This window comes from Bacillus sp. z14 (2026), from assembly GCF_058313575.1.
Genome location: NZ_JBZFQK010000001.1, coordinates 1 through 57,671, shown reverse-complemented (window position 1 = coordinate 57,671; position 57,671 = coordinate 1). Strand labels below are relative to the sequence as shown.

At 37.7% G+C, this 57,671-nt stretch carries 57 protein-coding genes and 1 pseudogene (1 of these 58 running past the window's edge); 15 read left to right on the top strand and 43 right to left on the bottom strand.

Annotated elements, in window-relative coordinates; genetic code table 11:
• A protein-coding gene (locus AC4G3O_RS00290) for a glycoside hydrolase family 3 protein (protein ID WP_066103876.1) crosses the window boundary here: on the top strand, nt 1-1,221 show its 3' portion. Its footprint begins 546 nt before the window's first position; only the last 1,221 of its 1,767 coding nucleotides appear in the window; its start codon lies beyond the left edge, outside the window; its stop codon occupies nt 1,219-1,221.
• A 38-nt stretch (nt 1,222-1,259) separates the two neighbouring features.
• Here the strand turns inward: AC4G3O_RS00290 and AC4G3O_RS00285 are convergent, their stop codons facing one another.
• The 13 genes and pseudogenes from AC4G3O_RS00285 to AC4G3O_RS00225 form a co-directional block, all read right to left on the bottom strand.
• Nucleotides 1,260-2,924, bottom strand: coding sequence for an FAD-binding dehydrogenase (locus AC4G3O_RS00285; protein ID WP_139891959.1), 1,665 nt, complete (start codon nt 2,922-2,924; stop codon nt 1,260-1,262).
• A gap of 179 nt (nt 2,925-3,103) precedes the next feature.
• Complete coding sequence (locus AC4G3O_RS00280) at nt 3,104-3,511, bottom strand: hypothetical protein (protein ID WP_491135627.1); 408 nt, start codon at nt 3,509-3,511, stop codon at nt 3,104-3,106.
• Nucleotides 3,512-4,123: 612 nt separating this feature from the next.
• Nucleotides 4,124-4,738 (bottom strand): PH domain-containing protein, encoded by a 615-nt coding sequence (locus tag AC4G3O_RS00275; protein ID WP_066103882.1) that lies wholly within the window; start codon nt 4,736-4,738, stop codon nt 4,124-4,126.
• A 109-nt stretch (nt 4,739-4,847) separates the two neighbouring features.
• A complete protein-coding gene (locus AC4G3O_RS00270) occupies nt 4,848-4,982 on the bottom strand; it encodes a DUF6254 family protein (RefSeq protein ID WP_219847586.1) in 135 nt (44 codons plus the stop codon).
• A 70-nt stretch (nt 4,983-5,052) separates the two neighbouring features.
• Entirely contained in the window at nt 5,053-5,199 is a 147-nt protein-coding gene (locus AC4G3O_RS00265) for a hypothetical protein (RefSeq protein WP_175354260.1), read from the bottom strand.
• 237 nt (nt 5,200-5,436) lie between these two features.
• Nucleotides 5,437-6,876, bottom strand: coding sequence for a sodium/pantothenate symporter (panF, locus tag AC4G3O_RS00260; protein ID WP_139891960.1), 1,440 nt, complete (start codon nt 6,874-6,876; stop codon nt 5,437-5,439).
• Nucleotides 6,873-7,145 (bottom strand): YhdT family protein, encoded by a 273-nt coding sequence (locus AC4G3O_RS00255; RefSeq protein ID WP_139891961.1) that lies wholly within the window; start codon nt 7,143-7,145, stop codon nt 6,873-6,875. The genes panF and AC4G3O_RS00255 overlap by 4 nt, the downstream gene beginning before the upstream one ends.
• A gap of 209 nt (nt 7,146-7,354) precedes the next feature.
• Nucleotides 7,355-7,606, bottom strand: coding sequence for a GlsB/YeaQ/YmgE family stress response membrane protein (locus tag AC4G3O_RS00250; protein WP_139891962.1), 252 nt, complete (start codon nt 7,604-7,606; stop codon nt 7,355-7,357).
• A gap of 181 nt (nt 7,607-7,787) precedes the next feature.
• Nucleotides 7,788-8,789: a MupG family TIM beta-alpha barrel fold protein gene (locus AC4G3O_RS00245; RefSeq protein WP_490553297.1), complete on the bottom strand. Its 1,002-nt coding sequence runs from the start codon at nt 8,787-8,789 to the stop codon at nt 7,788-7,790.
• Nucleotides 8,786-10,150 (bottom strand): annotated as a pseudogene (locus AC4G3O_RS00240) (PTS transporter subunit EIIC). Before AC4G3O_RS00240 ends, AC4G3O_RS00245 begins: the two are co-directional and overlap by 4 nt.
• Before the next feature lie 22 nt (nt 10,151-10,172).
• Nucleotides 10,173-11,033, bottom strand: coding sequence for a MurR/RpiR family transcriptional regulator (locus AC4G3O_RS00235; RefSeq protein ID WP_148629697.1), 861 nt, complete (start codon nt 11,031-11,033; stop codon nt 10,173-10,175).
• Between the two features lie 25 nt (nt 11,034-11,058).
• A complete protein-coding gene (gene murQ / locus AC4G3O_RS00230) occupies nt 11,059-11,970 on the bottom strand; it encodes an N-acetylmuramic acid 6-phosphate etherase (protein WP_066103898.1) in 912 nt (303 codons plus the stop codon).
• Nucleotides 11,971-12,158: 188 nt separating this feature from the next.
• On the bottom strand, nt 12,159-13,019 hold the full coding sequence (locus tag AC4G3O_RS00225) for an HAD family hydrolase (RefSeq protein WP_491135626.1): 861 nt from the start codon (nt 13,017-13,019) through the stop codon (nt 12,159-12,161).
• Between the two features lie 574 nt (nt 13,020-13,593).
• Here AC4G3O_RS00225 and AC4G3O_RS00220 point away from each other — a divergent pair.
• A complete protein-coding gene (locus AC4G3O_RS00220) occupies nt 13,594-14,586 on the top strand; it encodes an aldo/keto reductase (RefSeq protein WP_139891967.1) in 993 nt (330 codons plus the stop codon).
• A gap of 158 nt (nt 14,587-14,744) precedes the next feature.
• Here AC4G3O_RS00220 and AC4G3O_RS00215 read toward each other — a convergent pair whose 3' ends face one another.
• The 7 genes from AC4G3O_RS00215 to AC4G3O_RS00185 form a co-directional block, all read right to left on the bottom strand.
• Nucleotides 14,745-15,653, bottom strand: a complete 909-nt coding sequence (locus tag AC4G3O_RS00215; protein WP_066103904.1) for a sugar ABC transporter permease — start codon at nt 15,651-15,653, stop codon at nt 14,745-14,747.
• Nucleotides 15,650-16,951, bottom strand: a complete 1,302-nt coding sequence (locus AC4G3O_RS00210; protein ID WP_148629694.1) for a carbohydrate ABC transporter permease — start codon at nt 16,949-16,951, stop codon at nt 15,650-15,652. The genes AC4G3O_RS00215 and AC4G3O_RS00210 overlap by 4 nt, the downstream gene beginning before the upstream one ends.
• A gap of 85 nt (nt 16,952-17,036) precedes the next feature.
• Nucleotides 17,037-18,350 carry a sugar ABC transporter substrate-binding protein gene (locus AC4G3O_RS00205; protein ID WP_148629693.1) on the bottom strand — a complete coding sequence of 438 codons (1,314 nt, stop codon included), beginning with the start codon at nt 18,348-18,350 and terminating at the stop codon, nt 17,037-17,039.
• Nucleotides 18,351-18,792: 442 nt separating this feature from the next.
• The gene (locus tag AC4G3O_RS00200) at nt 18,793-19,071 is read right to left on the bottom strand and encodes an alpha-amylase family glycosyl hydrolase (RefSeq protein WP_148629692.1); all 279 of its coding nucleotides are present in this window, start codon (nt 19,069-19,071) and stop codon (nt 18,793-18,795) included.
• Nucleotides 19,072-19,081: 10 nt separating this feature from the next.
• The gene (locus AC4G3O_RS00195) at nt 19,082-19,369 is read right to left on the bottom strand and encodes a hypothetical protein (RefSeq protein WP_140461430.1); all 288 of its coding nucleotides are present in this window, start codon (nt 19,367-19,369) and stop codon (nt 19,082-19,084) included.
• A 323-nt stretch (nt 19,370-19,692) separates the two neighbouring features.
• Nucleotides 19,693-20,193: a hypothetical protein gene (locus AC4G3O_RS00190; RefSeq protein WP_066103913.1), complete on the bottom strand. Its 501-nt coding sequence runs from the start codon at nt 20,191-20,193 to the stop codon at nt 19,693-19,695.
• A 131-nt stretch (nt 20,194-20,324) separates the two neighbouring features.
• Entirely contained in the window at nt 20,325-20,876 is a 552-nt protein-coding gene (locus AC4G3O_RS00185) for a site-specific integrase (RefSeq protein WP_066104338.1), read from the bottom strand.
• Between the two features lie 406 nt (nt 20,877-21,282).
• Here AC4G3O_RS00185 and AC4G3O_RS00180 point away from each other — a divergent pair, with 406 nt between their 5' ends.
• Together AC4G3O_RS00180 and AC4G3O_RS00175 are read left to right on the top strand one after the other, a co-directional pair.
• A complete protein-coding gene (locus tag AC4G3O_RS00180; protein ID WP_066103914.1) occupies nt 21,283-21,630 on the top strand; it encodes a PadR family transcriptional regulator in 348 nt (115 codons plus the stop codon).
• Nucleotides 21,617-22,639, top strand: a complete 1,023-nt coding sequence (locus tag AC4G3O_RS00175) for an HAAS signaling domain-containing protein (protein ID WP_491135625.1) — start codon at nt 21,617-21,619, stop codon at nt 22,637-22,639. The genes AC4G3O_RS00180 and AC4G3O_RS00175 overlap by 14 nt, the downstream gene beginning before the upstream one ends.
• Before the next feature lie 48 nt (nt 22,640-22,687).
• Here the strand turns inward: AC4G3O_RS00175 and AC4G3O_RS00170 are convergent, their stop codons facing one another.
• From AC4G3O_RS00170 to AC4G3O_RS00155, 4 genes are all read right to left on the bottom strand, one after another.
• The gene (locus AC4G3O_RS00170) at nt 22,688-23,185 is read right to left on the bottom strand and encodes a metallophosphoesterase family protein (protein WP_066103917.1); all 498 of its coding nucleotides are present in this window, start codon (nt 23,183-23,185) and stop codon (nt 22,688-22,690) included.
• On the bottom strand, nt 23,182-23,742 hold the full coding sequence (locus tag AC4G3O_RS00165) for a YcxB family protein (RefSeq protein WP_491135624.1): 561 nt from the start codon (nt 23,740-23,742) through the stop codon (nt 23,182-23,184). Before AC4G3O_RS00165 ends, AC4G3O_RS00170 begins: the two co-directional genes overlap by 4 nt.
• An 81-nt stretch (nt 23,743-23,823) precedes the next feature.
• Nucleotides 23,824-24,273 carry a staygreen family protein gene (locus AC4G3O_RS00160; RefSeq protein WP_066103923.1) on the bottom strand — a complete coding sequence of 150 codons (450 nt, stop codon included), beginning with the start codon at nt 24,271-24,273 and terminating at the stop codon, nt 23,824-23,826.
• A gap of 170 nt (nt 24,274-24,443) precedes the next feature.
• Entirely contained in the window at nt 24,444-25,361 is a 918-nt protein-coding gene (locus AC4G3O_RS00155) for a nucleoside hydrolase (protein WP_491135623.1), read from the bottom strand.
• Nucleotides 25,362-25,810: 449 nt separating this feature from the next.
• Here AC4G3O_RS00155 and AC4G3O_RS00150 point away from each other — a divergent pair, with 449 nt between their 5' ends.
• Nucleotides 25,811-26,230, top strand: coding sequence for a hypothetical protein (locus tag AC4G3O_RS00150; RefSeq protein ID WP_490553317.1), 420 nt, complete (start codon nt 25,811-25,813; stop codon nt 26,228-26,230).
• A gap of 219 nt (nt 26,231-26,449) precedes the next feature.
• Here the strand turns inward: AC4G3O_RS00150 and AC4G3O_RS00145 are convergent, their stop codons facing one another.
• The 4 genes from AC4G3O_RS00145 to AC4G3O_RS00130 form a co-directional block, all read right to left on the bottom strand.
• Nucleotides 26,450-27,205: a YybI family spore inner coat protein gene (locus AC4G3O_RS00145; RefSeq protein ID WP_490553319.1), complete on the bottom strand. Its 756-nt coding sequence runs from the start codon at nt 27,203-27,205 to the stop codon at nt 26,450-26,452.
• A 147-nt stretch (nt 27,206-27,352) separates the two neighbouring features.
• A complete protein-coding gene (gene parC / locus AC4G3O_RS00140; RefSeq protein ID WP_491135929.1) occupies nt 27,353-29,788 on the bottom strand; it encodes a DNA topoisomerase IV subunit A in 2,436 nt (811 codons plus the stop codon).
• A complete protein-coding gene (gene parE / locus AC4G3O_RS00135; RefSeq protein ID WP_373925479.1) occupies nt 29,782-31,749 on the bottom strand; it encodes a DNA topoisomerase IV subunit B in 1,968 nt (655 codons plus the stop codon). Before parE ends, parC begins: the two co-directional genes overlap by 7 nt.
• Nucleotides 31,750-32,086: 337 nt before the next feature.
• Complete coding sequence (locus AC4G3O_RS00130) at nt 32,087-32,497, bottom strand: CoA-binding protein (protein WP_148629687.1); 411 nt, start codon at nt 32,495-32,497, stop codon at nt 32,087-32,089.
• Nucleotides 32,498-32,668: 171 nt separating this feature from the next.
• On the opposite strand from AC4G3O_RS00130, the gene plsY reads away from it, so the two are divergent.
• The 3 genes from plsY (at nt 32,669) to AC4G3O_RS00115 (ending at nt 35,350) form a co-directional block, all read left to right on the top strand.
• Nucleotides 32,669-33,277, top strand: coding sequence for a glycerol-3-phosphate 1-O-acyltransferase PlsY (gene plsY, locus AC4G3O_RS00125; RefSeq protein ID WP_491135622.1), 609 nt, complete (start codon nt 32,669-32,671; stop codon nt 33,275-33,277).
• Between the two features lie 308 nt (nt 33,278-33,585).
• Entirely contained in the window at nt 33,586-34,725 is a 1,140-nt protein-coding gene (locus AC4G3O_RS00120; RefSeq protein ID WP_491135621.1) for a CapA family protein, read from the top strand.
• Between the two features lie 334 nt (nt 34,726-35,059).
• Complete coding sequence (locus AC4G3O_RS00115; RefSeq protein ID WP_139891979.1) at nt 35,060-35,350, top strand: HesB/YadR/YfhF family protein; 291 nt, start codon at nt 35,060-35,062, stop codon at nt 35,348-35,350.
• A gap of 46 nt (nt 35,351-35,396) precedes the next feature.
• On the opposite strand, the gene AC4G3O_RS00110 is transcribed toward AC4G3O_RS00115, so the two are convergent.
• From AC4G3O_RS00110 to AC4G3O_RS00080, 7 genes are all read right to left on the bottom strand, one after another.
• On the bottom strand, nt 35,397-35,816 hold the full coding sequence (locus AC4G3O_RS00110; RefSeq protein ID WP_066103942.1) for an acyl-CoA thioesterase: 420 nt from the start codon (nt 35,814-35,816) through the stop codon (nt 35,397-35,399).
• A gap of 35 nt (nt 35,817-35,851) precedes the next feature.
• The gene (locus AC4G3O_RS00105; RefSeq protein WP_491135620.1) at nt 35,852-38,158 is read right to left on the bottom strand and encodes an AAA family ATPase; all 2,307 of its coding nucleotides are present in this window, start codon (nt 38,156-38,158) and stop codon (nt 35,852-35,854) included.
• 347 nt (nt 38,159-38,505) lie between these two features.
• Nucleotides 38,506-38,649, bottom strand: a complete 144-nt coding sequence (locus AC4G3O_RS00100) for an acid-soluble spore protein N (protein WP_066103946.1) — start codon at nt 38,647-38,649, stop codon at nt 38,506-38,508.
• A gap of 68 nt (nt 38,650-38,717) precedes the next feature.
• On the bottom strand, nt 38,718-38,849 hold the full coding sequence (locus AC4G3O_RS00095) for an FbpB family small basic protein (RefSeq protein ID WP_077248025.1): 132 nt from the start codon (nt 38,847-38,849) through the stop codon (nt 38,718-38,720).
• A gap of 126 nt (nt 38,850-38,975) precedes the next feature.
• Nucleotides 38,976-39,470, bottom strand: coding sequence for a TlpA family protein disulfide reductase (locus AC4G3O_RS00090; RefSeq protein WP_066103947.1), 495 nt, complete (start codon nt 39,468-39,470; stop codon nt 38,976-38,978).
• Between the two features lie 177 nt (nt 39,471-39,647).
• Nucleotides 39,648-42,377: an aconitate hydratase AcnA gene (acnA, locus tag AC4G3O_RS00085; protein ID WP_066103949.1), complete on the bottom strand. Its 2,730-nt coding sequence runs from the start codon at nt 42,375-42,377 to the stop codon at nt 39,648-39,650.
• Between the two features lie 229 nt (nt 42,378-42,606).
• Nucleotides 42,607-42,882 (bottom strand): hypothetical protein, encoded by a 276-nt coding sequence (locus AC4G3O_RS00080; protein ID WP_066103951.1) that lies wholly within the window; start codon nt 42,880-42,882, stop codon nt 42,607-42,609.
• Between the two features lie 146 nt (nt 42,883-43,028).
• On the opposite strand from AC4G3O_RS00080, the gene AC4G3O_RS00075 reads away from it, so the two are divergent.
• Nucleotides 43,029-43,169 carry a small acid-soluble spore protein P gene (locus tag AC4G3O_RS00075; RefSeq protein WP_077248027.1) on the top strand — a complete coding sequence of 47 codons (141 nt, stop codon included), beginning with the start codon at nt 43,029-43,031 and terminating at the stop codon, nt 43,167-43,169.
• A gap of 420 nt (nt 43,170-43,589) precedes the next feature.
• On the top strand, nt 43,590-44,201 hold the full coding sequence (locus AC4G3O_RS00070; protein WP_066103954.1) for a hypothetical protein: 612 nt from the start codon (nt 43,590-43,592) through the stop codon (nt 44,199-44,201).
• A gap of 76 nt (nt 44,202-44,277) precedes the next feature.
• Here AC4G3O_RS00070 and AC4G3O_RS00065 read toward each other — a convergent pair whose 3' ends face one another.
• Nucleotides 44,278-44,778 carry an NUDIX domain-containing protein gene (locus AC4G3O_RS00065; protein ID WP_139891983.1) on the bottom strand — a complete coding sequence of 167 codons (501 nt, stop codon included), beginning with the start codon at nt 44,776-44,778 and terminating at the stop codon, nt 44,278-44,280.
• Nucleotides 44,779-45,019: 241 nt separating this feature from the next.
• Here AC4G3O_RS00065 and AC4G3O_RS00060 point away from each other — a divergent pair, with 241 nt between their 5' ends.
• Complete coding sequence (locus AC4G3O_RS00060) at nt 45,020-45,589, top strand: HD domain-containing protein (RefSeq protein WP_140461422.1); 570 nt, start codon at nt 45,020-45,022, stop codon at nt 45,587-45,589.
• 100 nt (nt 45,590-45,689) lie between these two features.
• Here the strand turns inward: AC4G3O_RS00060 and AC4G3O_RS00055 are convergent, their stop codons facing one another.
• Nucleotides 45,690-46,121, bottom strand: a complete 432-nt coding sequence (locus AC4G3O_RS00055; protein ID WP_066103960.1) for a DUF2621 domain-containing protein — start codon at nt 46,119-46,121, stop codon at nt 45,690-45,692.
• Between the two features lie 468 nt (nt 46,122-46,589).
• On the opposite strand from AC4G3O_RS00055, the gene AC4G3O_RS00050 reads away from it, so the two are divergent.
• The 3 genes from AC4G3O_RS00050 (at nt 46,590) to AC4G3O_RS00040 (ending at nt 51,000) form a co-directional block, all read left to right on the top strand.
• On the top strand, nt 46,590-46,718 hold the full coding sequence (locus tag AC4G3O_RS00050) for a hypothetical protein (RefSeq protein ID WP_257469051.1): 129 nt from the start codon (nt 46,590-46,592) through the stop codon (nt 46,716-46,718).
• 301 nt (nt 46,719-47,019) lie between these two features.
• The gene (locus tag AC4G3O_RS00045; RefSeq protein ID WP_139891984.1) at nt 47,020-47,862 is read left to right on the top strand and encodes a manganese catalase; all 843 of its coding nucleotides are present in this window, start codon (nt 47,020-47,022) and stop codon (nt 47,860-47,862) included.
• Nucleotides 47,863-48,387: 525 nt separating this feature from the next.
• Nucleotides 48,388-51,000 carry a calcium-translocating P-type ATPase, PMCA-type gene (locus AC4G3O_RS00040; protein WP_218975785.1) on the top strand — a complete coding sequence of 871 codons (2,613 nt, stop codon included), beginning with the start codon at nt 48,388-48,390 and terminating at the stop codon, nt 50,998-51,000.
• A gap of 349 nt (nt 51,001-51,349) precedes the next feature.
• Here AC4G3O_RS00040 and rsgA read toward each other — a convergent pair whose 3' ends face one another.
• Nucleotides 51,350-52,438 (bottom strand): ribosome small subunit-dependent GTPase A, encoded by a 1,089-nt coding sequence (gene rsgA / locus AC4G3O_RS00035; protein ID WP_491135619.1) that lies wholly within the window; start codon nt 52,436-52,438, stop codon nt 51,350-51,352.
• A 945-nt stretch (nt 52,439-53,383) separates the two neighbouring features.
• Here rsgA and AC4G3O_RS00030 point away from each other — a divergent pair.
• A complete protein-coding gene (locus AC4G3O_RS00030; protein ID WP_491135618.1) occupies nt 53,384-53,569 on the top strand; it encodes a hypothetical protein in 186 nt (61 codons plus the stop codon).
• A 319-nt stretch (nt 53,570-53,888) separates the two neighbouring features.
• Here the strand turns inward: AC4G3O_RS00030 and AC4G3O_RS00025 are convergent, their stop codons facing one another.
• The 5 genes from AC4G3O_RS00025 to AC4G3O_RS00005 form a co-directional block, all read right to left on the bottom strand.
• Nucleotides 53,889-54,503 carry a hypothetical protein gene (locus AC4G3O_RS00025; RefSeq protein WP_148629678.1) on the bottom strand — a complete coding sequence of 205 codons (615 nt, stop codon included), beginning with the start codon at nt 54,501-54,503 and terminating at the stop codon, nt 53,889-53,891.
• A gap of 153 nt (nt 54,504-54,656) precedes the next feature.
• A complete protein-coding gene (locus AC4G3O_RS00020) occupies nt 54,657-55,037 on the bottom strand; it encodes a DUF3021 family protein (protein WP_491135617.1) in 381 nt (126 codons plus the stop codon).
• A gap of 178 nt (nt 55,038-55,215) precedes the next feature.
• Complete coding sequence (locus AC4G3O_RS00015; protein WP_148629676.1) at nt 55,216-55,563, bottom strand: hypothetical protein; 348 nt, start codon at nt 55,561-55,563, stop codon at nt 55,216-55,218.
• Between the two features lie 217 nt (nt 55,564-55,780).
• Entirely contained in the window at nt 55,781-55,930 is a 150-nt protein-coding gene (locus tag AC4G3O_RS00010) for a hypothetical protein (RefSeq protein WP_187393423.1), read from the bottom strand.
• 280 nt (nt 55,931-56,210) lie between these two features.
• Nucleotides 56,211-57,413, bottom strand: a complete 1,203-nt coding sequence (locus AC4G3O_RS00005) for an IS110 family RNA-guided transposase (protein ID WP_491089503.1) — start codon at nt 57,411-57,413, stop codon at nt 56,211-56,213.
• Nucleotides 57,414-57,671 lie beyond the last annotated feature (258 nt).

Here is a 57,671-nt window from a genome sequence, read left to right as displayed (position 1 = left end):
AGCGGAATTGCACCTGCTGCTAAACACTTCCCTGGTGACGGCGTAGATGAGCGTGACCAGCATTTATCCTTCGCGCCTAACAGCCTATCTTGTGATGAGTGGGATGAAACTTTCGGAAAAGTTTACAAAGGCTTAATCGATGCTGGCCTACCTTCTATCATGGCTGGTCACATCCATATGCCTGCTTATTCCAAGCACTTCAACCCTAGCCTTACAGATGAAGATTTGCTGCCAGCAACTCTTTCTAAAGAGCTAATCACAGATTTATTACGTGGTAAATTAGAATTCAATGGCGTTGTTGTTACAGATGCGAGCCACATGGTTGCGATGACTTCTGCAATGAAACGCAGCGAAATGCTTCCTACTGCTATTGCTGCTGGTTGTGACTTATTCTTATTCTTCAACGATCCAGATGAAGATTTCGGCTACATGATGGACGGATACAAAAACGGTATTATTACAGAAGAGCGTTTAGAAGCAGCTCTTACTCGTATCCTTGGTCTTAAAGCATCTTTAGGTCTTCACAAAAAAGCAAAAACGGAAATCATGATGCCGAAAGAAGAAGCGCTTAAACAAATCGGTCTTCCTGAAAACGTTAAGCTATTTAAAGAAGTTACTGATCGTGCAATCACATTGGTAAAAGACAAACAAGATATTTGGCCTGTTACTCCTGAAAAATACAAACGAGTATTACTAGTTAATGTTAAAACTGCTGAAGGTGCATTCAGTAAATTAATTAGCGGTAACAAACCTAAGCCAATTGATCTTCTGAAAGCAGAGCTTGAAGCGCAAGGCTTTGAAGTGGAAATTCACGAATCTCCAATGGATAAAATCGCGGACCTGCCACCAGAAGAACAAATGAAGAGCATCATGAACGCATATGCAGCAAAACGCCCTATTAAAGAATTAACAGATAAATATGATTTAATCATTAATATCGCTAATATCAAAATGGGTGAAGTTGTTCAACGTATGACATGGAATGCGTTAAAAGGAACACCTGATATTCCGTTCTATGTACACGAAGTACCAACAATCTTTGTTTCTGTAAACTACCCATTCCACTTAGCGGATGTTCCACAAGTGAAAACATACATCAACACGTATGACGGTAATAAAGAAACAATTGAAGTACTAGTAGAAAAAATGATGGGTAAATCACCATTCAAGGGTGACAGCCCAGTTGATGCATACTGCGGATTAAAAGACACATACATTTAATCTGTCAAAAGCAAAAAAAGGATTAAACCTTCCTCGGTTTAATCCTTTTTCTCTTTTAAGTAGGAAGCGATTGCCCTGCCTGCTACCCTGCCTGTAAATAAACAGCCTCCAAGAAATGTCCCCTCTAGCGAACGATATCCGTGAACTCCTCCCCCTCCAAATCCAGAAACCTCACCAGCTGCATAAAAGCCAGGTATTGCCTCACCCTTAGAATTGAGGACTCGTGCTGATAAATCTGTTTGTAGCCCGCCTAGAGTTTTGCGACTTACAATGTTTAAACGAACAGCAATCAATGGTCCATTTTGAGGATCAAGTATTTTATGCGGTTTGGCGACTCGGATTAATTTGTCACCTATGTAATTTCTCGCTCCCCTTAATGCCGTAATTTGCAAATCCTTTGTGAATGTATGATCCATTTCACGATCTCTCGCTTTTATTTGTCTTTCAATTTCTTCGTAATTTAATAGATTATCTTTTGTTAATTCATTCATTCCTTTAACCAGTTCCACTAAGTTATCTGCAATGACAAAATCCTCGCCATGATCCATAAATGCCTTTACCGGACCAGGAGGACCAGGGAGTACTCTGCTTAAGACCTTGCGGATACTTTTATTCGTTAAATCCGGATTTTGCTCAGAACCGGATAGCGCAAATTCTTTCTCAATCATTTTTTGTGTCAAAATAAACCATGAGTAATCAAATCCTGTTTTTTGGATAGCCTCCAGGGTGCCAAGTGTATCATACCCAGGAAAGTTGGGGGCCGGGAAGCGCTGGCCTGTTGCATTCAGCCAAATAGAGGACGGACCTGGCAAAATTCTAATTCCATGGTTTTCCCATACCGAGTTCCAGTTTTTGATTCCCTCTGTGTAATGCCACATACGATCTCGATTTACAATACGCCCACCCGCCTCTTCTGATATCCCCAGCATTCTGCCATCCACATGTGCCGGGACCCCTGAAATCATGTTCTTTGGAGGCGGCCCCAGTCTTTCTGGCCAATTTGTGCGAATTAAATCATGGTTGGCTCCGATACCCCCGCTCGAAACAAGAACTGCTTTACCAGAAAACTCAAAATGAGTAATAACGTCCCTGTTACTTTTCTCACCTCTTAAAGCCGAACTGGCTGCCAATATGGAACCCTTCACCCCCTGAATTATCCCATTACTGCTCATCAGTTCATCTACACGGTGACGAGGACGATAATCAACTAATCCATTTTTAATATGCTCTCTTACCCTTTTTTCAAAAGGCGATACAATACCTGGACCTGTTCCCCAAACAATATGAAATCTTGGTACTGAGTTACCATGTCCTTCAGCCAAATAACCTCCTCTTTCAGCCCAACCAACTACAGGAAAAAAACGAACTCCTTGTTTATGAAGCCAAGCACGTTTTTCTCCAGCAGCAAAGTCAATATACGCTTCTGCCCATTTTTTGCCCCAATAATCCTCCTCATCTCGATCAAACCCTGCAGTACCCATCCAATCCTGCCAAGCCAATTCCTTAGAATCTTTAATACCCATACGACGTTGTTCAGGGGAATCCACTAAAAATAAACCACCGAATGACCACCAAGCTTGTCCGCCTAATGAAGCTTCAGGTTCTTGATCTAGCAATAATACCTTTTTCCCTGCATCTGCAATTTCTGCTGTAGCCACCAAACCGGCCAAACCAGCCCCAATAACGATCGCATCGAACTCCAATGCATTTCCCCCTTTTTGATAAACGTTTATACTCTTATATTAATCTATAGTTCCATAATTTAGGTATGTATACTGATATAAAAAGAAGAATTTACTTTGCTTAAAATTATGAGCCTAAATCAACAGTTTTATATTCCTCCCTTTTTATAAATAAAAAACCAGCCTAGTACCAGACTGGTTCAATAATCATCATCCTCATCATCCTCTTCCTCATAATCGGAGAAATAATCCACGAATTCATATTTTACTTCATCATCTGTTCGTTCCACTTCTGTAGCTTGATATTCCCCCATGTTCTCTTCCACTATTGCTATATACATCACTCTGCGTCCAGCCTCATATTCATCATTGACTTCCATGAATCCGCTCACGACATAATAATCTTCATCCTTGTTGTACTCAACTTTGCTATGCCCAATAAATTCAAAAGTTTCATCCTTTGATGAAGCATCTTCCACTTTATTCTTGGCAACCCTAGCTATTTTGTTTTCCGCGTCTGAGTAATATTTATAACCTGCAAAGGCCGCTATCCCTAATATCAATACTGCAGCTGCTATGATAACCATCACTTTATATTTCTTAGCCATCCTCTTCCTCCCCCTTTATGTGTTATAGTAGTATTCTTCCACACCGTCGTTTCTCCTGATAGTTGCCGACATAGTACCAATTTACTTCATTCTTATAAAATTAGTATTCATCCCCCTGCCGTTCATACGATTATATGGCTCTCAACAAGATTTTATTTCGCTTATTATTGAATTGTCCCAAGAGTTTCAGATTTTATGAAAAATAAGAGGACAACCACCTCTATTTCCAATAGACCCAATTATGTATTCTATGGTGTATTTATGAGGAAGTTAGTTAATTTGGAATTGGAATTTTCCTCTGGGTTGCAGAAGAAATTAAAATACGTCAGTGTATACTTCCGCAAATCGAAGCGAAAGTCGATAAGTTCGATAAGTAAGTGGACTAAACTATTTATGAGGCGAAAATGGGAAGACAGCAGATGCGAGTGCATTGGCTCAAGGATTCATCATCCCTAGTATGTTAACTTACATTTATTTATGAGCCTACTATTGGAGTAAGTTATTGAGGGTATCAGAAGAATTAGTAAAAGAGGAAGGAGCTCTAAAATAAATAGACTTTAGAACTCCCTTTTTAGTTATTTATTCATAAATTGGCACTCTATCCAGGCAAAATTAATTATTAATGTATTTTTCAAAAACTGCACCAAAATCTTTCATATGATATTCATTATAGGAGGATTTTAACCATTCAAATGTAAATTCAGTTATCCCTTTATATGTGCCTGTTAATGATGCTTCCTCAGATCTTGAGTGTTGGAGTGTTTGAACCGCTCGATCGAGTCCTTCTTTGGCATAATTCATTTGAATGGAGTTTTCATACGTGATTTCCTCAATTCGCAGTAATGCTTTATACAAATCCTTTAATTGTTCAATTTGATTTTTCTTGACGTCAATATCAAAATGAACATTTCCTACATCAAACTTTATTTCTGTATCCAAATCTAATCGCCCTGCAGTTTCAAGCATGACATTTGAAATCTTATACTGAGAATATGGGTATCGTTTTAATAAACGTTTAGATGAGACAGCATTTTCGCCATCTACATGAATTAATGCTAGATTTGTAAAGCAATATTCGTCTGCCTTCGTTTTGATAATGAAATAAATCTTCTCATTATCCTCGTGCATAACATAGTCGTCTGCATCCGTTTTGTCATAATCTTCCGGCGGAATAATAACACCTACGTCAGACAAACCCAATGCATCAGAAGCCATTTTCTTTAACATGTATATCACCCCATTGTAGTTTATACTTTTACTATATCAGAAAAGTGACTAGTATAAAATTCATTTAATGCTCAAGAAAACACATGGATGGTCCATGTGTTTTATGTCATTATTCATCATATTTTTTTGTTATTTTTGCTATTTCTTCACCAAGCTTCTTATAACTTTTTACTTCGTCATGAGGATGCTGTGAATTTTTTCTTTGCTTCCAGTGTCTTTCTTCTTCTTTTTTTGAATGTGACATATATATACCTCCAAATTAAAATAGGACTCATTGCAAAAGATTGAAGCATATCGCCCTATTTTCCTTTATTTTATATTTTCTTTGCCTTTTTAGATTTATTCTTATAAGCTTGATTTGCGCTGGCGCTTCCTAATTCCTTTGAGAATTCAGCATCCGTTTTACTAGAATCAAACCCCTGTTTACTTTTTTGAGCTGCATCATGCTTTCTTTTCGGCATACGATCCCTCCTTCTCTCATTTAGTATTAGAAAGTAAAGAGTAAATATGCACTGTCAGCTATGAATTATTGTTTTATCTTCTTTCAAGGACGACTACTCCTTTTTCTTTTCCAATGTTATTTGAATTAGCTGATCGTGGATAAAAGAAAAAGCAAAGAATGCTGATAAAGCTATGCATTCTTTGCTTGATTGATCTAAATATTGAGACCGCCCTTGACTGTGCGATTATCTTACTTGTTATTGAATAGATAACTGTTGTTTTGCATTCGTCAGTTTACTCATTAAAACATAGGTAAAAAACGATAAAACAATCGGCAGTACGACCGTATGCATCCCGAAAGGATTTGGATAAAATCGATCTATAATCATAAAGCTGCCCATTCCTACAATCATGGATGAAACCGCGCCGTATTTATTCCCGCCAGACCAATATAATCCCATAATAACTGGCCATATAAACACCGACTCCAAGCCTCCAAATGCAAACAAGTTTAACCATACAATTAAATCAGGTGGACTTAACGCAAACAATACAACAGCGATTCCAATTGCTGCTGTAATCCAAAAGCTGATTCTTTTAATCTGCTTCTCGGTAGCATCCTTTTTTATGTAATTGATATATACATCCTTTACTATAGTTGCGCTTACTAATATTAAAAGAGAATCAACTGTGGACATGATAGCAGCCATGGGAGCGGCTAAGACAATACCCGCAATAAATGGTGGCAAGACCTCCATAGTTAATGCAGGCATGACCATATCACCAATTTCTATCCCAGGTATCAATGGACGCGCGAAAACTCCGATTAAATGCATTCCCAGCATCACAGCACCTACCACAATTGTTCCTGTGATAATCGCGATGTGCATTCCCTTCGAATTTTTATAGGACATCGCTCGCATGCTGATTTGCGGTAAACCCACGACGCCCACACCAACTAAAATCCAAAAAGATGAGACATACAAAGGCGTTAAATCTCGTTCTGCACCAAAAGGAGTAATTAGGTTGGGATTTTCAGCCATTAAGTCTGACATAATGTTCGATATTCCTCCGCCAGCAATAATGGTGGCGATTAAAAGGATGACGGTTCCGGCTAACATGACTACTCCTTGGACGGTATCTGTTAAAGCGACTGCTCTAAATCCACCAATAATAACATACATTAAAACTGAAACGGCGAATATGAAAAGTGCTGTCTTATATGGAAGCCCTGTTAAGGATTCAATCAATCGCGCTCCCCCAACCCATTGGGCAGTCATCGACGCAAATAGGAATATAATGATGCTAATGGCCGATATAATGACAACCGTATTACTTTTATATCTGCCTTTTAGAAAATCAATGATCGTGATTGCTTTATACTTACGAGCCATAATCGCAAATTTTTTCCCTAAAACCATTAATACAAAATACCCGGTTGCCAGTTGAGCCATAGATAGTAAAACCCAACCGAGCCCACGTGTATAGGCAACACCCGGCCCGCCAATAAAGCTTGAAGCACTTCCGTATGTTGCCATCATAGTCATTGCAAGCACAAAACCGCCTAATTGTCTCCCGCCAAGAAAATATTCCTGCAGGAAGGAATCAGAGGATTTTAATTTTCCATTTGCCCAGAATCCTATATAAAAAATAATAACTAAAAAGATCAATAAAGGAACAATGACCTCCCACTTCATGATTGCTCCTCCTCTTCGTCATCCACATCAAAAGATACTTCTTCAAATAAAAATTTGACAATAAGAGTAACAAGGACCACCATAACAAGAAAGCCGACTACACAGCTTAGAAAAAACCAAGCTGGCAATCCTAAAATGTATGTATATTCCTTCGGATTACCTGATCCTAACCCATACGCAAATCCAAACCACCAGATAAAATTTATAATGACAAGTACGACACCTATGATTGCTTCCCTATGGGCTACTTTAAAACGTCTATCTTTCATATCTTCCTCCTTGCAATAGCACCATTATTTTGCCCGTCATTATTTTTTGTATAATACGTAAACAAACAACATTACCATTAAACCAAGCCATACTCTTAAAATGAAGGTACAAAATTTGGTAGAATAACTTATAATGGATAGCTTAATAAAAAACTGTATAACGCAAAGAAGCCTCAAAATCAGATTTTGAGGAGGCGCATTATATAATTTCACCATTTACTTGTCTTTATTAAAATAAAACTCACAATTAGGGTAAGGACAAGAGCACCTGTGAATGCTGGAAATAGATAAAACCCTCCAGTTTCAGGACCCATTTCACCGAGAATTCCTGTACCAATCCACGCACCAATTATGCCAGCCAGGAAATTCCCCACCATCCCGTTGTGAACGTTTTCATGAATAAGTAATCCCGCAATCCAACCAATAAAGCCACCAACAAACAGGATGCCAATAAAGGACATTTTTTAGCTCCCTCCTTCATGGACAGTATATGCTGGTAAGGTCTAAATGGCTTTATTTAGCAGGAAAGAAGGCTACTTTTTTAGTCGATATAAATACGTCGAAGGGAAAAGCAATTCTCATGAGTCATGTCTCCCTACAAAAAAACTCCAACCCATTGATTGGGTGGAGTTTACATTATTCCTATACTAGTTCAATGACCATCCCAGGCTTCACATGATCCAAAATCAGCAAATCACTTTCTGCCACACTTCCAACGACATTGACCCGTTCATCAGCAGGCAAATCTGTCAGCGTAATCTGCATTTCACCGCGATAGCGTCCGTAAAGGTCATTATCAATGGTTATGCTCCCTTTCGGACGGAGATCATTTTGCAGTGGCGGTACAGATTCCGCAACCCTTGTATCCATAAAACGAAGAACGTCCCTGGAAGCATCCGGGCGCAAACGGTATTCACCATATTTTTCGAATCCTTGCTCTGTTTGGATGCTAATCTTTCCGTTTTCAAAGCCATCCATCCTTTTGAGTAAGTCTTCTCCAGGCTCCGGATCACCAACAAATACTTCCGTTCCATCTTTATATAGTTCAAGCGCGGCAACAAAAGGGGATATATATCGATGCTTCTCCAGAGTCGGCAGTCCTTCAAATAAAGGGCCGCGTTTCTCGCCTCCTCCCGGTACAAAAGCAAAGATCGGAATGTCATATCGCTTGTACAATGCATTTTGCTCCCGGAAAAACGATTCACTTAGTCCTGTTTCCCTCCGCGGGTAAAAGTTATGCCAACCGATTATCTGTTCAGTTTTGAGTCCGTTATTCAGCAGCAGCTGTATATCACGTTCGAACAGTATACTTGAATTAACCGCAATTTTAAATTCCCTTGCCAGACTAGCAATAAAACCATGGTCAAAGAAATCGTCCAGTCTTAGCCCGGTGACACCCAATTCCTTCAATTGATACAAACTGTCGATTCCCAAATGGCCCGGGGTTTTTAATGAAACATCCGCATATACATCGATTCCCTGTCCTTTAGCCAGATGTAGCAGCTTTTTGGCACGTACTGCAAGCTCACCTGCTTCCTCCGGGATATGAAGCGAGGTAAATCCCCGCTTCACCCCCATTTGGCCTGCTTGGATAATACGTTCCTCAGCCAGAGGATCATTCAAATAAAAGGAAATTCCGATCAATCAAATTCACCAGCCATTTCATCTTTAAACCCAAACAGGTATGTAAAGATGAAGCCAGCAACATAAGCAATTAATACCCCGACTAAGTAAAGCAGTACCTCACCGTTATTCACAAGGAATGCAAGCGGCAAACCGGATACCCCAATTGCTGTCGTTGCGATATTGAAATGTGCTTGGAAGGCTGCACCAACGCCTGCCCCCAAACATGCGGTCAAGAACGGACGGCCGAGCGGCAATGTAACTCCGAAGATCAATGGCTCGCCGATTCCAAGAATACCAGCAGGAAGTCCCCCGCCAATCGCTCTTTTCAAGCGTGTTTTCTTTGTTTTCATATAGATAGCGAACGCAGCGCCAACCTGACCTGCGCCACCCATTGCAAGAATAGGTAATAATGGGTCGTCACCGATTGTATTGAGTAATTCCAAATGGATAGGTGTGAGACCTTGATGCAGGCCTGTCACGACCAACGGCAAGAATGTCGCTCCAAGAACAAATCCCGCAATGGCTCCTCCAAAATCAAGCACTGCGGTCAATCCATCTGTAATCACATCAGAGACAAATCCCCCGACAGGCATAAATACCAGATACGTCATAATACCTGTAAGCAAAAGGGCAATAGTCGGTGTCACGATAATATCAAGCGACGCTGGAACAAACTTACGGACATTCTTCTCAATAAAAGCCATAAATATCGCAGCAAACATGACCCCGATTAAACCACCGCGTCCAGGCAGTAATTCTTCCCCGAACAAGACAATCTGGGCAGCAGCAGGGTTAATAATCAATATAGCGGCTAACCCGCCAAGTGCAGGGGACCCACCGAACTCTTTCGCTGTATTGATCCCTACAAAGATTCCTAAATAGGTGAATAAACCTCCACCGATAACTGTTAAAATAATTGCAAGTTGTGATTCAGCCGATAACCATCCTGCTTGAATGACAGCCTTAGAAATACCATTGACCAAACCGGAAGCAACTAACGCAGGAATCAAAGGAATAAATATACTGGCAATTTTCCTCAAAAAGAGCTTAAACGGCGTGCTGTTTTTCTTTTTAAGTTCACCTTTCAGGCTGGAAGCCCGCTCATTAAGATTGATGTCTCCTCATTCCTTGACCAGCTTCTCGAATTCGTCCGTGACCTTATTGACATGTCCAGGACCCAGAATGATTTGCAGCGTTTCTTCTTCAACAAAGCCGAGAACTCCATCGATTTTTTTTATGGCTTCTTTGTTAACGAGTGATTCATCATAAGGTGTGACTCTAAGACGTGTCATACAGTTCGTAAAGGCTTTAATATTCTTCGCCCCGCCCAACTGCTCCAAGATTTTTTTAGCCAGAGTTTTGTAATCTTGACCAGCCATTTTCTTTCCCCCCAAAAACTGATTATTTGTATGTTTTGCCTTTCATAAATCTTATAGCCTCTCTCGTCTTATCGATGGCTCTGACCGTTTCTTCATATTGCTCTGTCGCCATGCTCAAAAACAAAATATCAATCATGAACAGCTGAGCTAACCTTGAAGAAGTGGCCGCACTCCGGAACGGAGCTTCCTTCGAATAGGATGTATATAAATTAATATCGGCTAATGCTGCAACCGATGAGGGCCCATATTTAGTCAAACTGATTGTTTGGATACCTTGTTCCTTTGCGAGTCTTGTAACTTCGATGACCTCGATTGTTTCACCAGAAAACGAAATGGTGAATACCACGTCATCCGGCTCGGCATTAGCAATCAATGTTGCTACAAGATGCGCATCCGAAAATGCTGTTGCGCTTTTATTGATCCGAAGCAGTTTTTGCTGCGCATCCACGGCGATGATTGATGATGCCCCGATTCCAAAGAAATGGACATTTTTCGCTTTCAACAGCACATCGACCGCTTTTTTTAGTTCTTCGTAGTTGATTACTTCAGAGGAATCACGCAAACTTTGTATACTATTATTCAAAGTCTTTTGGACGATCATCTCGGCGGTTTCATCCCGTTCAATGTCTCTGTATCCCGGTTCCTCCGGTCTGCCGAGATCACCTGCAATACGGACCTTCAAATCCTGGAAGCCATTCAGCCCCAGTGACTTGCATAGCCTGATGACCGCTGCCCCGCTTGAACTCGTCTTTTCTGCCAATTCATTGACTTTACAATTGACAACCTCATACGGATTTTCCAGTATATATTCAGCAATTTTCCGTTCAGATGCAGGCAACTGTTCTACCCTGTTTACTACCATTTTCAATACTCCGGAAACCACTTATCATCACCTACTTGTGTTTAAATCAATCTGAGAGCTCGGCTTCAATGGCTTTTCGGACATACCCTCCAGATTGCTCCAGAATCAGAGCCGCTTCTTCTTTCTTAATATCCTTTTTAAGCATGACTAAGGCGACCTTTACTTGATGATCAGCATCCTCTAATGTTTGTCTCGCTGTTTCATAGCTTACTCCTGTGATTTTGCTAATAATGCCGATAGCTCTTTCTTTGAGCTTCTCGTTGCTGACATGGACATCAATCATTAAGTTTTCATACGCTTTGCCGAGCAAAACCATTGAAGAGGTTGAAATCATGTTTAGAATCATTTTGTGAGCGGTTGCAGATTTCAGTCTAGTAGATCCCGTAAGCACTTCCGGACCTACGACCACCTCGATGGCATGATCTGCTTCTTCACTGATTCTAGCCTGTTTATTACACGACAGTGCCACTGTTTTGGCTCCTACCGACCGTGCGTAACGAAGTGCACCAATAACATATGGTGTCCGGCCGCTTGCAGCAATACCGATAACCGTATCATTCTCAGTAAGGGTGATGTCTTTTAAATCCTTCTCGCCATCCTCCGGCCTATCCTCCGCTCCTTCAACCGCCTTTATGAATGCGCTTTCTCCGCCGGCGATAATACCCAGTACCATCTCTGGCTTGGTACTGAATGTTGGCGGGCATTCAACAGCATCGAGTACACCAAGCCTTCCGCTAGTCCCGGCTCCCATATAGATAAGGCGCCCTCCATTTTGGAAAGATGAAACAGCAAAGTGAACGGCTATTTCAACATCTGGTAAAACCTCTTGAACTGCAGCGGCTACTTTTTGGTCTTCCTCATTCATAATTCGCAGAATTTCCATCGGACTGGAAGTGTCTATCTGCATACTTCGATCATTGCGTGATTCCGTGGTTAATAGATTAAGATTTTCTTTCATTAGTAAGACCTCCAGGTAGCTCCTTTTGCGATTACCATTTACTAGTAACTCAACACTTCCAATATACTCCAACTGAAATTGATATTCAATAATTTTATTGAATATTTAAAATTTTATTTCATTCTAATCCAAAAAAAGAAGCATATTCTCATATGCAGAACTACATAGGATATGCTAAAAAAACCTTTTTACATTATATATTTTTTGATTGCATGCGCTACTCCCATTCGGTCATTAGGCTCGGTCACAGCATCAGCTGCTTCCTTAACTTCCTCCGGCGCATTTCCCATAGCTATGCCAAGTCCCGCTGAAAGCAGCATTTGTCTATCGTTAAAGTTGTCACCGATCGCAGCCACCTCAGACATATCCAAGCCAAGCCTTTTTGCCAAATATTCCAAAGCAGAAGCCTTAGTAGTCTTTGGTGGAGTAATTTCAAGGCTAGTGAAACCGAAGCTGCTGCTCACTTCAAAATGATTTTCCATGTTGAATAGCCGATCCATAAATCCTTCATAGTCTCCTTGTTCCTTCCGAAAAGCAGCCAGCTTTTGAATGGCAGGTTCGTTTTCTTTCACATATTCATCGAAAGAATGAAACAGCCTGATTTCGCACTGAGCCCGGAATCGTTCACATCCTCCCATTTCTGCACCGGTTCCTTGTAAAGGCAGGATATTATTCTCAATCCATTTTTCATTCCACTTATTTTTCTCTGGAACTAGTAAACAGTCACCCTCATACAAATGCCCATATACCCCATAGCTTTGGCACGCATCTATGAAGGCCAACAGACTTTCTTTTTTAAAGGTAGATTGCTGAATAATCTTCCCGTCCCGCCCTTGTATAACAGCTCCGTTGTAGGCAATGATTGGATCGGATAAACGGATAGCCTCCGCAATCCACCTAGTCGCCAAAGGCGTTCTTCCGCTGCAGATGATTACCTTTCCTCCCCTTGATTTAAAATCATGCAGGGCCTCTATCGTTTCTTTGTCAATATCCATCTTCGCATTCAACAAAGTTCCATCTAAATCAACAGCCAATAATTTATACTCCATCTAGTATCCCTCCCAGGTCCCTATATACATGCACATTATCATATACTACCGGCAACCACACAAAAGATTCACATTCCAATCCCTCATAATAGGAGAATAACACCTGTGTACCTATTTATTACTCGTTAAACTAGATAGCAATGTATATCGTACCTCTTAGATAGCGGGATTACCGATTATAAATCTGGCTAATTACAGAGGATAATTTTCACCTTGTTGCAAAGGAACTGGCTTGGCAAAAATACAAACCGAAAATCAAGCATGCTGAAAAGCTAAATGAAGAACTGTGAACAAGAAAAGACAATGTTAATCTATCTTACAAAGGAGTATTTTAGGAGATTTTCTAACACCTCTAAAACAGAGAGATTCTCTTATAGAGAAGATAGAAGAAATACCATCTACACATCAAATAGTTTATCCCGATCATTCTTCCATTCTGGGATAGACTCCCCTTCCTCCATATAAATTTAGAATGTTTAAATTACTCTTAAAAAACAAAATACTACGCTTGACTTCAAGTCTACTTGAAGGCTACGCTGAGTAAAGTAAGAGTATTTAATATAGGAGGGAAAACATGTATCAGGCATCAAGACAACGTTATAAATCTATGACATATTTCCACTGTGGTGACAGTGGACTTCAATTACCAGCTATTTCATTAGGATTCTGGCACAATTTCGGCGATACAGCTTCATATGAAAATATGAAACAACTCTGTTTTACCGCTTTTGATAATGGAATTACTCACTTTGATTTAGCAAATAACTATGGACCAGAACCTGGGAGTGCTGAAAAAAATCTAGGACTTATTATGAAAGAAAACTTTGCAGCATATCGTGATGAACTTATCATCAGTACTAAAGCAGGATATGATATGTGGGATGGTCCATATGGAAACTGGGGAAGCCGAAAATATCTTATTGCAAGCCTCGACCAAAGCTTAAAGAGAATGGGATTAGAATATGTTGATATTTTTTACCATCATCGAATGGATCCCCACACACCATTGGAAGAAACGATGAATGCGCTAGCCCAAATCGTTAGAAGTGGCAAGGCATTATATGTAGGTCTCTCAAACTACGATGGAAAAACGTTAGAAAAGGCGACTGAAATTTTACAAGAATTACATTGCCCATTTATTATAAATCAGAATAGGTATTCAATTTTTGATCGAACAATTGAACAAAATGATTTGAAAGATACATCTAAAAAGTTAAAAAAAGGTATTATTGCGTTTAGTCCTTTGGAACAGGGAATGTTAACCAATCGATATTTACATGGAATTCCGGACGACAGTAGAATAAAGACGGATGGACGATTTTTAAATGCTTCTGCCTTATCCGAAGACCGATTAACTCAAATTAAAAAACTCAATGAGATAGCTGAGGAGCGAGGGCAGACACTTGCAGAGATGGCGATAAGCTGGATTTTGCGAGATGGAATTGTGACCAGTGTTCTCATAGGAGCTTCCAAACCTAGCCAGATTCTTGATAACATTGGAGCTTTAAAAAATATCACATTCACAGAAGAAGAGTTACAGCAGATTGATAACATTTCTTTAGCATAACTGAACAAACCAGTTTAGTTTCTGAATTCAATTCGGAATAAACTTATTGAATAATCAATGGCCAACCAATATTACGGGATCATGTTCTTTCGTGATTCTACTAAATGCCGAACAATTTTTGCTCTCTAAATACCTGCCATCGTAAGGGGGCTTGGGGCTTATTTATTCGCCCCAGCCTTCAACCCTTCTACCATGTATTTTTGGAACGCCATAAAGAGAATCGTGATAGGCAGTGCAACAAGCACTGCTCCAGCCGCGAATGTCGTAAATTCGGTGTTTCCTCGTCCCGTCACCATCTCAAACAACCCAATCGCTAAGGTTTTATTTTCATTGGATCGTAAAACCAGTCGAGCAAAGATAAAGTCCATCCACGGACCGATGAAGTTCGAAACCGCTACGAAGACGAGAATTGGAACGCTCAATGGCATCATCACTTTAAAGAAAATAGTGAAATGACCTGCTCCGTCAATTTTCGCAGCTTCCTCCAAACTGCGAGGCATGGAATCGAAGTATCCTTTCACAAGCCAGGCGTTAAACGGAATGGATCCGCCTGCATAAACCAATATGAGTCCCCAGTGATTGTCCAATAATCCCATTTGTAAAAGCAGGATATAGATAGCAATCATCCCCATAAATCCGGGAAACATTTGCAGAATCAACATAGCCATCAATCCTTCTTTCCGGCCTGGAAAGCGGAATCGACTAAACGCATAGGCAGCTGTGACCACTAAAAAGGTCGAAATGACCATGTTCCATAGTGCTATTTTTAAGGTGTTTTTATACCATGTCACATACTCGGTTTTCTGAATCAAATAGACAAAATGATCTAAGGATAAACGGATTCCTTTTACGGACTGGGCAATTTGAGCGAAATCAAAACTCCGAACCCCTTCCCAAAAGAGACCCCATTCCATCCCAGGAAGAAGCTGTGCACTGAATAGGGAATCCCCAGGATTCAAACTTCCCATGAGAATCCATACAACCGGATAAAGCACGAAGATGGCCACCACGAGAAGCAGAAAATGTTTCCACACGAATGAAATTCGTTCACGTGTTTTTTGTTTCATGACATCATGTCCTCCTCGTTGAATGCTTTCGTTCGTCTGAAGTTCCAAACCGAAATGATGGCAATAACAATGAAGATCAGGATGCTCACAACGCTTGCCATATTAAATTGGCTTTGGTCGAGGGTCAGTTTGTAAATCCAGCTGATTAAAATATCTGTGGAGCCTGCATAACTGTAATCCACATTCACAGGTCCTCCATTCGTCATGAGATAAATCAGGTTAAAGTTATTAAAATTCCCAGCAAACTGCATGATAAGTAAGGGGGCGGTAGAGAACATGACAATCGGCATGGTGATTTTCCAGAACTGTTGCTTCCCGTTTGCCCCATCCACCTGCGCCGCCTCATATAATTCACGATCTATGCTCGTCATGACGCCGCTCATCAAGACCATCCAGAACGGAAATCCAAACCAGACATTCACCATGACAAGCGCGAATTTCGCCCACATCGGGTCGCTAAGCCATGGGATACTGGATAGTCCAATGACTTCTAAATATTGGTTAATAGGTCCAAATTCCCCGTTGAATAGGTTTCTCATGATCAAAATGCTGACGAACGAAGGAATCGCCCATGGCAAGATATAAATGCTTCTCCAAAATTTCCGGAATTTGATTCCCTTTGAATTCAAGAGAACCGCAAATAAGATTCCGGCAAAGAACGTGGTAACCGTGGCTGAAATTGCCCAAAGAATCGTCCATCCGAAGACGCCGATGAACGTTCGGTTCCAGGTTTTCAAGTTAAATAAGTCCACAAAGGTTTGAAATCCCACCCAGTCCACTAGAGAAGCAGGCGGCAAGTGGTTCGGTCCTGAATAGTTTGTGAAAGCGATCGCAATTCCAAAAATCAGAGGCAAGATGGTTAAAAAGGCCGTGAATACAATGGATGGTGTGAGCAAAAAGTAAGGAAATCCTTTATCTATTAAGACACGGAGGGTTTCTTTGAATGAGTTTGGTTTTCCCCCTTGATCTCGCCATTGTCCGACTTTCCAAGCATCCTTCACATTCAAATAATACATCCATACAAAGAACAATCCGCAAATTAAAAAGATGATTCCTTCGATTAACAAGAAGATGCTGTGATCCCCTTGCTGAATTTCAAATCCCACACGGGTCTGCACCGTTTCCCCTAATGTGGCCAACCCCCACATAGCATTTCGAAACGGTAATGTCCAAAACACTACAAGGTATAGCTCCATACAGATAAATAAGATCCCTTTGATGTACTGTCGATTGTACAATTGCCCAAGTCCCATAAGCAGCAAAGAAAAGATCAAGCTTTTCTTGGCATGTGTTTTCATTTGTTTTTAACCTCCTTTTCACTTCTTAGAAAAAAGAACCAATATCTCACTAGCTGGATATCGGCTCTTTTGATAGATGAACTCTTTATTTTTTATTCTGAGTGGCCACTGCATCTTCAATTTGTTCTTTGGCTGCGTCAAACGTTTTTTTCGAGTCGGTTCCATCATTCCAGATGGATGTGTAAGCCGTTTCCATTGGTCCCCATACAGCTTGCATTTCAGGGATATTTGGCATCGGCACAGCATTTTTCGCCTGTTCCAAGAAAGCCATGGACACTTCATCTTTTTTGATGGTTTCGTTTTCAAGGAGCGAAGTCGCTGGTGGCAATTGGCCTGTCATTTCGTATCTTTTTAAGAGCATTTCTTCACTGGAAGCCATTTGAGCTAAAAGAGTTGCTGCTTTGGGATATTTGGAATAACTGTTTACATAGTACGCTTTGATGCCTGAATAGGATTTTGGCGTTTCGCCGTTATCCAATATTGGAAGTGGAGCGATTCCAAAGTTCACACCAGCATCTTGATGGTTTTTAACATCCCATGGACCTGAAATTCGGTAGGCTAATTTACTTTCATTGAAGAAAGAGGAAATCACATCACCTGTAATGTCTTCTTTTTTCATCGGTAACAATTCTTTGTTGATTTTTTTCATAAATTCCGCCGATTTGATGGCTCCTTCATTGTTAACACCAAGATCCGTTGGATCGGTGTCTTCTTTTCCAAATACATAACCGCCATAACCAGATAGAAAAGCATGTGTGTAATAAAAGTTACCTGGTTCCATCATAAAACCATATTTCTGATTTTTTCCTTTGCTCGTTGCTTGGAATTCTTTAGCTGTTTTGAACAAGTCATCCCATGTTTTTGGTGCCTCTTTTACGATGTCTTTATTGTAGTACAAGGCATATGTTTCAATGGAGATGGGATAGCCGAACATTTTCTTTTTTCCATCTTTATCCACAAAACTTGTCCCGTTTACCGCTGCTTCCAAGAACATGTCTTGATAGTCATCGGCATAATAGTTGTCATATACCAAACCTGCTTTCACCAATTTTCCTAAATGATCATGGGCGGAGTTGAAAACATCGGCACCTAAGCCAGCTGGCCCATCTGTTTCCAATTTTCCTGCTGCGTCTGTGTGTCCCACTTCTTGTACTTCAACAGGCACATTGTATTTTTTCGTGAATTGCTCTGCGACATAGGTCGCCCAGGCGCCCTCGTCCGCTCCGTTGTCCCAAATAATCAGGGTTGCTCCATCTTCAGGTTTGAGTGTTTCTTTTGTGGTTTCCTTGGGTTTTGTTTCAGTGGTTGCTTTTTTCGTCTCATCTTCCGAACATCCCGCCAATATTCCTGCCAATAGGGTGGCGGATGCCAATATACCAACTATTCTTTTCTTGATCATGTGAAACCTCCTATGTGGGAATTTTTGTACCAAGTATAAAATTAATGAAACAGAAGCTGTAAGTGCTTTTGCGATACACACTTTTTTTTACTTTCGTTTCTGATAGACCATTTCCTCATACGAACAAAAGTTAATCCAGCGGCACCTTTAGAAAACGCTTTCAAAAATAACCATTAACGGGTACATTCAGTTCTTCCTGTATCACAATGGTACATTCTTGGAGAGCCAATTAGACCAGACTCGCCGCCTGCTCGTCCCCGAAGGTTCGGCATAGGTATAAATTCACAGTTGTGGTACGTGGTGGATATGTCATAGTTCTAAACACAAATAAGAGGTTGGTTTTTCGGAGTTGAATCATCTGTTTGTAGTACGTGAAAATACTTTGCGTATCCTTTTTCTGATTGAACACATTAGCATGAGAGTAGTTGGGATTGATGTCAAACTAAGCAGATTTATTCGTTGTAATTCCCGCTTGATGAGTATCATCCCATTGTACTAATGTTCGAGAATTGTCTCTTCCATTTTTCCAATGATCTGCATGATCTCCTCGTATAAATCGCCCTTGCCATATTTCAATATTGTGTAAATTTTTCATGCCCACACCGTTGTACTGCTCAATGGTCGCGAAGTGGATATTTGTCATGCTGATTTCCTGCCCGTCATAAATAAACGTGGTTCCAAAAACAAGGTGCTGAGTGCTTGGGCACTTTCTCTGCGCCATGACTCGTCATTTACCCAGGTGCTGAAGCTTCTCGGCTGGTCATGATTTTCCGAAAGCAAAGCATTCGACCCGGGATCCTACAGTCCCTTTTACCATTTGCAGAGTCTGCTTCAAAGGCATATTCAGTCCTCCCCCCATCCCCTCGATTCCATAACCCCAGGCGTTCGAGCAGAAAAATGATATTGAAATATCCTCTTTTTCTCCTACCCATTTGTCTACTTCCGCCAAACACCCCCATTGTCTTCCCCCAACCGTCATGATGGCAAAGCGGGCAAACGTCTCTTCCCGTAATACCCAAGAAACCCCGCTCCCATTCATTATATGAAGGAAACATGGATATCAGAAAACTATTTTTTTAACAATTTTTCATTTTACCATATCGTATATCCATAGTTTAAGAATGTTGAGAATTCACAACGTTTTTTGACGAAATTTTCATCGCTTGAGTATCAGGAACTTTATTTATGCAGTTAGAAGTCAGTAAACAAAAGGATAGACAAGCAATTATCTATGCCTGTCTATCCTTATTATCTTTAAAATGTCTACTGTATAAGTTAAGCGTTTAATCAAAAATTTATTTTCTTCTCTGTCTATTACAATATCTACATTAAATCACGAGACTTACTTACCGAGAGTCTTAGTCACCCCAAATACATCCTTCGTATCATTATACTGATTAATCGCAATATCTAGATCATGAAAATAACGATGTATTAATCGAATCTGTTCTTTGTCTGCTTTATTTTTGGTCGCCTTGGCAATTGCGTGGATTTGTTTAAAATCTTCCGATACCTTTTTATTTTCTATTCCCTGGCTAATGATCTCATTCGTATCTTTTTCAAGTATGGCTGATAAACTCTTGGCTTCTGACATATCTAATTCTTCAATACTGCCATAGCCTGTTAAATCATTGTATTTAGCGTGATATTCAGCAATTAACACACTTTCTTGATTCGATATATTTTTTGGAGGGTTTTTCTTTAATTGATCCATTGCTTCTTTAGATGGATCATTCAAATGATAATAGACAGTAAGACCAATCACTCCAGCTGCTAATATACCTACTATTAATATTAAAAGAGATAGCCACTTTGATTTTTTCTTATCTTGTTTTTTAGTCATTCGTTCTCCCGCCTATCAAAAGTATTTGTCATCCTATTATTGGGATTTTATGCCTTTTAATTATGACAGGTTTGGCTTAACTGTACAAATAAACCAACCATTCTAGAGGTGGTTGGTTCGTAAATAATTGGTTAAAAGTAGAAATCCATTAAAGTTTCATCCATTAAATCCTGTGTCAATCCTATGTAAATCATCGTATCTTTTTGGTTGGAATGGTTTAAAATTTGCTGCAGCAATGCAATGTCTTTGAATTTTTGGTAGTGTAAATAACCAAATGTCTTACGTAGAGTATGTGTCCCTACATCCTGAATATCTGCCATTTCGGCTGCTTTATTTAACACACGGTAAGCCTGAACCCTCGTAATTGGTCCATTTCCTTTACGGCTTGGAAATAAATAATCGTCCTTTGAAAGTTTTTCTTTCTTGACGTATTTTTTAATTTCTTTTCGCAAGTGCGGATTAATCAGAAACCTTTTCGTTTTTTCCGTCTTCTGTTCAATAATGACAATATGCGTTCCATCCAATACATCCTTTACCCGTAGCTGCAATAAATCCCCTATCCTCAGCCCAATATTGATCCCAATTGTAAACATTATATAATCCCGATAACTGCAATAGCGTAATAATGCTTTTTTCATGGCCTCTATTTGATCAAGCCGGCGAATAGGCTGTACATTTTTAATTCGTTTTGTTGCTGTAACCACTTTTGCCAGTCCCCCTTCTTCCCATCTCTTATTGTACGTGAAGAGGCCATTCAAACACAAGATTTTTTCAATTCCACACCTTCTGTAAACCTTGATTTAATCAGTTTTCGAATGTATCAATTCAAGTCCTTTGTTACATTCGGAATTTTCTAATTATTAATGGTAAAATCCATCATAATTCTACACATTTCCCAAAAAGGCTATAAATCGCCTACATTCGACAAAAAACGTTTAGAATACAAACACCTTAGGAATTAAAAAAGAGGACCTTAAAACCCAATTATGAAGGTCGTTTTTTGACTCTTCTTGTAACAATTTTTGGATATTATTTGCTTAACAATACTGTATGCCATACACTATTATAGAATTAGGAGGTGAAGGTGTTTTGGATGAACTCATACAATCTCTCATTATCGAATTGCGAAGAGGTACACTTACTCTGGCAGTTTTAAGTCAATTACAAAAACCCGAATATGGATACTCACTCGTTCAATCCCTTGAAGAAAAAAATGTTACTATTGATCCCAGCACACTTTATCCTTTATTGAGAAGATTAGAAAAGCAAGGTTTACTGGTTAGCGATTGGAAGTTAAATGGAAATCGACAGAGAAAATACTACCAATTAAGCCAGAATGGCAAACAGATTTATGAAAAATTAAAGGAAGCATGGTCTGAAACGTCTAATCAGATGGTACAATTGTTAAGAGAGGATGAATGTGATGAGTTTAATTGATATATATATTTATGAAGTTACAAAGTGGCTACCAGAAGAGTCAAAAGAGGAGCTTGCGCTGGAACTCAAAGGGAATATTGAGGATATGCTGCCACATAACTATACTGAAAATGATGTAAAGAACGTTTTGAATAGCTTGGGTGACCCCAGAATTCTTGCTGCCGATTATAGCGGAAATAACCGATATATTATAGGGCCGATTTTTTATGATAGTTATATTCGGGTCTTACTAATAGCTTTTGGTTTGATGGCGGGCTTGGTTTTATTGGGTCATATAGTCAGCGGGATTACGGATTATACCAGTTATTCCTCCGTTGTATCATTTCTAATTGACATGTTTACAGATTCTATCATAGGAATCCTCCAGGCAGCATTTCAGGTATTTACCTGGGTCACCATTACATTTATATTTATAGATAAAATTGCAAATAAAACAAATAGCATCCCCCTTGTAAAGCCAAAATGGAACACTGACCAATTGCAGAGGCGGACTGTTCAAAAGCATAAGTATCAAATATCCAAAGGGGAAGCAATCTTTGGACTCATTTGGACAATTATATGGATCCTAATTCTATTATTTTCTGAATATCTATTAGGCTGGTATGAGACCGTTAATGGCGAGCTTGTTCTGCAAGCCTCCTTGTTTAACCAAGAAGTTCTGAAAACGTATATCCCCCTTTTAATTGCCTTGGCAGTGTTAGAAATAAGTTTAGCGGGATTGAAATACATGATGGGTAAATGGACCTACCATATCGCTATATTTTATACAGTCCAAAGCGCATTTGTTATAGCAATCCTTTATAAAATGCTGTATGACACTACTTTATACAATAGCGATTTTATCGAACGCTTCAATTTATTATTTGAAAAATCTACAAACGGAACATTACCATCAGGTATTATAGCCATCACATTAGCAGTTATTATTTTAATATCTGTGTATGATTGCAGTTTTGCATTTTATAAAGCCTATAAAACTACTAAAAATCAGCAAAAAAAGAAAAAGTAAACAAGAGGGATGCAGGCTTGATAAAGCTGCATCCTTCTTGTTTTACACTTATCTCTTATTTTTATAAAACACATGCTCAACCGATAAACTCTTTTCAATCCGAATAATCCCAAATGAGTATTCAGTTTGGCGTCTTTTATCTGTCGGAGAACCCGGGTTAAATAGAATTGTCCCATTTATGTCTTTATTAACAGGGATATGAGAATGTCCAAAAATAATTAGATCCAGTTCCTCTCCGCTAAATGCTTCAATTGCTCTTCCCTCTGTAGTTCCTTTCTTACCGTGCCCATGTACCAAACCAATTCGATATCCATCTAATGTGAGAATTTTTTGATATCCAAGTTGGTCAATCAGATCCTTTCCATCGACATTGCCACAAACACCATCAACGGGTGCATAGGATTGCAGTTCATCGTATACATTCTTCGTTTGCCAATCACCAGCATGTAAAATAAGATCAGCTGTTTTCAATTCTTCCTTTAAACGCGGTGGAAGTCCTTTTGCCATTCTGGGCATATGGGTATCTGATATCACAATGATTTTCATCGACGATTCACCTCGATATTTTGCTTTGTTGATTCCTTTATATGTCTCTTCAATTCATTCAGAAAAAAGGTACAGTCTTCTAATGTACCGAACACCCTTACCGGAATAATAACAGCATGAATGGCATTCGTATAAATATAAATATAATTTTTCAGCATTTCAATTTGTTTAATATCTTTCCATTCATAGAGTACCTCATACCCACCATCAATCATCTCTGTTAATCCGCTTTTTCCGATGGATAAGCGGTATGTACCAAATAGATTAGGCTCCCTGCTATTTTTATGAAATTTTCTAAACTTCCTTCTGATTATTCTCTCTAAATAGAATGAATAAAAAAGTTCCGGTAAGAGTGCAATGAATAAGCTGATCAAATAGTAAATGGGTGTAATAGGTCGAAAATATAGCCATTGCAGGATTAGTGAAATACATAAAGTAATCAAAAATAATCTTAGTTGTCTATTTCTCATTCTCCGATTGCTTATTTCAGATTGTTTGTTCATGTGGAGATAAAAATTGGTTACATCAGTCAGTTTAAGATCATATGTTAGTTGCATTGTACTTCCTCACATTTTCTATTTCATTTCAACTTTATTGTAACAGGTAATTACAACAAACAAAAAAGACAGCCGACATTATCATTGATAATGTCGGACCGTCCCATAATACTCAATCTTATTGTATTCCGGATAAATAGAAGAAAACTGAACATAAATGGGGCTATCGAGCAACCATGGATAGTAAGCAAACAGCGTTTGATCACCATGTATAATTGCATGTAAGGCTACAGGCATCATCTTTACAAAATGATCATAACGTGATTGGGCCTTTTGTTCATCAAATTCACCTTTACTAATATGAATGTAAACTGTTAGGACAAATTGTCCGTTTAACATACGCCAATCAGCTACAACTTCATCCCGCATCTCCCAGTTGATGTTCAGTGCATCAATCTCACAGCCAATGCTTAAAAACAACTGTCCGGTTAAGTCAGAATGTGTCAATGTATATTTTCTACCCTCTAAAGGTCCTGAAGGGGTTATCGGCGGAATATAGGTCACACTCAATTGTTCTGTCTGGAAGGACATATCTGAAACACTCCTTTAAATAAGAAGATTTTTTTTACTATTCTATGACATCAGCCTAAAAATGGTGCAAATGAAATAGATCGCTATTTTTCTCCTTACTCGTAAACTGGTATGTTAAAACCAGATGTTTACCTTCACAGTCATATAGTGCTTTACCCACTTATATAACATCAAATAATTCTATTTAAAAAATGTTCTACAAAACGTTTTTCGTCCACTTCTACACATACATGAACAAGCGGCCTTTCGTTTCCACTGGGACAGGTTTCCCCTACCCTTTCTCCTTCGAGCTCCACCGAGATGGGTTCTGTCTTCAGTGTGACGAAGCTCTTGTCAATTGCTACTCCAACAGCCAGTGGATCGTGCAGGGCACAACCATTGATGCCAGGAGTGGCCTTCTTATAAAAGTCCATATAAAACTCTGTCATGTCTGCCAAAAAGGAACCGAGTTCATCTTCCTTCTTCCGCCAGTTTGCTAGTTCCTCCTTCTTAAGCAGGGTTTGCATGGTTACATCAAGTCCTACAAGGAAAAGCGGTAGATTAGAGCGGAAAACAAGGTCAGCTGCTTCAGGATCACAATGAATATTTGCTTCTGCATGCGGCGTTACATTTCCTTTACAGAAAACCGCTCCTCCCATGATGATGATTTCATCAAACATAGCAGTTATCTCAGGCGCTTTTTGGAGGGCAAGCGCAAGATTTGTCAGCGGTCCTACACAGATATAAGTAATTTTACCAGGGTTGTTTTTCACCTGCTCAATCAGATAATCAACTGCATGGACCTCTGGTATTTCACTGGGCTTCTCTCCATTAAGTACATTTCCAAGACCATCCTCACCATGTACATGACGAGCATATACTTTTCGCGGTCCACGCCTAAGAGATTCATACGCACCGGCATACACCGGGATATCAAAACAACCCAATTTTTCTAGAACGATTTGCGAGTTTCTTACTGCTTCTTCAACAGGAATATTGCCGAAACACGCAGTGATACCTATTATATCTAATTCCGGTGAATGAACGGCATAAGCTATAGCCAATGCGTCATCTATTCCTGTATCTACGTCTAAGATAACCGATTTCATTATGTTCTCTCCTCTGCTCCTGAAGTATACTTTTTCCCAGTATGATGATTGCTGCATGTAATGTCATGGGTTTGGCCGTCCAATCTTTATTAAACGAAAAACACCTTTTACAAAATTTCACACGAAATTAAATGAGCAAATGGTTTATAAACGTAGGGTACGATATGTATCATTAACAAATAGTTAATTTTCCGAGTGATAAATCCGCTCATTCTAATCATATACTGTGATATCATTGGCTATTTTCACTTAGATTTACGTCTATCTACTATTTTAATTACTTTTTATATAGATTGTAATACATTATATAAAATAATAGCTAGGTAATAATTTTGCCTCGCAATAACGATTATCGCATTACAAATATATCCAATAGTGATATCCTATTAATAGAATAATTTTTTTATATAGGACTATTTTTAAAATATTTGATTGAGGTGGTACTACTGATGGAAGCTCTTTATTATTTTGTTTTAGCTGCTGTTATCGCAACATTTGGAATTAGCTGGGCTGTACGAACAGCAATCAGGGAATTGGTCAATGGCCCAGAAAGAAAAGAAAACATTCAAACTAAGATGTTTATCAAAGTAGCTGTTGTAGAGGCAATTCCCATTATTTTAATCATTTTTGGCTTTATTAACCTATCCTCTTCAAATTCTGACGTTATTTTTCCCCTTATTATAGTAGGTGCAGTTACCATTCTAAATATAATCTCCATCTATGGTACATCCTCTGAAATAACGAATGATTCGAATACCCCAGTGGACTTAAAATCAGCAGTAAAGACTCTCACCATGATGGGTGTCACTTTAGTATTAGCCATACCTACCATAGCTGTTGTAGCTTGTTTTACTGTCATGAATTCATAAAATGCTAGCTGGAGATGTTATATCCTAAAACTGGTTGTCAGCGGTATAAAAAGGCAATTTAATTTATATTAGCAATTTCCGCAATAAAAAGAGCCTCCTTAGTCGAAAACGATACGCAATCCTTACCGACAAGGAGACTTTTTTCATTGAAATATAAATGCTGTTAAACACGCTCACTCATTAAATTCAAAAGGGAATCGTAGATTGTGGGATAAGGTTTTAATTTGGCACCACTTGAACATCCTTTAGCACCCATTGTTCTCCTTTATATACCCAGCTTGATTGAACCTCAGCGATTCGATCAACCACGGATGCGCCGGAAATTTGCTGAATGCCTATCAATTCCTTATGACCATCTTTATCAATGTCTTTTACCTTTAAGGATTTGTATTCACTTACTAATGTTTCAGATGGTTCACTTAATTTCCCTTTTCGATAAACCCCGAGTTTATCATACTTCTTTTTATGATCTTTTAAATCAATTAAGTAGGATTTATTCATTTCTGGTACCATTACAGTGGCTTGATAATTATTTTTGAATGCTCCGTTGATATTTAATGTTTCGGGGAGCTCAATCAGTTCAATTTTATTATTATAGATGCAAAAGGCATAATAATCATTAACTCCTCCGCTACCCCCTGTTGGAATCTCCATCAGAACTTCCAATGTACTGTCGTCATTAAGATCGAGAAACTTAACGGCAGGCTTAAACCCTCCTTGAATCGTTTCCTTTTTAGTTCCCTTTTTTGTTTTTACTACCAACTTGAATTCCTTGTAATACTTTGTCTCCTGATCAAAAGGATTACCATATAAATATACTTGATCCTTCTTCCCGTCTCCTGTCACATCCACTTTATAAGATCCAAGTTCAACTTCCTGGCTCTTTGCATCTTTTTTTGCAGCATCTATGGATACTGGCAGAAGCAAACACCCAACTATCGAAAAAATTATAAAATGATTAATCCATTTCATCATATACTCATCAACTCCCAGGTATAGGATTATTCATTATAGATTGCCTGGAATTTAACTTAATTATGCATATAACTGATGAAAATCAAAGAAAAAAAGCCGTAAACAGATGATCCTGTTTACAGCTTTTTGGATAGAAATTCATTAAAGCTATGAATTTGAAACTTCGGGAGTCTTAACCCATGTTTCAACGATTGGTCCATTTTCTCCTTCATCCATAAAGAACGAACCATTTGAATAGCGATCACTAGGTCGTAATTGGAAGGATGCAACTTCTTCTATCATGCCTTTTTCCGACAAAATCACAATAGTATCAACATCGTTTACAAATTCTATTCCTACTACTCGATGTGGGTTTTTCTTCAACTCTCTCAACATAACAACTCCTCGTTTTGCACGGGAAGTCATTTCAAACTCGCTTCGTTTCATTTTCTTAATAGCGCCCCTCTGTGTGATCAACGCTATCATAGATGAATCAGTTTCAGCAAAAACTTTACCTGCAACTATATAATCATCGTCCTTGAGATTTATGCCTTTAACACCGGCAGCACGTGCTCCCACAGTTGGAATTTCACTTTCAGGGAACATCAATCCATACCCAATAGAAGTAGCCAGGAAGATGTTTTGATTTCCATCTGTTTGATGGATATCCACAACCTGATCATCTCCCTTAAGATTAATAGCTGTTAAAGGTTTTGAATATCTCGTTGCCTTATATAGTGCAAGTTCAGACTTCTTAACTAATCCATTTTTCGTAACAAATAATAAAAACGATCCTTTTTCAAAATCAGAAACTGGAATAGCCTTTAATAGATTCTGATTCTTATCAAGCGGTACGATATTACTGATATGCTGACCAGTATCCTTCCATCTGATATCAGGAAGTAAGTGAACCGGACAGTAAATATAACTACCTTTATCTGTAAATAACAACAAGGTATCGGTTGTATTCATATCCAGCTTATGAAGGAGCCTATCTCCTTCCTTCATTCCATAATCCTGGCCGCCTGAAGCAGTATAAGATCGTAAGCTTGTCCGTTTTATATACCCTTCTTTTGTGACCGTAACAATAACATCTTCGCTTGGAATCAGAACTTCAAGATTAATCTTAATGTCTTGAATTTCAGCTTCTATTAGAGATCTACGTGAATCTGAAAAATCCTTTTTAACTTCTTTTAGTTCTTTTTTAATAACTGCCATTAACTTCTTGTCACTGCCAAGGATAGTTGTCAGCTCTTCAATTTTTTTACGTAGTTCTTCAGCTTCGTTTTCCAATGCCGTAATATCCGTATTCGTTAATCGGTAGAGCTGAAGGGAAACAATCGCTTCTGCTTGTGCCTCTGTAAATGTATATTCCTTTATTAGGTTTTCTTTTGCATCTTTTTTATCCAGAGACGCACGGATTGTTGCGATTACTTTATCAAGAATGGAAATCATTTTGATAAGTCCCTCAACAATATGCTGACGATCACGAGCTTTTGCCAAATCAAATTCAGAGCGCCTTGTTATCACTTCACGGCGATGATCAATATAGGCATCCAGCATTGCTTTTATGCCCATAAGCTGCGGACGTTTCTTATGAATGGCAACCATATTGAAATTATATGTAATTTGCAAATCTGTATTTTTAAATAAATATTGAAGAATAACATTAGAGTCTACTTCTTTTTTTAACTCAATGACAATCCGTAAACCTGTACGGTCGGTCTCATCTCTTACTTCAGAGATACCCTCAAGTTTACGATCAAGGCGCAATTCATCAATTTTTTTAACAAGATTAGCTTTGTTTACATCAAAGGGAAGCTCAGTTATCGTAATTTGCTGTCTGCCACCGCGTAAAGACTCAATCGCCGTTTTACTTCGAATGACAATTTTGCCTTTACCTGTTTCGTACGCCTTTTTAATTCCATCTGCCCCTTGAATGATCCCACCTGTAGGGAAATCAGGTCCTTTTACAGCAGTCATTAGCTCATCAACTGTACAATCCGGATTATCGATTCTCATGATGGTAGCATCAACAATCTCTCCAAGATTATGTGGCGGAATCTCAGTGGCGTAACCAGCTGAGATTCCAGTTGAACCATTTACAAGCAAATTTGGAAATTTAGCCGGCAGCACAATCGGCTCTTCAGCTGTATCATCAAAGTTTGGTACAAAATCGACTGTTTTCTTCTCGATATCTCGTAAAAGCTGGCCTGCAATAGAGGATAAACGTGCCTCCGTATAACGCATGGCTGCCGGAGGATCCCCATCAATACTTCCGTTATTCCCATGCATCTGAATTAATTCACGGCGAAGCTTCCAGTCCTGGCTCATTCTGACCATGGCTTCATAAACAGATGAGTCACCGTGAGGATGGAAGTTACCGATGACCAGACCGACTGTCTTGGCTGACTTTCTATATGGTTTGTCATTGGTATTACCATCCGAATGCATGGCATAAAGGATTCTTCGTTGAACCGGCTTTAATCCATCTCGTGCGTCCGGTAATGCCCTGTCTTGAATAATATATTTACTGTATCGGCCGAAGCGGTCGCCAATCACATCCTCAAGAGGGAGATCGCGGTATTTCTCTGCTGTCATAATACTTCCTCCTCACCAGCAACCGTTAAGTTCTCATTTTCTAAAATATTTCCATCTTCTTCTAAACCAAAAGCAACATTGGCTTCAATCCACTTACGCCTTGGTTCTACTTTATCACCCATTAATGTGGTAATCCGTCTCTCTGCCCGTGCCGCATCATCAATGCATACACGGATCAAGGTACGTTGTTCTGGATCCATAGTCGTCTCCCATAGCTGGTCTGCGTTCATCTCTCCAAGACCTTTGTATCGCTGAAGCATGTATCCTTTTCCAACCTTTTTAATGGTACCTTCTAATTCATCATCATCCCAAGCATATTCTATAACTTCTCTTTTACCGCTTCCTTTACTAACTTTATATAAAGGAGGTAAGGCGATGAATACTTTACCATGTTCAATTAATGGTTTCATATAACGATAAAAGAAGGTAAGCAATAATACTTGGATATGGGCGCCATCCGTATCAGCATCGGTCATAATGACGACTTTATCATAATTGATATCCTCGATGGAGAAATCGGATCCTACTCCACCACCGACAGCATGAATAATTGTGTTTATTTCTTCATTTTTAAAAATATCTTCAAGCTTAGCTTTTTCTGTATTAATAACTTTACCGCGTAAAGGCAAAACAGCCTGGAACCTTCGATCACGCCCTTGTTTGGCAGACCCTCCGGCAGAATCTCCTTCGACGAGGTATAGTTCATTCTTCAATGGATTGCGGGACTGCGCCGGTGTAAGTTTTCCTGAAAGCAACGCTTCCGATTTCTTGCGTTTTTTACCGCTGCGTGCATCTTCTCTTGCTTTTCGGGCTGCTTCTCTGGCCTGAGCCGCTTTAATCGACTTACGGACCAAGGATGTCGCAATATCGGCATTTTCCATTAAATAATAAGATAATTTTTCAGATATAACAGAATCTACCGCAGAACGGGCATCACTGGTACCAAGTTTACTTTTTGTCTGTCCTTCAAATTGTAATAATTCTTCTGGAATTCTTACAGAAATGATAGCAGCCAATCCTTCGCGGATATCTGAACCATCCAGGTTTTTGTCCTTTTCTTTCAGCAAACCGGATTTACGTGCATACTCATTAAAGGCACGTGTAACAGCAGTTTTCATTCCTACTTCATGAGTTCCGCCATCTTTTGTTCTGACATTATTGACGAATGATAAAATATTTTCCGAATATCCATCATTAAATTGAAAAGCAAAATCAACCTCAATATCAGAATGAGTCCCCTCAAAGCTTACAACAGGATGCAATGTATCTTTTTCTTCATTTAGGTAAGAAACAAATGCCTCAATCCCATTCTCATAATAATAAACATCTTTTTCATCCGTACGTAAGTCATGTAATTCAATTTTTAAACCTTTTAATAAAAAGGCAGATTCGCGTAAGCGTTCACTTAAGGTTTCACGATTGTAAACAATGGTAGAGAAAATACTCTCATCCGGTTTAAAATGAATGGTTGTTCCAGTTTGGTTGGTTTTACCAATTTTCTCTAAAGTCGTTACAGGTTTTCCGCCATTTTCAAAACGCTGTTCATAAATAAAACCATCACGCTTAATGGTAACAACAAGCCATTCTGATAAAGCATTTACGACCGATGCACCAACCCCATGTAAACCACCGCTCGTCTTATAGCCACCCTGACCAAATTTTCCTCCTGCATGAAGGATGGTTAGAATAACCTCCGGAGTCGGTTTACCCATTTTATGCATTCCAGTAGGCATCCCTCTACCTTTATCCATTACACTGATGCTATTATCTTTATGAATTTTTACAATAATTTCGTCCCCATGTCCGGCCAATACTTCGTCCACGGAGTTATCAACGATTTCATAAACGAGATGATGCAGGCCTCGTGTGTCTGTGCTTCCGATATACATTCCCGGTCGTTTACGGACAGCTTCTAATCCTTCAAGTACCTGGATGGCATCTTCGTTATAGTCAATAGGTTTTATATTTTTTGCCACTTATGTACCCCTCTCTTTACGTTACAACTTCTATTATATACATATTCTTAAACAAGAACAAATGTTCTTGATAGTATAAACAGCACACTAAAGCTCTATTGCTCTATTTTTACAGATTATTTTTCGTTTCGCAAATAAAGTTTAGATAAAGGTTATGTATACGAGACATCCCGGCTTCCAGTCCCTGTAAAAAACAAATAAAATAAGTCCCTGTATCTTAATTATGGTATCATCTTCGGTGTTTTTACAACTATTAGTTTTTATTACCTACAACATTATAAAACCACCAATGAGCTATTTACGAGCAATTGGTGGCCATTTTTTATTATTTAGTTAATGCATGCTCCACTTTTATGCAACGGTCCATAATGACGGTGTAATCCTTGTCCTTTAGCATTTGGAAGGCCTCTTCATCAATAACTCCCAGCTGTGTCCAAAATATATCGGCGTCGATTTCCAAAAATTCCTTAGCCAGATCCATCACATATTCAGATCGGCGAAAAACATTGACAATATCCACATGCCCCTCAATATCCTTCAATGTCGCAACCGCCTTTACACCCAAAACACTATCCACTGTAGGATTGACCGGGATAATTTCATATCCATTATCCTGCATGGCCTTAGATACCATGTAAGATGTCCGTTCCGGATTATCAGAAAGACCAACGACAGCTATTCGTTTCGCTTTTTTTAAGAGGAGACCAATTTCATCTCTGCTTGGATTTTCTATCATGAATATAGCCCCTTTCAATAATAAAATTTATCCTTATGTATACCCATAGGCTATTATAGAATAAACGGTCAGCGCAGAATAGGGAAGTTAATAAAAATAATTTTTTTATTTTCTTTTTGCAGGTACATGTTAAAATATATTAACCAGTAGTGTAAGAAAGGAACTGTTTATATGTTATATTTTTTGTTTATATTGGCCTATCTGCTAGGTTCAATACCTTCAGGCTTAATTATAGGAAAAGTTTTTTATAACACTGATATACGTGAGCATGGCAGTGGAAACTTAGGAGGAACCAATACATTCCGGACACTTGGGAAAAAAGCCGGAATTATCGTTACAACTATAGATATCTTAAAAGGTACTATGGCCACCTTATTGCCATACATATTTAATATACAAGCTGACCAATGGCCAAGTTGGATTGCTATTCCGTTGATATGTGGCTTATTGGCAGTTATTGGCCATATGTACCCTATATTTGCCGGATTCAGAGGCGGTAAAGCTGTAGCTACATCCGGAGGTATTTTGCTCGGATACGATCCACTTTTATTTGTGATTCTAGTTGCATGCTTTTTTGTATTCTTATACCTAACTAAAATCGTGTCCTTATCTTCTATGTTGATTGCAGTTGTGGCACTTATTTATGCCATGTTTAGCGGAGATCCTTCCATGTTAATCCTAATTATCTTCCTGGCAGGATTTATCTTCTATCGCCATCGCGCTAATATCAAACGTATTATTAATAAAACAGAACCTAAGGTTAATTTGTTTAAACGATGATATAAGACTGTTTTTGGAATCACGATTAGTGGTCCAAAAACAGTCTTTTTTATTTTTGCTAAAAAGAATACAAAAGCAATATTCTCTTCCGAAGTCTTCATCTCATATTCAAACAACAAAGCTCGACCTCTATCGACTGATTACCTAATAGGATTAAACAATCGGATAATTTAGTATAAAATTATCAGTCATATGAAACCATAAAAATACCTTATTTTGCATTTTAATCTAAAAAGTGTCAATATACATGTAGGAATATATTAAAAATATGTACTCATATTTAGAAAAATTTACTAAGCAGGTGAAGAATGAAGAAAAAAATAGCCCTCCTATCATTTTTAATCATTACCGCAGCTATAGGTATACTTATATATCTATACACTCAGGAGATTTTCAATAATTATGAAGAAAAAAACGTAGCTTTAACCCATAATAGGGAAGTTTTCTTATCTGAACGTAACTACCATTCTACTGCTGAAATTGGAGCCATCGGAGATATACTTTTGCATGATAAGGTATATGAAGATGCAGATACTGGTTCTGGTTATGATTTCTCAGATATGTTCGCACCTGTAAAAGACATGCTAAGCAACCCAGATTTTACGATTGCCAATCAGGAATCTATTGCAGCCGGAAGTGACTTGGGGTTATCGGGGTATCCGACATTTAATTCACCTTATGAAATATCGGACACCTTAAAAGACGTTGGAATAGACCTCGTAACCTTAGCAAATAACCATTCCCTCGATAAAGGTGAAAAAGGTATTCTGCGTGCAATCGAGTATTACAATAAAATTGATATGCCTTACGTAGGAATTCATAAGAATGAAGAGGATGCCAAACAAGACCGCATCATGAACGTAAATGGTATTAACATCGGCTTTCTCTCTTACACATATGGAACGAATGGGATTCCTATTCCGGATGGAAAAGATTATTTAGTCAATTACTTAGATGGTAAAAAAGTCTCACAAGATATCAAGGATTTACGCGATAAAGTGGATCTTATACTCATTAATGCTCATTGGGGACTGGAATATCAAAGAAACCCATCTGATGAACAAAGAAAAATGGCAAAATTAATGTCTAATGCAGGTGCAGATATTATTATTGGGCATCATCCGCATGTCCTCCAACCAATTGAATGGATAGAATCCAATCAGAAAAAAACATTAGTTGTCTATTCATTAGGAAACTTCATTTCCGCCCAAAAAAATAACTATAAAGATATTGGCGGTATGGTTACCATTAGCGTTCGTAAAGAATGGTCAGCTAAGGGAACTGAGACCGAAGTAACTAACGTAAACTTCTCTCCAACCTATGTAACTAATCAAAACGACCGTGACTACAGAATAAATACGTTTGGAAGTGAAGATGTATTTGGACAGGAAAAGATCGATAAAGAAAAATTGACTGATTTTATGCTTAGCCATCCATCCATAAAATAAGAATTTAAACTAACGAGCTGTTCCAAATTTGCTTAATTTGCATTGGGACAGTTTTTCTTTTTCAAGTTTAGGAGAGAAAAAGATTAAAAGAGATGGATAAGGGCTATAGAGTATTATAATGATAATCTAACAGCAACTGAGTCTTTATCAGAGATGAATTTTCCGCCGAATAAAAAGTGGGAATTGAAACAGTTTAAACCACTCTAGTGATACACCCTTTTGTTTACTGAGTGTTACCAATCGTTATCTTATTAAAATTATGTCATAATGGTAGTATTCAGTAGTTAGATAGCTCACCTTTATCTGCCAATAAACATATCAGGAGGATTCAAACATGGAAATTACAATCGATGAGCAATCAGCTGCATGGTATAAAGCAGAATTGGAACTTGAAAAAGGCGACTGCCTTCGGTTCTTTCCCCGTTATGGAGGCTATAGCCCTATACAATCAGGCTTTTCTTTGGGAATCAGCAAAGAGGAAGGAAAACAAGCCACTGTTACCTTATTAAAGAATGGAATCACCTATTTTATTAATGAGGATGATATATGGTATTTTGACGGAAATAACCTCAATATAACCTTTGACGAACAGAAGGCTGAGCCCACGTTCTCCTATAGCAAATAAGAACAGAAATCCCCTGTGTACCACTGACACAGGGGATTCTCTTTATCTATTTTCGTTTGATTTCTTCGTATTTTGCATTCCATTCCGGAAATGCTTTTTTAAACTGAATCGGTCTGAAATTATCTTTTTTTACTACAATATGCGTAGTTGTTCCAGTTGCGCAAATTTGATCATGCTGATTCCGGATTTCATATCCATACAGTGTTTTTATTCCATTATTTTCTTCTACCCAAGTATGTACATAGGCCTGATCACCATATCGTAATGGTGTTTTATAGGTTACATGAATATCGTAAACAGGTGCATAATAGCCTGCTTCCTCCATATCCGTATATTTATAGCCCAAATCCTCAATAAGGGCTGTTCTGCCCAGCTCAAACCATTTAAGATAGTTTGCATGATACATAACACCCATCATATCAGTATCTGCGTAAAATAATTGGATTTCTTTTTTTGAAACAAACATTCCCTCTACACTCCTATTCTACAATAGTCCTTTTTCTATTCTAACACATCTTGAAAATCAGTCTTTGTCAGAGTAGAGTAATCGACCGCAGCCAGATCCTCTCCCGTCTGCTCGATTAATCGAACCGCCTGTACCTGTATCGCATTGTCAACCAAATTAATAGCAAATCGTCCATTCCCATCAATCTCAATTAGGTTCAACTTTTCAACTAAGTAATCTTTTGCCGCTTGGTCCAATATATACTGATATTTACGAGCATAATTTTCAATAATTTGCATCAATTCCTCTGTGCTATAATCCGGAAAATGCATGAACTTTTTGAACCTGGATGAAAATCCTGGATTACTGGACAGCAACGCCTTCATCTCATCAGGATATCCTGCCAAGATGATGACAAGGTTTTCATTATGTTTGGTCATCTCATCCACTAAAGTATTCACAACTTCTTTTCCATAATCTGAATTGGAAGAGCTTAGTAAGGAGTAAGCTTCGTCAATAAATAATACACCGCCCAATGCATCCTGAACCTTCTTTTTCGTTTTAATGGCTGTCTGCCCGACATAGCCAGCTACAAAATCAGCACGGCTAGCTACAACTAGATGACCTCTCTTCAACAGTCCACAATCTCGCAGTATTTCCGAGTACAGCTTTGCAACTGTTGTTTTACCAGTTCCAGGATTCCCGGTAAAAACCGCATGAAGCTGGACAGGTACCGTTTTTACTCCAGCCTGTCTCCTGGATTGCTGTATCTTTACAAATGCTGAAAGTTTATGAATTTCCTCTTTAATCATATCCAAACCAACAAGATTCTTTAGTTCTGCCTGGGGATTTCCAGTGAATACAGGAAACTGAGAAGAAAAGTCCTCTTCTTGCAGAAGAAGATAATTTAAAAAGCTTTCATTGGCTTGCTGTTCACCTGTAGAACCTTTATGGAAGATTGCATCCATAACAATTGATTTAACTGTTCTGGCATTACCGAAAGTTTGATCAACCATCTCATATTCAATTCGTTTTTTTAAAGAAGGAATCGCATCAGGAGCGATAAAATAATGATTTTTTTCTGCCGTTTGAATCGCAATTTCAATCATTTCATCCAATGAATAGTCTGGTAACTCCATATAATTAAAATTCGGGAAACGACTGCGCAAACCAGGATTGCTATCCAGAAACTGTCTCATTTCCTCAGGATATCCTGCTAAAATAACAGCGAACCTTCCAGAATACTCTGCACTATCCATAAGAGATATAAGCGTATCTATCACTGTCTGCCCGTAATCTGTTCCTTGTTGGCCCTCTCTTTTTAAGCTGTATGCCTCGTCAATAAAAAGGACGCCTCCTACTGCCTCTTCCACAGCTTTACGAACGTTTTCTTCTGTTTGTCCAACATAAGCTCCAACCAATTTAGAACGATCAACCTCTACAATTTTTTCTTTTGGCAATATCCCTAATTCATAATAGATTTTCCCTAATAATCTGGCCAAGGTAGTCTTACCAGTTCCCGGATTACCCGTTAAAATCATGTTTAGGCTAATATCACCTGTATTATTAAATCCCATTAATTCACGGTGTTTTTGATACTTCAAAAATTGATAAAGCTGGTTAACCCGTTTTTTTATTTCAATCAGCCCAACCATTTCGTTCAACTCTGCTAAGGCACTGGCATGATCCTTTGCATCAACAATTTCATGCTGTGATATAAACTCGTTAAATTGATGAATATGGCTATTCAGCAGATTTAACGAGGATTTTAACTCCTGATAAACAATTGCGGTATGAAAATTCCCACTTAATGTTTCTTCATACTCTTTTGCCGTAGAGAGTACCTTTTGCATACCGTCAAATATATCATTTAAGTATTTTTTAGCAGTAAAGATTAAGTCGGTTTCTGCCAGTTGATTGATTTGCTTTAATGCTTCAGTTGTTCGGTTTATGTAATTGCTTGTTTCATTCATAATCTGCCCTACCGTGTTACGTTTTGCCGTTCTATTATCCGTTTCACGTAAAGTAGGAGTAGAAAAGCCGGTATATAAGTCATTAAACCGACTGAGCTGTTTGGTTTCCAGCAATCGTTGTATTTCAGAGCGATTATCCAATAATCGGTTTGCTTCATCTAATAATAGATAATATAAATCATCTTGTTCCTCTTGCTTACTTCTTTCCAGGGCTAATAAATATAACAGCTTTCCTTCTAAATCTGCCGATATCCCCCACTCACCCTGGCTTTTACATATAAATCGAAGTGCGCCAAGGAGTTCTGCTTTCGTTGGCAGCGAACCTTCTTTAATCAACGTTCTCTCCCACTCGTCAATCATCACTTTATAATTGGTTATTGATAATTCCATCTACTGCTTCATCCTTTTTTAAGTCGATGTCTCCATCCTATCATACAACACGTTCCGAATTAATCATTTTAGCTTAAAGTACGATTTACCAATCAACTATTGAAATTAAACATTCTCTTATTCAGAAGTTCTGTCTTATAGTCGTAAAGGCTGCTTTATTTGACCATCTTTTCACGGGTTATTTTTCTTGAATACTTGGGTTTGGTTTTAAAATCCAGCATGAAGATTTGGAACATAGTTTTTTTAATTCATTAATGAACGCGAAGTAAATTTCCTGGATTCTAACCAACTAAAAAATCTGCCTGTCTCCATTAGGATTCAGGCAGATTTGAGATTAAATTATTCAGCTATTCACCTTTTGTTTGAATCACGTCTGGATGCTTTCCGGATGTATCTTGCATCTGTTTGCCTTTATTTCCACCGGCAGCTCTAGGTTGAGTTCCAATGTGATTTGGTACAAATGACTTGGAATTTTTCTTCGGATTTCCCATTTTATCTTCACCCCTTCTTTCTTATCATGCTTACTTACGCATGACTTATAAGGTGTAGATATTGGATATTACTCCGCTCGTTCCATCATTCTTTTATCGATTCGATCTTCTAGAACTTCCATTGCATGTTTATCCATTATAATTTGTTTTTTATTTTCCAGTATTAAATCTGCTAAAGACATCCGCTTACGCTTTTTCATCGTCAACCACCATCCATACTTTATTTTATAATATCATTGCCTACTTTTTCTGTATTTATAACATTTTTAGAAAATAACGATAACTAATTAGTCTTTAAAATATGAAAAAACAGCCTTCAAGGCTGCTTACATGTTTGCGATATGCTCTTCCATTTGTTTATATTCCATTAACCCTACAACCTTTTTATCAATAACTCCCTCTTCATTAATGAAGAATGAAGTTGGAATGGACACAACCTTATATTTTTTGTTCACTTCACCATCTACATCCAATACAGTCCGAAACGTAAGTTTTAAATCACTCATAAATCCTTTTATATCCTGATCAGAATCTATATTTACGGCTAAAACAACTACATCAGGATGAGATTGTTTAATTTTTTCCATATCAGGCATCTCTTTTTTACACGGATTGCACCAGGTTGCCCAAAAGTTTAACAACACCTTTTTCCCCTTATAATCAGATAGTGTAATTTCCTTTCCATCTGGATCTTTTAATGTAAAGTCGACTGCTTCTTTGCCCTCATCAGCCTTGACAGGTGTATCAGGCTGATTCAACACTTGATAAAATGCTACTCCAATCAGTATCAGCAATAAAAGTGACCCGATGATTTTTTTCACACTAAACTCCCCCAGCCACAAATAGTATATTCCCCACCTGAAATTGTATCAGTATTTCCAATTTTACGAAAGCGTGAAAATCTCATCCTGATAAGATTTACAGAATTCTGATCTTCATATTTACAATTAGTTATTCTAAACAAAAATAAAAAACTGACCGAAGTCAGTTTTTTATCGTTACTTAGTAGATGATGCTTCTTGTAATTTTCCTCGTAAAACCATTGGTAAGATACCGCCATGACGATAATAATCGATTTCCACATCAGAATCAAAACGAACTAAAACATCAAATTTCTTCTCTGTTCCGTCCTCTCCAACTGCAGTTACCTCGATGATGTCACGTGGTTTAACATTTTCATTAACTGGAACAAAGATTCTCTCTTTTCCAGTTAAACCAAGTGTTTTAGCGCTTTCGCCTTCTTTGAATTGAAGCGGAAGTACACCCATTAATACAAGGTTGGAACGGTGAATTCTTTCAAAGCTTTCCGCAATGACCGTTTTAATTCCAAGTAGGTTGGTACCTTTGGCAGCCCAGTCACGGGAGCTTCCCATTCCGTAATCTTTCCCAGCCAATACGATCAAGCCAGTATCATCTTTTTTATATTCCATACATGCATCATAGATAGACATCACTTCACCAGTTGGCCAATACGTTGTATATCCACCTTCAGTGCCTGGAGCAATCTGATTACGGATTCGGATATTAGCGAAAGTACCGCGCATCATAACTTCATGGTTTCCACGACGAGAACCGTATGAGTTAAAGTCACGGATAGCAACTCCTTTTTCACGCAAGTATTTACCTGCTGGTGTATCTTTGCCGATAGATCCAGCCGGAGATATATGGTCTGTTGTAACTGAATCTCCAAATAATCCGACAACGCGCAGTCCGTCAAGCGGTTTTACTTCTGTTGGGTTAGGATCCATATTTACAAAATAAGGTGGGTTTTGAATATAAGTTGAATCAAAATCCCAATTATATAAAGGTTCGTTGCTGGTTTGGATTTCATTCCATCTTGCATTGTCATCGAATACATGCTCATACTCTTTAAGGAAGAGATTAGATGTTACGGTATCCTGTACAAGTTTATTAACCTCTTCACTGGATGGCCAGATATCTTTGAAATAAATATCTTTTCCATCTTTACCTTTTCCAATTGGATCATTCTCAAGATCGATATCCACTGTACCTGCTAAGGCATATGCGACAACCAATGGCGGTGATGCCAAATAGTTTGCTTTTACTAACGGATGAATACGTCCTTCAAAGTTACGGTTACCGGATAAGACAGAAGTAACAAGTAAATCTGATTCAGAAACAGCTGCTTCAATCTCTTCCATTAATGGACCGGAGTTCCCTATACATGTAGCACAGCCATACCCAACAACATTGAAACCAAGTTTATCAAGGTATGTTCCCAGACCAGAATCACGCAAATAGCCTGTAACGACTTTTGATCCCGGAGCTAATGATGTTTTTACGTGATGTGGAACCTGTAATCCTAATTCCACAGCCTTCTTAGCAACTAGTCCAGCACCCAGCATAACATATGGGTTAGAGGTATTCGTACAGCTTGTAATGGCAGCAATGGCAATATCACCTGTTTTCATCGGCGCCTGACGGCCATCATTCAGCTGAACAGTGATTTTTTTATTAATTTCATCTTGACTAAGACCGAATCCTGCATTTCCAACCGGAGCTGTTAAAGCTTGATTGAAGGCAGATTTCATATTAGATAAAGGAATCAAATCCTGCGGACGTTTTGGACCGGATAGATTAGCCTCAATTTCTGAAAGGTCAATCTCAATAATTTTTGTATATCTTGGTTCATCACTGTTTTTATAGTAGAACAAACCGTTTTCTTTACAATATTGCTCAACAATTGCGATATGCTCTTCTGTACGTCCAGTCAAACGCATATAAGTAAGAGATTCTTCGTCAATTGGGAAGAAACCGCAAGTAGCGCCATATTCCGGTGCCATATTTGCGATGGTCGCACGATCTGAAAGTGAAAGAGCGCTCATCCCAGGGCCGAAAAATTCTACAAATTTATTAACCACACCACTTTTACGCAGTATTTCAGTAACTTTTAACGCCAAATCTGTAGCCATTGTTCCGTTTGGCAAGGAATTAATAAACCGTACACCGATAACTTCAGGTACTGGGAAATAAGAAGGTTGGCCAAGCATTCCAGCTTCCGCTTCAATTCCGCCTACACCCCATCCTAATACACCCAGACCATTTATCATGGTAGTATGTGAATCAGTTCCCACTAAAGAATCTGGGAATGTCATATAATCGCCATCCGGCATTTCTACTGAATGTACAACATTAGCCAAATACTCAAGGTTCACTTGGTGAACAATCCCTGTATCTGGTGGAACCGCACGGTAATTATCAAATGCTTTTTGTGCCCAGCTTAGGAATTGGTAACGTTCCGCATTTCTTTCAAATTCTAAATCCATATTAATCTGCAACGCATCTGCAGTTCCATATTTATCAACCTGAACTGAATGGTCGATAACAAGATCAACCGGGATTTCAGGGTTAATTTTACCCGGATCTCCTCCGATATCAGCCATGGCTTTACGTAATGAAGCCAAATCGACTACAGTCGGTACACCTGTGAAATCCTGCAATATTACACGGGAAGGTTTAAAAGGTACATCAATATCGATTGACATTTCCTCTGTTCCCCATTTAGCAAGGTTTTCCACATGTTCCTTTTTAATAGCTCTCCCATCCTGTTGACGCAAAACGCTCTCCAGTAAAACTTTAATGGAATAAGGCAATTTGGAAACTTCTCCAACTCCTGCTTCTTCCAATACATTCAAATTGTAGTAATGATAGCGTTTACCGTCGATTTCAAAAAATCTCCGTGAATCGAACACATCATTTTTCCCCAATCAAATTACCCCCTCTAGGTAAAAGATATTACAGAATATAGTAATAAATTGTAGAAAAGTAAAACACTTTTCATTCAATCCTAATATTCTAACAATTTAATATTAATATAACCTTTCCATAAAGTAAAATATAAGTAATTTATTACCTGTCATAAGTTCTGCTTATTGGTAATTATTTTCCTGATAAAATAAAAGCCGGCCAGCAAAGTAATATTAGCTGGCCGGTACCTTATCGATATTTTTCAAATTTGTCTAAATCTGAAACCATTTTGTCTAATGTATTTCTATAATCATCCAGTTGGTCCTTTTGATGTTCACTTGCCACTTCATAAGCATTTTCAACCTGCTGATACGCCTCATTAATTTCTTCCCACAAATGTCCCACTTCATGGCCAAATTGAGGATCATGCTGCATAGATTCAAGATTTTCATGTGCATCCACCGCTCTTCTGACGCCATTTTGAGCGGATTGAAAGGCTTGAACTTTATTTTTGTGATAAGGCACGTACACCCCTCCTTAACAATATATCTTTTATGATGTACGGAAGTTTATTGCCTTATTCATGATGTGAATCAGCTTCTAAATACCCGTTATTATATACCTGTATAATCATTTAATAGGCTCTCATACTATAGGTAGGAGGGATGAATATGTCGAATAAAAACGCTAATCACCAAAAAGGCCCTAAAGATAAAAATCATTCTGGCCAACCGGCACCCTTAAGCGGTTCTCATAAAGTGAAAAACAGGCAGCATACACGTCAAAAAAATCATTCTCATCACGATATGTAACAGCATTATCTTTTCTTAAAAGACTGCGGGAGGAATTTTTTTCTCTCGCATTTTAATTCCGCTCATAGATAGTATTCAGGAAAAGATCCTCAGACTTTCAACAGAAACATTGATTATAAGGTTTTGTATTATCTTTAATGGCCTTTCCTACTGGCAGACCTAATACAACTACTAATATCCTCTATATTTTTAAATTTTCGCCTTTTAACTAAAAATATTATTATTAACTTTCCCTTTTCTCTCCCTGATTGTTTAAAATTCTTTTTCTGAAGGTTACACAGCTTACCGTTTTTGTGCGTGCTAACGATACGTTTGATTTTTCTAAGGAATTAACCTGCCTCCCGCATGTTCATGTGTAATCAATCCCTTTTGTGGTACGTATATCTATATAGAATTTTATTGAGGAGGTATTATACGACAATGGATTATGTATGGTACGCAAGTTATGGATCCAATTTATTAGAGAGCCGCTTTCGTTGTTATATAAGCGGAGGGACACCAGAGGGTTCTACAAAAAATGAACGTGGGTGTACGAATCCTGCTTATCCAGAAAAAATTGCTCCGATTTCTCTTCCTTATGAGATGTACTTCGCTGAATACTCAGGTCGTTGGGATGGCGGTGTCGCTTTTATCAATACTGATAGAGATACGAATACAAGGACATACGGTAAGAAATACCTAATTACTAGCGAACAGTTTAAACAAATTGTACAGCAGGAGAATGACAATTATAAAATGGAGATAGATCTTGAATTAGCCAAAAATGTTCATACCTATTCCTTTAACGATTCTTGGTATGGTAATATTCTCTACTTGGGTGAGACGGATGGATATCCGATTTTCACCTTTACAGATAATCGAACTATTGCTGAAAAGAACATCACTCCACCTTCTCTTCCCTATTTAAAGAATATTTATTATGGACTAGCTGATCTGTATGAAGATGATAAAAATCTAATTCAATATTTATATTCCAAAAAAGGTGTTTCTGATGCCTATTCTTTAGCTGACTTAGAAAACTATTTTAACTAAACTAAAAAAGCACTCCAATTGCAATTAAATCTCTAACAATTGGAGTGCAGCTTTTAGAGTAGTGACTGACATTATTTTAAATCAGTTCGTCAGCTTTTAATAAAAATTCCAGATCTCTTTGCTGAATAAATTGTCCTGCATAATTAGAAGGCATGTCTTGTTTTAATATTTCAATCGCTATTTTGATTGGCACCCATCTTAATACAAATCCGTCGTTAATCTCATCGTCGGTATACATCGGGTCTTTAAGTTCACCAATAGTTTTAGCAATATATCCATAAGATATCTGAAGCAGCTCTTCATTATTACGGTATTCAATAGTAAGTCCCAGTTCCTTAATATCTTCTATTAAGGTTCCTACTTCTTCTTCTACCTCTCTTTTTAATGCATCATAAATAGTTTCATTGCTTTTAATGCCTCCACCAGGCAATTTATGATAGTTTCCATTTGTAACGAATAAAAGAGCAATCTCATCACGGTCGTTAATGACTACAGCTCTGGATGCCTTTCTAATACGGTATGCATGATCCGTATACTGTTCTGACGCATCATCATAAATTTCCTTGATAAGTTCCATGGTTTATGACCCCTTTTAAATCTTTCTAATAATCCACAGTATGATTATATATAATTTTAGCTTTCTGTGTAATATATTATTATACATATTCATAAATAAAACGCATAAGACCTGCCTCAAAGCTAAATATGATATAATACCCATAATCATATGTATATTTTATATATTCTAGCTGCACAGAATTATTTATTTATAATAAGATAGTGAAATTTCAGTATATATAGATAAGGTGGCTGAATGAATGACATTAAAGGAAAAAGCAGTACAATTTGCAACGGAGGCACATGCCGGACAAGTACGTAAGCTGTCAAATGAACCCTATATTATACACCCTTTGCAGGTGGCTAAAACTCTTGAAGAGGCTGGTTTTTGTGAAGAATTGGTGATTGCAGCATTACTGCACGATACTGTGGAGGACACAGATACAACGATTGAACAGATTGAAAAGGAGTTTGGACCTAAAATCGCGCATTATGTTTCTGCTCATACAGAGGACAAAACAAAAACCTGGGAAGAACGTAAGCAGCATACACTTGAGCTTGTTAAAGAAGCGCCTCTTGAAGTAAAGGCTCTTATTGTTGCTGATAAATGGGATAACCTAAAATCCATGACTGCCGGACATGAATTATTGGGGAGTGAAATTTGGAACTGCTTTAAAAGAGGACTGGATTCTCAGGAATGGTATATCAGAGGGGTTGCAATGAATAGCTTTTATGGTTTGGACGACAAAGAGATTCCGGAGTTTTTCCATCAATACGTTAAAGACGTAAATAGCTTTTTTGATTCTATAAAAGATAGTAACAACAAATAATTTGTCAAACACAGCCATAATAACCCGGGGACCTATTAAGGTCCTATTTTCAATCAAACGCTATTTCCGTAAAAGAAAACCTCTTCATAAAAAGAAGAGGTCAAATAGAGAAGTATTTTTCAAATGGACTGACGTCTATTTTTTCAATTTCTAATTTTTTTCGAAGAAATTTGTGATCACGTTTTGGTGTTGCTAGAATATACCCTTTAATAATAAGATCCATCGTTATCTTATTAGCCTTTTCTTTAAGTGCAAGTTCACCGATTCTCCCTGCGATTTTATGCCTTGCTACATCTCGAAATAATTCAGGAACCGGGCTTACTAATTCTTCTAGAAAATCTTTTTCTTCCTGATTCCATAGATGCCTTGTCTGATTAACAAATTCAACTTCCCAGTCCATATCTGATTTTCCATCTTCTTTGGGCAGTTTTTTTAAGAACTTTCGAAACATAAAAAATCCACCGATGGCCATAAAACCAATCATAAAGACAACCCAAAACAGGATGAACCATAAAAACCATCCTTCTAACATAAATCATTCACCCCAGTTAAGTAATACACAATCCCCTAATTTAACAATCATTTTCCATGTATTATTATAACAAAGAGTTGGAAACCTTCAACTAAATTGACTAATAATTACTAAATTGTTTGTACAAAATTCGTATAAGGGAACCTCCATTCCTAACATGGATTTTGGAGAAAAATAAAAAGAATTGCAGGAAAAGGGTGTATTACGTAAATATATCAAAGATTTTGGGCTTTTCTCTATTGTTTTCCCTTGTTAATTGAGATTGTTTTTAATTGTCAGAATTATCAATCTCTGATATAACTAAAGATAACAATCTGACTGTATTAAAGAAGTAATGAATATACTGTATAGTTTCCTCATATCATTCAATCTAGATATTTCTTTAATCTAATCAGGGATTGTGGTTATTTTTGTTAAGGGTCAGATTGGTTTGTTGCATTTCCACTACTTTAAGGAGGTCTTTACTTAATGGGAAAAAAAGTACACAGACGCAGGGAAGTCAGACGATTACTTCGAGAAGAATTAAAGAAGATGGAATCAATAACCAAGCAACAGCCTAATGAACAATTAACGCCAATCGGTGCAATGAAAAATTAATCTGGCGCTATCGCCTATCGAACTAAAGCACCCAGAATACATGTATTCTGGGTGCTCTTTTCTTATTATGACATTTTTTATGTATAGACCATAAATTTTCGACAACCAAGAAAAAAATATGTAAAAATACACTTGAAAATAAAATTTATTTCTTATTCTCTATGTCAATATTACCATAGCATTTCACACCTCTATTACCTGATTTTACAAAATTTCTATGTTTCTTCCTAAAAACGCTGGGTATGTAATAGATTGTACGAGCAATCGCTCACAAAATACTATTATATACGGAGGTATGAATATGTTTTTTCATAAAAAAGAACTTCAATTCGAAGCTAAACCAACTAGACCAGATCCATTGATGGCAAAGAAAATTCAAGAACTGATTGGTGGACAATATGGTGAAATGTCCGTTATGATGCAATATTTGTTCCAAGGCTGGAGCGTACGCGGCAATGAAAAATATAAAGACCTTTTACTTGATATCGGTACAGAAGAAATCGGCCACGTTGAAATGTTAGCGACTATGGTCGCACGTCTTCTTGATGACGCACCACTTAAAGATCAGGAAAAAGCAATGGCTGACCCAGCAGTCGCTGCTGTACTAAGCGGTATGAATCCACAACATGCTATTGTTTCTGGATTAAATCCTCGTCCACAGGACAGTGTTGGTAACCCTTGGATGGGAAGCTATGTAACAGCAAGCGGCAACTTATTGGCTGACTTCCGCTCTAACCTAAACGCTGAATCACAAGGTCGATTAGCTGCAGTCCGTATTTATGAAATGACAGATGATCCAGGAATTAAAGATTTGCTTTCCGTTCTTATTGCACGTGATTCTTATCACCAAAATCTATGGGCAAAAGCAATCGCTGAATTAGAAGAACAAGAAGGATTACTTGTTCCAAGCACATTCCCTCGTGAAAAAGAACGCTTAGATATCGCATACTCTTTATATAATTTCTCTGAAGGCGAAGAAAGCAGTACTGGAACGTGGGCAAGCGGTGAAGCTCCGGATGGACAAGGTGAATTCCGCTATGAAGCTGTCGTTCCACCTGCAGAAGGCGCAAAACCAATGTTAAAACCAGCTCCACTTGAAACACATAACACATTGCCAATGGACACAGATAAATCAATCTTATAAACGCTAATGTATATTTTTGATTAGCATACAAAAGGACTTCAGAATAAGTGTTATTCTGAAGTCCTTTTTTCATAGATATTTTCCATTGATTCCCCTGCTCTTCTTGTCCTTATTTTACTATTGCATCCCCTATTGGTGAATATCGTAAAAATTCTTTCATTTCTATGTGTCATTTAAAAAGAATATCGAATCGCATTTTATTTCTGTACTGTAAAGTAATCTAAATTCCGGGGAACATTAGCCACTCATTCCATGTTCTATAAAAAACATCCCCCTCCCCCATTAATCGATAATATTTACCTATCGTATCTAAGTAATAAAACAATGCTTATTCATTAACTATCTCACTTCTATCGGCAAGTCCAATTCGAGTGAATAGTTGTATTTCATTAATTCTTTATGATATCAAAAGAAGATTTTGATTAAGTCTACCTTTCTTTATTAATTAATTATCTAAAAAGAATCCTTCGCTCTCTTTTGGATATGCTAAAGGCATATTTAGTGAAAAAGAATGGAGGTTTCTTCATGAATAATCCACATATGAAAAAACTCGATGATATCGAAAAGGAATATCGGACAAATAGTAAGCTTGGCTTAAGCGACGCACAAGTAGCGGAACACCAAGCGAAATACGGACTTAATCAATTAAAAGGAAAGAAACAGAAGTCGCTCGTCCAACGTTTTTTTGAACAATTTAAGGATATCATGGTCTTGATTCTAATCATCGCGGCTGCGGTTTCCTTTTTCGTCGCCCTTAAAGGCCATGATACAAAGGAATATATTGAACCAGTTGTTATTTTAAGTATTGTTATATTGAATGCTGTACTTGGAGTTGTTCAGGAGAATAAGGCGGAAAGATCACTCGAGGCACTACAGAACCTTTCCTCTCCACGGGCAAAAGTCATCCGTAATGGAAAATTAACCGAGATTGAAGCAAGCCAGATTGTGCCTGGTGATCTAATCGAATTTGAAGCTGGTGATTTCATTCCGGCTGATGGAAGATTAGTTGATGCAGCTTCCTTGAAAATTGAGGAGTCAGCTTTAACTGGAGAGTCCGTTCCAGTTGAAAAGGATCAGAATGCAACAGTTAATGAGGATGCACCCCTTGGAGATCGAGTGAATATGGTTTTTTCAGGCAGCAGTGTTTCCTATGGTCGCGGAAAAGCAATTATAATTGGAACCGGAATGGATACACAAATGGGCAAGATTGCCGAATTGCTTGAATCAGCTGACCAAGGTCAGACACCTCTGCAACAAAAACTAGGCAAGCTAGGAAAGTACCTCGGCTTGCTGGCGCTTGCCATCAGTATTGTAATCTTTGCTATCGGATTCTTCTCAGGGATGCCGATACTAGAGATATTTATGACTGCAGTATCCTTAGCAGTCGCTGCTATTCCAGAAGGTTTGCCAGCAATTGTCACAGTCGTTTTAGCACTCGGCGTCCAGCGAATGGTCAAAAGAAATGCTATTATACGCAGGCTTCCAGCAGTTGAAACTTTAGGAAGTGCCTCTGTTATTTGCTCTGATAAAACAGGTACACTTACACAGAATAAAATGACAGTCATCAAAGCCTGGGTTAAAGGTGAACCAGAAGATATAACTGACCATGTTTCCGGTCCAATTAAATCCTTGCTTCGCCTTGGTTCACTTGCATCAAATGGGACCGTTGAAATCGTAGATGGAGAAGAAAAGCACATCGGCGATCCAACAGAGACTGCTATCCTTTCAGCAGCGCTTAAGAATCAAATGACAAAAGAAAGCCTTCATGAAGCAGCACCCCGTGTTGGTGAGATTCCTTTTGATTCTGACAGAAAGCTAATGACAACCATCCATGTAATAGAAGGAAAACCTTATGCATTAACAAAAGGTGCTTTTGATGTATTGATGAACCGTTGTAAAACTGGTGATTTTGAAGCTGCCAAGAGAATTAACAACCAAATGACGGATGAAGCTATGCGTGTTATCGCTGTTGCTTATAAGGAACTTGACAGTGTTCCTGATCACCCTAATAGCGATGAGATTGAGCATGATTTGCACTTTGTCGGCTTGCTTGGAATGATTGATCCTCCACGTGCAGAAGCTAAGGATGCTGTACAGGTTTGTAAAAGAGCTGGTATCCGCCCGGTTATGATCACAGGTGACCATATTGGAACAGCAAATGCCATTGCCAAAGAACTCGGTATATTAAATGCCGGACAAAAGTCTCTTAGTGGTGCAGAACTTGAAAAAATGAGCGATCAAGCATTAAATGACTCAATCGATGAGTACTCTGTTTATGCACGTGTGTCACCGGAAGATAAAATACGGATTGTCCGCGCCTGGCAGCAAAAAGGTGCAATCGTATCAATGACAGGTGACGGGGTTAATGATGCTCCTGCCTTGAAGGCAGCTGATATCGGTTGCGCGATGGGCATAACTGGGACGGATGTCGCAAAAGGAGCATCAGATATGATCTTGACGGATGATAATTTTGCGACAATTGTCGATGCAGTAAAAGAAGGTCGCGGTACCTATGATAATATCCGCAAAGCCATTCAATTCCTGCTTGGCACTAATATGGGTGAGATATTTATTGTTTTCATTGCCATGATTATTTGGCAACAAACACCGCTCCTTGCCATCCATCTTTTGTGGCTGAACTTAGTGACAGACGGACTTCCTGCACTCGCTCTTGGAATGGAACCTGTTGAAGAAGATATTATGAAGAGGAGACCGAAGCCAAAAGCAGAAGGAATTTTTGCAGGTGGGCTCCTTTACCGGATTGTCCTTCAGGGGTTGATGTTTGCTGTACTTTCCTTAATCGGCTTTTATCTGGCAGGAGTCAATCTGAACTCATTAGGCGCTGCCCAAACAATGGCTTTTCTAGTTTTATCACTTTCGCAGCTCTTTCATGTTCTAAATGTAAGAACAACCAAATCTATTTTCCAATCCGATATTCGTGAAAATAAATATATGATTCTTGCCCTGCTTGCTTCACTTTTACTTATAGTTGCGATTGTATTTATACCACCGCTTGCTTATATTTTCGAGGTAACTCCTCTTCCTTCTGAATACTATCTGATCGCGCTTGGACTTGGATTTGTTCCAATCATTGTAATTGAGATTGAAAAACTGATCAGAAGAACTAAGACAACCTAATTTCCAGCAGTTAAAAAGCACCCGATTGGGTGCTTTTTATTCGGCTAATCCATTCGGTTTTTCTGATTCTTTTCCCCTTGGTGTTACTAGAATAGCCTCTAGCTATTTTTACTTGGCTGTTTTCGTAAGTATTGTTGCTATTGATTAACGCTTGTTTTTATGAAAATAGCCACCTCCAAAAAGGAAGTGGTTGTACTTGTTATTGGACTAACTCTCCTGTTTGTTTAAGTACATTCCTTCACAAATATTATAAATAAAATCTCATTTAACTATACTATCTACCAAAAAATAAGGTAACAGCTCAACATCGAGCTGTTACCTATTTTTCACTTCAAAGAGCTATAAAACTTCATCTTCTTTTCTTTCTATTTTGTTCTTTAAATTTCTTGAAATTTTTCATGCCGCCTATGCTACTAAACATTTCATTTGCCTTTTCTTTTTCAATCATTTTAGAATTCAAACCTTGATACTTAGTCTCTTTTTTTAGTTTCCAGTAGCTTTCTAGCCTTTCAATTGACAAAAATCCATCTTTCATTGCTTTTTGTACTGCACAGTTTGGCTCATGTTGGTGTGTACAATCATTAAATTTACAATCATTAGCAAGGTCTTCAATATCAGAAAAAGACTTGGTTAAATCTGCACTTATAATTCCAAGCTCTCTCATACCAGGAGTGTCTATAACAACACCTAAATTTTGCAACATAATTAATTCACGGCTTGTAGTAGTATGTTTGCCTTTATCATCATTCCTTATTTCATTTGTATCTAATAAGTTTTGGCCGATAAGGCAATTAATTAAGGTTGATTTCCCAACTCCAGATGAACCTATAAACGCTACTGACTCCCCATTTGAAAGATACTTTTTTAAAGATTGGCATCCTTCATCAGAAGTATTTGTTGTAACAATCACATCTATACCAATTGCAATAGAATATATTTCATCAAGTCTTGATGCTATATCATCACATAAATCTGACTTTGTAAGTACAACAACTGGGTTTGCACCACTGTCCCAAGCGATAGAAAGATAACGCTCTAGTCTACGCAGATTATAATCATTGTTCAGTGACATACAAATAAAAACCGTATCAATATTTGTCGCGACAATCTGAATATCTTTTTTGGTTCCTACCATTTTACGTCCAAATACGCTTTTTCGTGAAAGTATATGATGAATAATTCCGTTCCCCTTTGAATTATTTGTTCTGTCGATCATAACAAAATCTCCAACAGCAGGATATTCAGAAATTCCTGTTACATTATAGTGATACTTACCGGATATCTCAGCAACAACCTCACCACATTCTGTAATCACCTTATATAAATTTTTAGATTGTGATGAAACTCGCCCAATAAAAAGGTCTTTATATATTGTAGACTCCTGTATGAATTCTTCAGTAAGTCCTAAATTTTTCATATCAATATTATTCAATTTCATTTCCTCCTAAAGTTTAGATAATAACTTTTGGGAGGTTTTATGCATTAGTTTATTTTGTGCATACCTCCCTATTTGTTACAATCTCCACATTTCGCTTGCTATACATAAACACAGCAGCTCCTTTCATTACTTATAAGTTTTATATTAGTACAATCCAACTCTAATGTTCAACACAAATTAAACAATGTTCTTCCACTAAACTGCCCCGTTAGCAGCATAAGAAAAGGCCGTCAATTTTGACAGCTTTGATCTTCGGCTATCGCAGTTAAAGTTAAAGGTTTAAAATGCTAAAAGTGATACGGTTAAATAAAAAACTGCAAATAGAAATGCTACAAACATAATTAAAGTACCTTGAGTTATAAAAAAAGTATTTATCATATTTTTCTTTTTGTTTATGGTATATTCTTTAGCGAAAGATAGATGAAATGGAATACAAATTATTGAAATACAAAAACCAACACTCAGGCAGATTAAAACAAATTGAACGAATATGGGTACATTCGTTTCAAAAAAGAAATCTGATAACCCGAATAAGGGTATTCCATACCAAAATCCGACTGTAAGAATCAATACCATTAAAGTAATTAAAGATAAAAATATATTGTTTTTCATTGTTCGAAAATAAAACCGCATTTTGATACCCCTTTATCCCTTGGACTTAAAACTCCCATTTTCTTTATCTCGTCTATTGTAAAAATCCCACTTAGATATATTAAAATCCTTCTTCCGCTAACCTGCCCCTTTAGTCGCATAATAACTGAACGTCTTATGACAGTCTTAACCTTCTGCTAGATTCCCCCTTTTTTGCAGATTAAGAAGGTGAGCTAAACACCAAACTTTCGGTATAAAATAAAGCCCTGCAGCCCTGGTTCATGTAATAAGTAACTAATCGATATAAATAGTACAGTTGTGATACAATAAAAAAAATCACACAGGAGGAAAATAATGATAAAAGGTTTGTTACGTATATTGAGTTTGATTGCTACAGTCTTAGTGCTGATGTGGATTTTTGATTTGGTTTTCAAGGATATACCATCTAAGAATTTTATAGACGTTGCTGTTTTGATGGGAATAGGTGGGGCAATCGGAGCAACAATTCGCTTTGCGATAGATCGGGCTAAAAAATCTTGACCTTCTTTTTTCAACATCTCTATACTAAAGGGCGATGTTAACAAAAAAGAAGACATAAATAACCTTGTCTTATGAAAATATATCTTTTGTTTTTTTACTATTAGATGTGTCGACTTATCCCTCTATAAGTTTTCTAAATTATATATCAAATAGCAGTTCGTTAACGCTTCTTTGAACTTCTCTTAGTCCTTGGTTGCACTGCAAAGTAGCAAATCTTTCTTCCACTAACCTGCCCCGTTTCTTCCATAAGAAATTCAATATAAAAGGGCATTAATCCTACTTGGACAATGCCCATAGGTAAAGTAGAAAAGTTCACAATTCATTGCCCCATATGGAAGTGAATATCAATAGCAACCACTATCCCAATAAGTTCAAATACTATATCCTCTTTATGATCACTATCCCCTATATGATAAACATCATTGTTGAATAAATTTTCTTTTATCGTTTCATAAAATAAGGAGCGTTTCTTAATTGAAGTAACCAGTTTGTTTGTACTGCTATCCCTAACTGTGAAATCTATTGCATCATAACTACCTATTGCTGTTAATAATTCATTGCCATTTGCATCAATAACTTTTATTGATGGTGACTTACCTTTTGAAATTGATTTCACAGTGGCAATATGTTCTCCATTTTTCGTGTATAAAGTTAAATCTTTATAAAATCCAATCTCCTTTTTTATATAACCTACGATTTTTCCTTCTTCATCTAATAAATCTATCTCTAAATTTTCTACGATAATTCTCTGAGGTATAGCTAGGAGAAGCAGGCTGGCCAGCTTTATCATTTGATTGCCTGCCTTTTTCGAGGATTTTTTTGATTCTTGTAATTTTCCTATGGTTTTACCATCTGTATTTATTGAGTAAACTAACCCTTGTTTATTTAAACCTTCAACCTTTTGTAAGTAAATTTTTGAATATCCTTTAATCAAAATTATCCCCCATACTTACTTATATATTTGTTACTGTAAGTTCAAATTAATTGACCTATTAAACTAAACTGCCCCGTTACTTCCATAAGAGGTTCAACACAAAAGGGATTAATCCTTATTAGATCAATGCCCTCCGTCAGTCGTATACCTCAATCATATTGATGTGCTATTATTAGCATTTTTACGTGAAAAAAAATATGAAATCAAAAATAAGATAATCCCCACTTTATTAAATTGGAGATACACATCAAATACATCTTTAAATGAATCTAACGGATAAAAACCACTTAATAGCAACGTTGGAAAAACAGTAATCAGCATCGCCATATAATGAGCAAAAATTTGCTTTAAAAAACTCCATTGTTCAATTTGATATATGACGCTTGTCACCCCAAGGAAAAAGGCTATAAGGCCATAAAAAAAATAAACACTCGAATCATCTGATTGCCCTTGCAACTTATACGACAGTGAAATTATTAGTAAGATACCAAATGAGATAGACCCTCTATATAATCCCTTTAAAAGCAACTGCAACATAAAATCCCCTTTCTTGGTATTTCCTGTTATTAGTTATATACGATGGATACTAGTTCGAAGTTTCAGAAAATTTCTTATTCCGCTAACCTGCCCCTTTAGTAAAAAGCGACTGCTCCTAGTCGCAGTCGCCCCGTTAATTTAGTCGCAATTCTTAACAAACTTGGTGAATCTTTGTCTAATAATTATTTGAACCATTTACTGCAAACATATTTTTCAATTCTTCTTTTGAGACAACACACCAACCGTTTACTTTAAGTCTCTCTATGTAGGTCTCTATCTCGATTTCTTCCCTTTCTAACTCAAGTGGGCATAGTGAAACGAAGCATTCATTTAAAGCATAATTCATTGTAACCTTAACAACTTCATATCCATTGTGAAATCCTGGATGGAATCCTGGATCATCTAAAATGTCCCCTTTTACAGGACGAATGTTAGATTCAAATGTTTTTATAACTATTTCTCCGATATTGTTTTCTTTTTGTTCTTTTATGGATGATATAAAAATCATTAAATTTATTTTCATCATAATCCCCTTCTCTTTACATTAAATTGTATTAATTCAGTTATCTCTCTCCATACTACTACAAAATGGTGATATTATCCTTTCACTTATTGAGCTAAACTGCCCCGTTACTACAATAAGAAATTCAATAAAAAAGCATTAATCCTACTTGATCAAGGCCCTGATAGTGTATTTACGTTTATTTAAAATGTTGTAGCTGAATGTATCATACTTATATTTAAAACCATATTCCTTTGTTTACAAGATATATTAACAATAATAATCCACCAAAAATCAATAAATAACGTAGACTTCTAGGAACAAACGCAAGCCATTTGGCAGTCATTTGCTGACCAAAATTGGATTTTTCCTTTAGATTCTGGCCCATTTTATCCCCCCTATCATATACCGTAATACTCCATTCATTATTTTTGGTATATCAGCCTAATTTTCCCTCCATTACACAATTAACAATATTTCCAACATATATAATAAATTTTACCATAACTAAATCAATTACATTACGTATTCCACTAAACCAGCTAATAGGTTGTCAATATCTCTCTGTATATTTCATTTTTTTATATGCTATACTGTTTTTGGGTATGCCAAATAACCCTCCAGTTTCTTTTTGGAAGGTTTTTCTTATGTTGGATAAATATCATTTCCTAAGCTAAATCTAGGAAATTCTCGTTCTTTTTCAATAAAGCATAAATCCAGTGAAGCAGCTTGTTGATACAAGCTACAATGGCAACTTTTGAAGGTTTTCCTTCTGAACGTTTTCTATCATAGAACTCTTTGAGCTTTTTATTTCTAGAGCCTCTTATCCCACATAAAACAGCTAAATACAAACTATGCCTTAGCCTACTGGATCCTCGTTTGGTTATACGATTTATGTTCGCAGTAAACTTACCAGATGAATAGACACTGGGATCGACTCCAGCGAAGGCCACTAACTTTTTAGGGTGATTAAACCGATCAATTTCTCCTATCTCCGAAATGATTGTTGCCGCAATCTTTTCACCGATACCAGGAATCGATTGGATAATCTTATATTCTTCTATTTCATTTGCCAGGGATACCATTTGGCTCTCTAAATCCGTAAGGTGTCCTTGGTAGTGAAATAAAATATCGATATACATACTAAGATTGATAAGATGGCTTTCATATCGCACTTTCTGAAAAGGATTTTGAGAAGCTGAATGAATGAGCTTTCTTGCCTTTTCTTTGGCCCACTGTACAGACCGACTGGGACAATGTTCTCGTATCCTATCTTCTAGCTCTTCCTTGCTAGCCCTTAGAACCTTCTCCGAGGTAGGGTATTCCTTTAATACCGATAAAGATACTTTCGAAAATAGATCCCCAAAAACCTTTCTATATTCAGGGAAAACCTGATCTAAAATCGTATGGAAATGCAATTTTGCCTCCACATACATATTCGTCATTATCTCTTGTTGTCTCGATAGATTCCGAATATTTAGAAGTTGAATTCCTCTCCTTTTTTGAGGTTCAAATTCTTCTTTATAATAGAGAACACATAATTGATACGCATCAAACGCATCAGTTTTCACCTTTCTTAAACTGGCCTTCTTCGCTTGATGAGAAATGATTGGATTCAATAAGATATAAAGTATGTCATTCTCTTCTAAGCATTGAACAACTGGGGTATGATAATGTCCTGTTGATTCCAATATAACCACAGGCATCTGCCCAGTTGTTTCCTTCATTTCTTCTAAGAAATAGATAAACTTCTCCAACTCTTCACGATTATGCTTAATCGAAAAACTTGTTCCATACGGCTTTCCTTTATCTAAAAAAGCCTGTACTTCACTTTCTTCTTTGGCTATATCTATACCCACAACTGGGTTCATTCTTTCTCCTCCTCTGATAAATTCACCAGTACCCCTATTTCCTCCAAGTAGTATTATAGCTTCGCTTGTTATACGAGATCTCAGTCCCAACCAGCCTCAAACATATTTCTACAAGTAGGGGGTGAACAGTTTAGCGGACGGGATCATTTGTCCCACTGCCCCTTACGTTCTACCCTGGCTACTGATAGATTAAATTCATATGAAAAAAGTTCAACCAGAAAGTTCTGGCTGAACTATATAATACGAACCTGCCCCTTT

Bases quoted from the DNA above. Each gene is read 5' to 3' on its own strand.
- AC4G3O_RS00280 (WP_491135627.1), bottom strand. From the start codon at position 3,511: ATGGCTAAGAAATATAAAGTGATGGTTATCATAGCAGCTGCAGTATTG.
- AC4G3O_RS00275 (WP_066103882.1), bottom strand. From the start codon at position 4,738: ATGTTAAAGAAAATGGCTTCTGATGCATTGGGTTTGTCTGACGTAGGT.
- AC4G3O_RS00270 (WP_219847586.1), bottom strand. From the start codon at position 4,982: ATGTCACATTCAAAAAAAGAAGAAGAAAGACACTGGAAGCAAAGAAAA.
- AC4G3O_RS00265 (WP_175354260.1), bottom strand. From the start codon at position 5,199: ATGCCGAAAAGAAAGCATGATGCAGCTCAAAAAAGTAAACAGGGGTTT.
- panF (WP_139891960.1), bottom strand. From the start codon at position 6,876: ATGAAGTGGGAGGTCATTGTTCCTTTATTGATCTTTTTAGTTATTATT.
- AC4G3O_RS00255 (WP_139891961.1), bottom strand. From the start codon at position 7,145: ATGAAAGATAGACGTTTTAAAGTAGCCCATAGGGAAGCAATCATAGGT.
- AC4G3O_RS00250 (WP_139891962.1), bottom strand. From the start codon at position 7,606: ATGTCCTTTATTGGCATCCTGTTTGTTGGTGGCTTTATTGGTTGGATT.
- murQ (WP_066103898.1), bottom strand. From the start codon at position 11,970: ATGAAAGAAAATCTTAATCTATTAACCACGGAATCACGCAATGATCGA.
- AC4G3O_RS00225 (WP_491135626.1), bottom strand. From the start codon at position 13,019: ATGGAGTATAAATTATTGGCTGTTGATTTAGATGGAACTTTGTTGAAT.
- AC4G3O_RS00220 (WP_139891967.1), top strand. From the start codon at position 13,594: ATGTATCAGGCATCAAGACAACGTTATAAATCTATGACATATTTCCAC.
- AC4G3O_RS00215 (WP_066103904.1), bottom strand. From the start codon at position 15,653: ATGAAACAAAAAACACGTGAACGAATTTCATTCGTGTGGAAACATTTT.
- AC4G3O_RS00210 (WP_148629694.1), bottom strand. From the start codon at position 16,951: ATGAAAACACATGCCAAGAAAAGCTTGATCTTTTCTTTGCTGCTTATG.
- AC4G3O_RS00205 (WP_148629693.1), bottom strand. From the start codon at position 18,350: ATGATCAAGAAAAGAATAGTTGGTATATTGGCATCCGCCACCCTATTG.
- AC4G3O_RS00200 (WP_148629692.1), bottom strand. From the start codon at position 19,071: ATGGCGCAGAGAAAGTGCCCAAGCACTCAGCACCTTGTTTTTGGAACC.
- AC4G3O_RS00190 (WP_066103913.1), bottom strand. From the start codon at position 20,193: ATGACTAAAAAACAAGATAAGAAAAAATCAAAGTGGCTATCTCTTTTA.
- AC4G3O_RS00175 (WP_491135625.1), top strand. From the start codon at position 21,617: ATGAGTTTAATTGATATATATATTTATGAAGTTACAAAGTGGCTACCA.
- AC4G3O_RS00170 (WP_066103917.1), bottom strand. From the start codon at position 23,185: ATGAAAATCATTGTGATATCAGATACCCATATGCCCAGAATGGCAAAA.
- AC4G3O_RS00165 (WP_491135624.1), bottom strand. From the start codon at position 23,742: ATGCAACTAACATATGATCTTAAACTGACTGATGTAACCAATTTTTAT.
- AC4G3O_RS00160 (WP_066103923.1), bottom strand. From the start codon at position 24,273: ATGTCCTTCCAGACAGAACAATTGAGTGTGACCTATATTCCGCCGATA.
- AC4G3O_RS00155 (WP_491135623.1), bottom strand. From the start codon at position 25,361: ATGAAATCGGTTATCTTAGACGTAGATACAGGAATAGATGACGCATTG.
- AC4G3O_RS00150 (WP_490553317.1), top strand. From the start codon at position 25,811: ATGGAAGCTCTTTATTATTTTGTTTTAGCTGCTGTTATCGCAACATTT.
- AC4G3O_RS00145 (WP_490553319.1), bottom strand. From the start codon at position 27,205: ATGATGAAATGGATTAATCATTTTATAATTTTTTCGATAGTTGGGTGT.
- AC4G3O_RS00130 (WP_148629687.1), bottom strand. From the start codon at position 32,497: ATGATAGAAAATCCAAGCAGAGATGAAATTGGTCTCCTCTTAAAAAAA.
- plsY (WP_491135622.1), top strand. From the start codon at position 32,669: ATGTTATATTTTTTGTTTATATTGGCCTATCTGCTAGGTTCAATACCT.
- AC4G3O_RS00120 (WP_491135621.1), top strand. From the start codon at position 33,586: ATGAAGAAAAAAATAGCCCTCCTATCATTTTTAATCATTACCGCAGCT.
- AC4G3O_RS00115 (WP_139891979.1), top strand. From the start codon at position 35,060: ATGGAAATTACAATCGATGAGCAATCAGCTGCATGGTATAAAGCAGAA.
- AC4G3O_RS00110 (WP_066103942.1), bottom strand. From the start codon at position 35,816: ATGTTTGTTTCAAAAAAAGAAATCCAATTATTTTACGCAGATACTGAT.
- AC4G3O_RS00105 (WP_491135620.1), bottom strand. From the start codon at position 38,158: ATGGAATTATCAATAACCAATTATAAAGTGATGATTGACGAGTGGGAG.
- AC4G3O_RS00100 (WP_066103946.1), bottom strand. From the start codon at position 38,649: ATGGGAAATCCGAAGAAAAATTCCAAGTCATTTGTACCAAATCACATT.
- AC4G3O_RS00095 (WP_077248025.1), bottom strand. From the start codon at position 38,849: ATGAAAAAGCGTAAGCGGATGTCTTTAGCAGATTTAATACTGGAAAAT.
- AC4G3O_RS00075 (WP_077248027.1), top strand. From the start codon at position 43,029: ATGTCGAATAAAAACGCTAATCACCAAAAAGGCCCTAAAGATAAAAAT.
- AC4G3O_RS00070 (WP_066103954.1), top strand. From the start codon at position 43,590: ATGGATTATGTATGGTACGCAAGTTATGGATCCAATTTATTAGAGAGC.
- AC4G3O_RS00065 (WP_139891983.1), bottom strand. From the start codon at position 44,778: ATGGAACTTATCAAGGAAATTTATGATGATGCGTCAGAACAGTATACG.
- AC4G3O_RS00060 (WP_140461422.1), top strand. From the start codon at position 45,020: ATGACATTAAAGGAAAAAGCAGTACAATTTGCAACGGAGGCACATGCC.
- AC4G3O_RS00055 (WP_066103960.1), bottom strand. From the start codon at position 46,121: ATGTTAGAAGGATGGTTTTTATGGTTCATCCTGTTTTGGGTTGTCTTT.
- AC4G3O_RS00050 (WP_257469051.1), top strand. From the start codon at position 46,590: ATGGGAAAAAAAGTACACAGACGCAGGGAAGTCAGACGATTACTTCGA.
- AC4G3O_RS00045 (WP_139891984.1), top strand. From the start codon at position 47,020: ATGTTTTTTCATAAAAAAGAACTTCAATTCGAAGCTAAACCAACTAGA.
- AC4G3O_RS00040 (WP_218975785.1), top strand. From the start codon at position 48,388: ATGAATAATCCACATATGAAAAAACTCGATGATATCGAAAAGGAATAT.
- rsgA (WP_491135619.1), bottom strand. From the start codon at position 52,438: ATGAAATTGAATAATATTGATATGAAAAATTTAGGACTTACTGAAGAA.
- AC4G3O_RS00030 (WP_491135618.1), top strand. From the start codon at position 53,384: ATGATAAAAGGTTTGTTACGTATATTGAGTTTGATTGCTACAGTCTTA.
- AC4G3O_RS00015 (WP_148629676.1), bottom strand. From the start codon at position 55,563: ATGAAAATAAATTTAATGATTTTTATATCATCCATAAAAGAACAAAAA.
- AC4G3O_RS00010 (WP_187393423.1), bottom strand. From the start codon at position 55,930: ATGGGCCAGAATCTAAAGGAAAAATCCAATTTTGGTCAGCAAATGACT.
- AC4G3O_RS00005 (WP_491089503.1), bottom strand. From the start codon at position 57,413: ATGAACCCAGTTGTGGGTATAGATATAGCCAAAGAAGAAAGTGAAGTA.